We start from the raw sequence: 44,668 nt of genomic DNA, 5'->3' as shown, positions 1-44,668 counted from the left end.
TGGTAGAAGTATCGATCGAATCTTCAGCCTTCACCTCAGACACGACAGCCTTGTCTGAAACCGGCAAATCCTTGGTAGAAGTATCGATCGAATCTTCAGTCTTCACCCTCGACACGACAGCCTTGTCTGAAACCGGCAGATCCTTGGTAGAAGTATCGATCGAATTGGCGATCGCAGGTTCGTCATCTTCAGTCTTCACTGCTGGCGTTACAGTTGTATCTGAAGTAACAACCTCCGTTTTCGAGAGAGACTCAGTATTAGTTGGAGAAATTACTTTCTCTTTTGAAACACTTGCGTTATCTGAAATCGGAACATCTAAAACCGAACCAGAATCAGTATTTTTGGCAGGTTTTTCATCCTCTTTAGCAGGCTCTACCTTCGGTTCAACATAGGGTTTAGCATAAGCAATCAAAGCCTTACCAATATCAGCTTTACGCCAATCTTTCTCAGCATTAATCACAGAATCCAAATTCACCGCAGTACCCGTCGCACCCCGCACCTGAAATATCACATCATTGTAATCGCGATCGCTCCCTAAATCAACCCGCATATCCTCCATTGCAAAAGTCTTGCCACTACCAGTCACATCAGCAATTTGCCCGACATGAAATCCCTCAGCAGGATTCGCCGTCACCATTGAAAATAAAGGACGTTTATCCCCTCCAACAACAGGATTATTCAGAACCTCTTGCACAGTTCCATTTGGCACCAACATAACGCCAAACTCATCCCCCGAAGTCATTGCAAAACTCTTGACTCCCAAATAAGTTCCTTCGTTATAATTCCCTTCAGGTAAATTACCCGTAAATTTTGCACCTTCGCTCAAATCATTAATGACTACATGACCTTTTACAGAATTGCTTAATGCCCTTGAAGCCACTTCCTTGATAAATTCTGCTGAACCAGGTACAAACTTCTCCATCCCTTTTAGACTGACGATAGCTAATTGACCCTTATACAGTCCGCCGTCAAACAAGAAATCGATACCAACTTGGCCGCTAGAGTCAACAACAAATTTCCCAGATGTAAACGAATTATCGGCGACAATCTCAGATTTAGGAGTAGTTTTGCTGAGTTCTTTAGGGGTTTCAACTGCAACAGCTTGACTGTTATCCGCAACTTTTTTGTCCTTGTCTCCGCTAGTAGTTGTCGAGTTTTGTTTGTTGCTATCTTTGCCAGCTTCATCGATAGTAGCGACTGATTTATCCGCCGTCACTTTATCAGTAGTCGCTGCTTGAATTATGGCTGGTGATTTTGAAGTCTCAACAGTTTGAGTAGTAGTTGTCGAGTTTTGTTTGTTGCTATCTTTGCCAACTTCATCGATAGTAGCGACTGGTTTCTCCGCCGTCAATTTATCAGTAGTAGTCGCTGCTTGAATTGTGGCTGGTGATTTTGAAGTCTCAACAGTTTGAGTAGTAGTTGTCGAGTTTTGTTTGTTGCTATCTTTGCCCGCTTCATCGACACTAGCGACTGGTTTCTCCGCCGTCACTTTATCAGTAGTTGCTGCTTGAATTATGGATTCTTTTGCTTGTGAAATCAGGTTACTGTCAGTGGCCAGTGTTTCCGATTTATTTTCTTTTTCTGCTAACGCATCGATTTTTTTATCAGGGGATATTTCCTTGGCACTCTGATTGTTAGTCAAAGAGTCAGTTGTTGTCAGACTGTCAGCTTTGATGGCAATTAACGGTGCATCTTTGCTGCTTCCAGTCAGGGTATCCTTGGCATCTATGGCTGACTGGGAACCGGATAGGGCGTCGCCGCGACTCGTATTGCCACTAACTGACCTGCTTAAGCTGCTATTGAGAGGATTTGGAACAATTAATGAATCATCGGATTTGTTGCTGATTGACTCGGAAGCAGCATCTTTTGATTTCAGTAAATTAGTCGTAACTAATGGTTTATCGGGTTCGATCGCTATTTTATTGTTGCTGTCAAGCATCAAGGAACCTTCGCCGATATTTTGCTTGTTGCTGTTGCTTAAAGGGTTGAGGATAGAATTGTTGGCAGCACTTCCCGGCAAAGTGTCGGCGATTAGAACATCTTTCAGCAGAACATTAGTTTGACCTTGATTGATAGTTGTCATTGAGATTATACTCCTAATCTTGGATTAAATGAAAATTGATATAATGAAATCAAACGATCGCCCAAACGTTGAATTGGCTTCTCTACTCTAATTACGGAAGCAGCCCCAAGTTTTTACGCAAATCTCAAAACTGCTTTTTCACACGAAAGTGCGATCGCCCCCTCAACCCTAATTACGAAACCACCTCAAACTTTTTACGCAAATCTCAAAACTTTTTTTCCCAAACCCTCAAATGTAAAGTTTTGTAACAATCTCCCCACAAATGCGTAAAAAATTGCGACTCTACCGAAAAACAACATAGAAATGCCCCAAGACTGCACAAAAATCCCAGAGGAGTGAGGAGATTGAGATGGAGGACGAAATTGATTTACAACTCAAACAGCTAGCCGTCGAAGCTCAACAGCACCCAGCCCTTAGCCTTGAGCGACAGAAAGCATTAACCAAACTGAGAAACGCAATTTGGCTATCGGGCAAGCTTGCTTATCCCCAAAAAAGGTCATGGTCTCCTAATATTTACGAAGACCTTTATAACGAAGCACTTCTAAAAACAATTGAGTATATTTGTCTAAAAATTGACAAATACGATCCAGAAAGACCACTGATGGCCCCGGTCAATCACATATTGAAGTTGAGATTCAAAGATGCTGTTAAGCGATATATGAAAGAAAAAAATAGAACACGCGAACTACCTTCCTTAAACGACCTAGATAATTACCAGTCACCACAATCACCATTGTCCGAAGAGGCTACAATGCTGCGTGAATTGATCGAAGAAGATCCAGATGGCCATTTTAGAAGAGTGTCACTTAGATGTCGCCCGGATATTTCTTGGCAAGTTATAGCTTTAGCTAAATTGGATGGTGAAACATTGGATAGTATGTCTCAAAGGTTTGGAGTTTCTATTTCAGGTATTGACAGTTTTTTTAATCGAAACCTGCGGAGATTTGGTGATGATTTTCGTAATAAATTACAGTAGCAATTAAGCGACAACCACAGAAACTAATGATGAGTAAAATGATCGAACCAATAACTTTCACCGTACCGCTATCCTTTGAAGCCCATGACATCGCTCAACAGTGCGCTCAAAAATCCCTGCCGACAAAATTCAAACAAGTTTATCTCAATACCCTAGCAGTGTATGCAGTAGATTCTTACCTACGCTGCATGGGATTTGAAACTAACTTGGCTCATAGCGAAAGTCGCGATTCACTCATGCTCAAATTTGTAGATGTCGCCGATTTAGATATCGTCGGCGTTGGCAAAATTGAATGTCGTCCCGTATTGCCCGATTCCCAAACTTGTAACATTCCCTCCGATGCTTGGGAAAATCGCATCGGTTACGTTGCTGTACAATTAAATCAATCTTTGAAAGAAGCAACGCTACTAGGATTTACTAAAACTTCTGCAATGAGAGAAGTACCGCTCACTCAACTGCAATCCCTAGAATATTTTCTTGCCTACATGAATCGAATTCAACAACTGAAACCAGTTAATTTAATGAACTGGTTTGAGGATGTTTTTGATGCGGGATGGCAAGTAATTGATGAGCTATTAAATCCCGAACAACTGGAGTGGCATTTTAGAAGTACGAACGCATTACCTATCGAGAGAGGTTATAAAATTGATTTGGGAATGCAGCTAGCACAACAGTCTGTAACACTTGCAGTCATGCTGGCACCAGAACCAGGTTCCGAAGTGGATATCCAAGTGCAAGTGTATCCGATGGGAAATCAAACTTGTTTGCCAGAAGGGTTAAAATTGATAGTGATGGATGAGTCAGAAGAGGTAGTTCTTGAGGCAACATCCAGAGATGATGACAACTTTATTCAGTTGGAATTTAGTTCTGAATTAAGAGAATTATTTGGCGTTACTGTGGCACTCGGAGGAGCTAGCGTGACGAAACATTTTCATTGGTAATCTGCCACGCATTTGTCATTCCCAGCTAGCACCTGGGAACGAAAGCAACAACTCAAGTATTGACTGCTAACCTATTGAAAATTTCACTTGGATTTTATGTCATCATTAACCTTTCAAAACTTGCGCGGTCAAAATCTCCAAGGTCGTTCTTTCAAAGGTCAAGATCTGACTAATACTGATTTCTCTTATGCAGATATCCGAGGTGCAGATTTTAGCGGAGCAACTCTCGATGGTGCTAACTTCAGTCACGCTCGCTGCGGATTAACAGTGCGATCGCAAATCAAAATATTCATAATTGTAGCACTGATATCAGCAATGTCAGGAACGGCTGCTGTAACTGCTATCAGTCAGACATTCAGATCTCTATTTGCCAAAAATATTGGGTACTCCAGTTTGATTGTAACAGCAATCATCTTATTACTGAATACTGTTCTTTTGGCTCTCACGATTCGCCAAGGAATACAAAAAGCTTTGGGGTCTTTAGCTATGGCGGCTGCAATCTTTGTACCTTGCATTGCTGTTTTAAGTGCGATCTCGAACGATAAACACCCGATACTGGCTTGGCTGAGAGGTTTTAGACCTGGGAGCTTAACTGGGGCGTTGGCTGGTGAACCGAATACCAACGATATTCCGTTTTTAATTGTAAGTTTGATCGGGGCTGTGGCTGCGACTACGATCGCAGTTGTAACTTTGCCTTTAGCTGTGGCTTTGGCTGAGGTTGTATTGGGCAGAATAGTGGCAGTTTTAGCTGTATTTGAAGCTCTGGCAATAAGTGCGATCGCCACCGGAATTATTATCAATAATTCAACCCGGTATTTAAAAGCATCTGTGTTAATTAATACTAGATTAGCTGACAACACGAACAATAAATGTTATGATTTTTTAGACCAATGTGTCGCAAATTTTTCCAATCCACCTATAGTTATTGCGATTATCATTATAGCGGTAATTTTAGCTGTAGCTTTGGTCTCATTGGGAACTTATATTGGCAACAGAGTTTTAGCTGAAGATGATAAATATGCCGTAATTCACCAATTAGCTAATGCGATTGCAGCGGCAGGCGGTACCAGCTTTCGGGGTGCTAATTTAGCCAATATTAATTTTAGTTACGCTCTTCTCAAAAACACTGATTTTAGATCTGCTAATATTTATCGTGCAATGTGGCACAAAAGCTCAAGAATTGAGTGGGCAAGAGTCGGCGAGACAATATTAATTGATCCCGCAGTTCGAGATTTGCTAGTGACCGGCAACGGCTATAATAAATCATATCAAGGCATGGATTTGAAAGGAGCAAACTTGATAGGTGTAGACCTCGGCTACGCCAAACTTCAAACAGCAGACCTCAGTCAAGCGACTTTGGAAGCTGCTAATTTAGAGTATGCAATTTTTAGTCAAGTTCAGGCGATCGGCACTGATTTCAGTAATGCGAGAATGACTGGTGCTTGCGGTTTAGGAACCTGGAATATTGACAGCACTACGAAACTAGAATGGGTAGATTGTCGGTGGGTTTACTTGCTAGAAGAACCGAAACCTGGCACTGACGATCGCGAACGCCGTCCCCACAGTGAAAAATCTCAATTTGAGATCGGAGAATTTACCAGTTTTTTTCAAGAGGTAGTCAATACAGTTGACTTAATTTTCCGTAACGGTGTTGATTGGAAAGCCTTCTACCAATCTTTCCAAAAAGTTCAGGACGATCTCAAAGGTACAGAACTAAAAATTCAGAGTATTGAAAATAAAGGCAATGGCGTTGTTGTCATCAAGGTTAGCGTACCTCCTGACACAGACAAAGAGAAGATTGAGACTGATTTCAATGGTTTCTACCAAAAAATGCTAGAATTAGCAAGAGTAAAAAATCCAATAATTCAAGAGTTCCCAGAACAGCAAAGATACTTGCTATCAGTAGTAGAGAAGATAGTAAAACCACTTTCAGAACAGGTAGTTGTCTTAAACTTAGATCGTGGTGACTTGAACCAAGGCTTTGCCGTCAGCGCTGATATTTACTGTGACGGACACCGTTTGCCAATCCAAATAGAAGGCAATTTGCCACCACAAGCCAAAATTTTAAAACGCTATCAACAGTGGGAAGAAATGTATAACATTAAAAACCAGAACAGCCGGATCAAAGGCAAAGAAGGTCAAGTCACTAACTTTTCTATAAAGAAGCTAACAACGTTAGCTGAGGATGTGGAAGCGGAAGTAAATAATTGGCTGAATTCAGCACCGTTTAACCCGATCGAGCAAAAATTGCACGACAATTTAAACTTTGATGATGAGGTGCGGGTGATTGTGCAAACTGAAGATGCCTTCCTGCGAAAACTTCCCTGGCATCGGTGGAAGTTTTTTGAAGTTTATTGCCAACAAGCAGAAGTCGCTTTAAGTCGCACAGTATCTAATAGGGTAAAGAAATTAGTCCTACCAAGAAGTAAAGTGAGAATCTTAGCAATTTTGGGTGACGATACAGGAATTAATATCGATGAAGACAAACAGGTGTTAGAGAATTTGTCAGACACAGAAATCATGTTTTTGCTCAAACCAACTCGCGAGGAATGTGAGGAATGTCTCAGAGATAAAATAGGCTGGGACATTCTCTGTTTTTCCGGTCACAGTTACAGCGAAGTAGATGGCAGCACTGGGGCAATTTATATTAATAAAACAGATAAGTTAACTGTCGAAGAACTCAGAATTTCCTTGAAAATAGCCATTGAACGTGGTTTGGAGATAGCAATTTTTAATTCTTGCGATGGCTTGGGATTGGGGAAACAGTTAGCTGATTTAGATATCCCTCAAATTATCGTGATGCGGGAACCTGTGCTAGATGCGATCGCCCAGGAGTTTTTGAGGCATTTTCTGAAAGCTTTTGCTGGTGGCGATTCTTTGTATGTTTCTGTGCGATCGGCGCGAGAAAAGTTGAAACAAAAATGGGATAAGCAATTTCCCGGTGCTAGTTGGTTGCCTGCTATTTGCCAGAATCAATCTGAGTATCCCAAGAAATGGGGAGATTTTCAAGGGAATTGTTAGCGGTATATTGAGTAAATTTAGTTTTTGTTTGAGGTGTTAATTATGTCGGCATTTGTCTGCAATTTTGTGCAACATATCCACACATCGCTTTTAAAACTCCGTTTTGCAGGCGAGGGCAAGTCACTTCTACAAAGGCAAAGAATATACTTAAATACCGGATTGTATATCAGTTACCAGAAGTGCGATTCCCTGCGGTACAAGCTATGCATGGGTGCAGGATGTACCAACGCTTCCCAGGGCTTCACTTTAATTGAGTTGCTGGTTGTCATTTTTATTATTGGGATTTTATCTGCGATCGCCCTCCCTACCTTCTTCAGGTTAATCGGTAAAGCTAAAGAAAGTGAAGCCACACAATATATTAGCTATTTGAACAAACACCAAACGGCGCAATATTACGAAGCAACGGGATTTACCAACTCTTTCGGATCGCTTTCATTTTCCCAAGATCCAACAGCAACTTCTGCTGCTGCTATTTTGAAAGGTTTTGGCTTTTCTGTGCGAGAAAGCAAGAATTATTTGTATGGTATCAAAGTTGCGACTCACAATGGCTATCCAATTGCAGCTCAAGTAGCTGTGTCTAAAAATTTAGGTGTGCGATCTTATTTTGAAATTATCTACGCCCACGATAATAATATCTTAGTTCCGTGCGGCCCGGTTGCTGTTGATTTGAGTTTGGCTTCTCCGGTGCTTAAACAAGTACAGATGGTGACACAATTTCTAGCCACTCCTGAGATTTATTGTCCTTATCCTAGTTTCATAAAATAGTGCTAGATTTAGTAAATGTAGTTTTTGTTAGCTAGTACCCAAATAATGTAACAGTATGTAAACAGGCTTAAGTCAGCCAGTAGAAAGCATTTGGACACTTTACAATCGTTTACATAGTTGTGTTTTAAAGCGCCGACTTACTTAAGTCGTAGGTTGCGTCAGTCGGGGTTTTTTCGATTATCATCAAGTAGATGCAATAGAGCTCTTGCAAAAATACAAAGCACCCCACCCCAACCCTCCCCTTGGTAAGGGGAGGGGGTAAGATTATTCTTGTTTCCCCCTCCGGGAGGGGGGACTTGCGGGGGGTAAATTTGACGAGAGCAAGAGTTCTAATCTGAGGCACCCTACTTTAATCAATCAAACATGAAAAATCTCGAACAATTAAGCGAAATTGCCCAGGCCGCCGCTTGGGGTGCCGCAGATATTTTACAATCCTATTATCGCCCTGATGCTAATACTCCCAACCTGGACATTCAAGAACAAAAAGACGGCCCAGTTACCGCCGCTGATGTCGCTGTCAATTCTTACATTCTCGATGAATTGCAGTCGGTTTTAGGGAATGCAGAATTTGGCTACCTGAGCGAAGAAACTTACAAATCTTATTTAGAAAGTTGTGGCAAAGTTCCTTTATCTCAATCTTGGGTTTGGATTATTGACCCTTTGGATGGAACGCGCGATTTTATTGACAAGACTGGTGAATTTGCGGTTCATATTGCTTTAGCTTTTGAGGGAAAACCGATATTAGCGGTTGTGGCTTGGCCGTCCAAGCAAAAGATTTATTATGCCATCCGCGATGCTGGTGCTTTTGGGGAAAGTCGCGGGGGTTGTGCGGTGAAATTGCAGGTTTCTGCGCGAAATATAGTGGCAGATTTATCTATAGTAACCAGTCGCAGTCACAGGGACGATCGGCTAAATCGACTATTGCACAAATTTCCCTGCCAAAATCAACTGGCTGTGGGTAGCATCGGCTGCAAGATTGCGACGATTGTCGAACAAAAAGCTGATGTTTATATTGCTCTTTCGGGGAAGTCGGCGCCGAAGGATTGGGATTTGGCGGCGCCGGAATTGATTTTGACGGAGGCGGGCGGGCGATTTACTCGTTTTGATGGTTCTGCTTTGCAATATAACCGGGGAGATGTCAGTCAGTGGGGGGGGTTGTTGGCGAGTAACGGTTGCTGTCACGATGCTTTGTGCAGGGATGCTGAGGGGATTTTGGCTGAGATTGATTCGGGTTTGCGGTAATCAGGTTGGTTTGTAGTGAGGAATGGGAGTCCTCTGATTTTATGCGGACTGAAGTCCTCACTACGAACCTGTTTTTTCATTGCACCTCACCTTACTTAGCCTAATTTATGTATCAATTACCACGTTTAAATCCTCTGTACAATGGCACTTACATTTGAAAAATATTTGTGGTAAGCGCAACTCGCATTCATCGCAGTAATTGTACTTAAGTATTTTCTCGCTCTTTATCGGTAGTTTAATTAACCAGATCTTTTTAAAGAAAACTTTATATAGCTCGGATAAAAAAACTGTTATGGTAGCTACAACAGATGAGAAATAACCGAATTTTTACGCAGAAATCCCGTGTCTGTGTAAATCAAAATTGATAGACAGTTTCGCACGCAAGTTACGAAACAGGGGAATTGTTGTCTTTTTTTAACCCCAAATAGGTGTATTATGTCAAATTTAAATTTTCCAGTTTCTGTAAGGGCGATCGCCTTTATCGACACAAGAGTACAAGATTATCAAAGTTTGGTGGCTGGGGTAACACCGGGTACGGAAGTTGTGGTGTTAGATGGGAACGAGGATGCGATCGCACAAATTACTCAAATCTTAGCCCTTCGTACCAATATTGACAGCATTCACATCGTTTCTCACGGTGCTCCAGGTAGCCTGCAAGTGGGCGATGGTAGCTTGAATGCAGATAATTTGGAAGCTTATTCGGAACAATTGCAGCAGTGGCGGAGTGCTTTTACAGACAGTGCGGATATTCTGATTTACGGTTGCAATGTGGCATCTGGGCCTCGCGTTTGTCCGAAAGTCCGCCGGGGATTTAAATCCCCGTCTCATAGCGAAAGTCGGTTGAAACCGACTGGGAATAATTCATTTATTCAGTCATCTTTAGATGACTTGCGCTATGAGACGGGGAATTCATTCCCCGGCGGTACCGGGGAACAAGCGAGAGATTTAGATGTAGATTTAGAAATAGATGGTTTCGCATTCATCCAGCGCATCGCCCAACTCACAAATACCAATGTTGCAGCTTCCAAAAACCTCACGGGAAGCGCGGCAAAAGGCGGCGACTGGGAACTCGAAGCAACAACCGGAGAAATTAACACACCGCTGGTATTTCGGGAAGATGCGATCGCAAATTACAGTCATATCCTATCCAGTTTTGGTAATGCGACTAATTTTCCAATGACATCAGATCCGTTTGTTCCTTCAGTAGATTATAACGGTGACGGTATCTTCGACTTAGTAGTAGGTGGCGGAGTTTTCTTAGCCAATGGAAATGGCAGTTTTAAACAGCCCATCAGCTTTAGCGGAGGCCCGTCAAGACTTGGCAACTTTAATGCCGACACAATATTAGACTTAGCAACAGCAAATCCAGTCTTTTCTGGCACTGTCTCAATTAGGCAGGGAAACGGCACTGGTGGCTTTGGTGCGCCCATAAACTCAAATGTAGGGAACACTCCCCTATCTATTGCTATTGGTAACTTTAATGCCGACACCTTCCCCGATTTGGCTGTGGTAAATGGTAACCCTCAAGGTGGTGGAAGCGTCTCAATTTTGTTAGGGAATGGCACTGGTGGCTTTGCCCCTGCCACCAGCTTCGGTGTCGGAGGAATTCCCGCTTCAGTTGCTGTGGGAAACTTTAACGCCGATAACTTTCTTGACTTAGCAGTCGGGAACAGTCTTTCTAATAATGTCTCAATTCTCTTAGGAAATGGCACTGGCGGTTTTAGTAGCGCCACTAACTTTAGTACGGGGCAATTTCCCAATTCCATTATTGTGGCCGACTTTAACGTAGATGGCAACCTCGATATAGCAACAGCCAACAACGGTTCTAACAACGTCTCAATTCTCTTAGGGAATGGCACTGGAGGTTTTAGTACCACCACTAATTTCACAGCCGGAACAAAGTCCAATTCCGTCACAGCGGCAGATTTAAACGGCGACGGCAAACTCGATTTAGCCGTATCGAACTCTGGCGCTACCAACCTATCAATTTTACTGGGAAATGGCACTGGAGGATTTAGTTCGCCGATCGACTTTGCATTGATAGGGCAAAACCCTGGGAGGGTAACAGTAAACGATTTTAACAACGATTCCCTACCCGACTTGGCAGTAATGGTAACAAACGGAGGTTCTAACAATGTTTCAATCCTGCTAAATACACCAAACACAGTTAATTTCGGTGCGGCAACTTACAGCGGTACAGAAGGAACAACAGACACAGTAGTTAATATTCCCGTCACCATCAGTGGCGGCACTCCCTTGGGCGATGTAACTGTACCAATTGCGATCGACCCCAGCAGCACAGCAACCCAAAATTCAGACTACACTATCGCCCCGACATCGATTACATTCCCCGCAGGTGCAACAGGTGCGGCACTCACCAAGAATATTGCACTTACGATCAAACCCGACAACATCGCAGAAAACGCCGAAACCGCAATTCTCAACTTTGGCACAATCACCGGAGGCGTTGCGGGTACAACCAAACAAACCACACTAACTATTGCAGCTAACGGTACTGTTTCCTATGCGGTTGCTGCGGGTATTGCGAGCATTCCCGAAGGCGATAGCGGCACAAAACCTCTGACTTTCACTGTGACTCGCAGCGGTAGCACTGGCGGGGCAAGTAGCGTCAATTATACGATCGCCGGAACTGCTACCAACGTCAGCGACTACAACAATATCGGTGGCACTTCTGCTCCAACGGGTATCGCAGGCACGATTAATTTTACAGCCGGTGAAACATCAAAAACGATTACTCTCGATGTGTTAGGCGACACCATCGTTGAACCCGACGAAACAATTATCGTCACCCTATCAAATCCCGCCGGCGCGGGCGTAACACCAACAATTACCACTGCTACCGCCACCACAACGATCGCCAATGATGACAAAGTTGGCGTTACTGTTAATCCAATTACCGGATTAACTACGACTGAACTCGGCGGTAAAGCTACTTTCACAGTCAAACTCAATTCTCAACCGAGTGCTAACGTTACTTTCGCCCTAAGCAGTTCCAATGTTGCTGAAGGAACTGTTTCGACTAATAGCTTAACGTTCACTCCCGCTAACTACAATCAACCGCAAACAGTAACGGTGACTGGTGTTGACGATTTGGTAGATGTAGCTGATGGAGATGTAGTTTATAAAATTGTCACGGCTGCTGCTGTGAGCACCGATCCTAATTACAATAACCTCAAACCCGATGATGTCACCGTCACCAATAGTGACAATGAAACTCCGGGAATTACGGTGAATCCTACGGCGGGATTAACTACTAATGAAACTGGCTTAGCAGCTAACTTTAATGTGGCGTTGAATACTAAACCAACTGCTAATGTGACTATCGGCTTGAGTAGTTCCAATATTGCGGAAGGAACTGTTTCGACTCCTAGTTTGACTTTCACTGCGGCTAACTGGAATACACCGCAACCGGTGACAGTAACTGGGGTTGATGACAATATTGCTGATGGCGATGTTGAATACAAAGTTGTGACGGCGGCTGCTGTTAGTACAGATGCGAATTATAACAACAAAGATGTTGCCGATGTCAGTCTGATCAACAAAGATAACAATACAGTAGGTGTAACTATTTCACCCACGAATACAACTGCTACTGAAGGCGGTGCTACAGGGACGTACAGCGTTAAGTTAAAATCCCAGCCGATCGCCCCTGTCACTCTCACTCTCACCACAGGTAGTCAGATTGAGCCGATCGCGCCTATCACTTTCACATCCGTTAATTGGAATGTATCTCAACCAGTTACGGTGAAAGCTGTTGATGATGCGATCGTGGAAGGGGCGCACAGCGGGAATATCACTCACAGTGTGACTAGCGGTGATGTTAAGTATAACGGGATTGTGGTTGGTGGGGTGGTTGTGGCGATTACGGATAAGGATGTAGCGCCGACGCCAACACCAACACCAACACCAGAGCCAACTCCGACACCGACGACATCAGTCACTCCGACACCGACGCCAACAACATCAGTCACTCCGACTCCGACACCGACGACATCAGTCACTCCGACGCCGACGACATCAGTCACTCCGACGCCAACGCCGCCGACATCAGTCACTCCGACTCCGACGCCGACGACATCAGTTACTCCGACTCCGACACCAACAACATCAGTCACTCCGACTCCGACACCGACGACATCAGTCACTCCGACTCCGACACCGATACCAAGGCCAAACATATTTAGGAGGCCCGGAATACCGAGTTCTAACGATCGGATTGCTAGTCCTAACGATCCCACGATAAGTTTTTCCCAAGCTACTTACAAATTAACTGAAATTCCTCCAGGAGTCTTTCAGAGACAAATTACTCTCACTCGCACTGGAAATTTAGACAAACTTTCCACGGTTTACATACAACCTGTTACCGGTGGCTCAGCTACTGTGGACAAAGATTGGGAATTTGTCAATTACTCTGGTCAACTTACCTTTAACCCAGGTGAAGATACCACAAGTTTCACAATTAATATCTTATCGGACAATTTAGTTGAGGAAACAGAAGAAATCGCGTTTCGGATCGATCGTGCCGACAATGCGAATATTGGCACTCAAAGTTCTACCATCGTGCAAATTACGGATATTCCACTTTTCACCAATACGAACGCTCCGATATCTGCTTTGGATTCAGGTATTTGGGGAGACTACAACAATGACGGCAAACTGGATATTCTTGGTGGCTCTGTAATTCAAACCAACAATTACGGCCCATTGACCACAGTTCCCCGAATCTACGACAACATCGGTCAAGGCTTTAGCGAAGCTAATCGAAGAGACTTACCAGGCCAGGTTCCAACCTGGGGAGATTACAACAATGATGGGTGGCTGGATGCTGCACTGCTTGGGCAGGATGGTTTCGATTCCAGCCAAAACATCTATAGTGGTGAGAGTTCTGGCTTTTCCTTTGAGACAAGTTTACCTGGGAATCCCCCATACCCATATAGATCTCGGTCAAGTTGGGGAGATTACAACAACGACGGGCGTCCGGATTTCTTGCTCAGTACGGAAAATATTAGAGCTTCTGAGTTTGGGGACTTGAGCACCACGCTCTACCGCAACACAGGCAAGAACGGCCAAGAACGCTTTAAAGACAGCAAAGCACGTCTTAATACACAAGATCCCAATTTTGTAGGTGTCGGACAACTATTTGTTACTGGGAGTGAAAACAAAATAGTTGCTCCTACTGATTCTGGAGTTTGGGCAGATTTCGACAACGATGGCAAACTCGATATCCTTGTCGAGGTAAAGGAAATCCGAAAGAACGATAACTCAAGGTACTTGGCAAAACTTTACCGCAACTTGGGCGATGGCGTTTTTGAAGACACTGGCGTAGAGTTGCCTGGTTCTAATGGTGACGCTGCTGATATGGCATGGGGAGATTACAACAACGACGGTCAACTGGATATTTTGCTCACAAGTCGCGATAGTTTTTTCCAGCCGTCTTTTACCAAAGTCTATCGAAACAGCACTCGTGAGAATAATGGGTCTGCCAAGTTTGAAGACATCGGCGCACAGATACCTTATTTAAATCGCGCTGCTTGGGGAGATTACGATAATGACGGGCTTCTGGATATCCTAGGTACTGGTGTCGATCGACAAAATGGCGAAAATTCAGCAACAATCGTCGCCAAAGTCTATCAAAACAAAGGCAATTTTTCTAACCCAAACAGCTTTACTGGCCCAAACAGTTTTATCGACAGTGGCGCACTAATCGACAGTGGCGCAAAGCAACAGCTTGATCGTGGTAACTATTCCCAGGCTGTTTGGGGAGACTACGACAACGATCGTAAATTAGATATCCTATTCACAGGCAATGCACCAAACAATGATTCATTCTATGAAGGACTGAACAAAAACGACTTCTTTACCAAAGTCTTCCGCAACAACACATCTAAAGCCAACACTCCCCCCACAGCACCCACAGGGCTATCAAATTTACCTTCTGGCCGAAATGTGACTCTTAAGTGGAATAAAGCAACTGATGCTGAGACTCGTGCTGATGGTTTAAGCTACAACCTACGAGTTGGCACGACACCAGGAGGTCAAGATATTCTTTCCCCGATGTCGTATCTTGCCGATGGAACTCGTCAACTGGTGGGGTTGGGGAATGTTAGTCAAAACACCCAGTGGCAACTCAAAGACTTGTCTCCAGATAAGACATATTACTGGAGCGTACAGGCAATTGATACTGCTTGGGCTGGTTCACAGTTTGCTACAGAAAGGAGTTTTACAGCCAGCAATCTTCCTCCAGAACAGAAAATTCGTTTAAGTGGGAGGTACAGTGAGTTTAACCAAGCCATCAAAGATGTATACACTGACCCCGATGGCGACTTAATTTCCTATCGGTTAACTCTACTTGATGGCAGTCCTTTAGAACTGAGTAATAACTCAAACATCAATTGGCTCGGACTTCAATTTAACCCCCCGACAAACGAGATCCGGTTCATCGGAACTCCCCCAATTGGTGCACAACCTTTTCAGGTAAAGTTAATAGCTACAGACTCTTACGGTGCCAGTAGCGAACAGACTTTCAAGGTGACAACAAAAGACGGTCGCTGGGTTATTGACGGCTACATCTCCGGCGCAACTGTCTTCCTAGATGCCAACAAAAACGGCATCAAAGACACCAACGAACCATCCACAATTACCGATACAGGCGGCAAATTCGATCTCAACATCCCCTTCGAGATATTCGACACGAACAAAAACGGAGAAATCGACCCATCAGAAGGCAATTTAGTTGCGATCGGAGGCACTGACACCGCCACCGGATTACCCCTAGAAACACCAGTCACCGCACCACCAGATTCCACAGTTGTCACACTCCTAACTAGCTTAGTCGCCGACTTAATCGACAAGGGAATTGCACCCGAAGCCGCCCAATCTTTAGTCAAAGCCGCCCTTTCCCTCCCCGCTGAAGTTGACCTGACTAGCTTAGATCCAATCCTAGCTACCAACAACAACCAGCCTGGGGGAGTCCAAGTCTTAGCAGCAATGGTGAAAGTCCAAAACACCATCACTCAAACAGTCGCTTTGATTGACGGTGCATCCAGTGCAGCCGATCGCGATCTTGTCAAAGCTGTTGTCAGTTCAATGGGCGATAAAATTCAAGGCGGTGCTATCTTAAACCTCAGCAATCCAGCCGCCTTAGAACCAATAATTCTGCAATCCGCTGCTAAAATCCAGCAGATTGACCCCAGTTTCAACATTCAAAAAGTCACCTCTATTACCTCGCAAGCTGCGACAGTAATGGCAACAGCAAATCAGCGCATTGATACCGCCGTCACCAACCCAACAGCAACATCAATTCCCCAAGCCGTTGCCCGCGTCCAACAAGTATCCTTGGGCGCAACTACTCAAGACTTCAAAGCAGTTGGTGCCGGAAGCAAGCCAATTTCCCAGTTAGTTACTGACAATACTGGTGCTGCTTTAGATAGCAAAATTCAAGCAGTAACATTGCCTGCTGGGATTGCAACTCCTATAGTCACCGGCGACGCCGATTTGGGCAGCAATTCTGGTCAAATCAACGGCACAAATGGCGATGACATCCTCACTGGCACTACCGGAAATGATGCAATCAACGGCCGACGAGGCAACGATTCCCTAGACGGAGGCCTTGGAGATGACACTCTTTACGGCGGCAAAGGTAGCGATACTTTGCTCGGCGCTAGCGGTAATGATGTCTTGTTTGGCGGCCGCGGTGCTGATATCTTAAACGGCGATGATGGTAATGATATCTTGTTTGGCGGCAAGGGAGATGATTTGCTGACGGGCGGCTTAGGAAATGATACTTTGACTGGAGGAAAGGGAGTCGATAAATTCCTAATCTCCACCAATTCTGGGACTGATACTATTACCGATTTTGAATTTGGTAAAGACTTCTTAGTATTGGGTAACGGGCTGAATTCTTCACAATTGGCGATTAGTCAAGATAGCGGTGTAACATTAATTCGGTTTGCCCAAACTGGAGAGATTTTAGCTTCTATCAGCGGAGTTTCTGCTGGGAGTATTACCGCAGGGAGTTTCGGATTGATTTAACAAAAATCGGCGGTTAAAACCGCCTATATACAAACAAAACCCCCGGAGGCGGGTTGAAAAAGACCGGGCGAATGGAATTCGCGTCTATACAGACAAAACCTGCCTCCGCAGGTTGAAGAATAGGCGGTTAAAATTGCGTTTTTTCTTCAGTCCGCGGAGGCGGACATTGTTTGTATAGTCGCGGTTTCAACCGCCGGATTTTGTCTGTGCAGACGCGGTTTCAACCGCCGGATTTTGTCTGTGCAGATGCGGTTTCAACCGCCGATTTTTCTAACATATCAAATCAACAGCGCTGATATCGCATACCCGGCAATTGCGAAACTAATCCCAACAATTCCAACTGCAAAAGAATACCAGAAACCGTCCCCGCAGCCAATCCCGCAGCCTCCACAATTGTATCAAGAGAATTCGGCCCCGAACCCAGAGCTTTTAACACCACAGCCAACTCCCCATCCAATAGCGGCTCTGGCTTTTCAGGGGTTGGATTTGCCGGAAACAAGGACAACTGCTGCGCGCTATCCAATTTTGGCATAGCTCCGAGCATTTCTAGCAATCGGTCTTCGCTTAAAAGTCGATCGCTATTGGGGAGAATCGGATGAGCACCTTTACTCAGCAACTCCAAACATCCAAACGATCGCTCATCATCCAACCTTCCCGTCAAAACATACACATCCCGACAAAACTCATTCGCTTGATAAGCAGTAATTAACGCCCCCGACTTCTGCGGAGCTTCTATCACAATAGTAGCGCGGCTCAAGCCAGCAATTATCCGATTTCGGCGCGGAAAATTAGTTTTATTCGGTTGAGTCCCCGCCGGATATTCGCTGATTGCCAATCCCTGCTGTAACAGGCGATCGCACAACCGCTCATTTGGCTTAGGATAAACGATATCAACCCCAGTACCAAAAACAGCCAAAGTCCGACCTCCCGTCTCCAAACAGCTTGTATGAGCCTCCGTATCAATACCTGCGGCAAATCCCGAAACAACAGTAAAACCATTTTTAGCCAAAGCCACACTAATTTTACGAGTCCAGCGGCGGCCGTATTCCGAAGGACTGCGAGTGCCAACAATTGCCACCGTCGGCGTAATTCCTTGATTCTCTTTGATATCGACTAAACCGCGATAATACAGCACCGGCGGCGGGCTGGGAATTTCCAATAATAAGCTGGGATAATCCCGATCTGCGGGTGTCCAGAAACAGGGATTGTTAATAAGATGTTTCTCAATAAATTCTTCAGGATTGAGTTTAGATCGTTCTTGTACAGTGGTATCAATTACCTGCTTGCCAAACCCTTCTACTCGCATTAAATCTACTGGTTTCGCCATCCAAGCTTCTGCCAAAGTATTAAAATGTTGGTGCAATCTTTGCAACAAAATCGGCCCTATACCATTAATCTGTGACCATGCTAACCAGTAAGCGCGTTCTTCTAGCAACGACTTGCCCTCAATTTATCTGAAAATAATTTTATCATTTTTGGTATAAACAGCACTATCCATTGCTGTCAACTTAAAAAAGGTACGTTGTTGGGCTTTAGCCCTCTTTAGATTTATAGACAAAGAGGGCTGAAGCCCAACAACGTACCTAAGCTTTCCAATTGACAAAACGGGCATAAATATAAGCAATGATTTCCCCAGTCACAGTCCGAAAACCTGCGCTAGATTTCCACCATTCTTGTGAGTTATAATCTTCCGATTCCGCAGCTATAATCCCGACTTTAATTTCAGGATTCAACACTTCTTTGAAAACCATCCAACTGCGGCGGGCATGAGTGCCAATAGAATAAAGATTGATTGAGTCCACTTTTAGGGCAGAAGTAGCTAGCCAATCTCGAAGTGCGATCGCAGAAGCAGCAGTGCGGTGTTTCACAACACTCGGTGCGGGTACAGCTACCACTTTGTTCTTATCAAATCCTAGCGCAATACAAGTCGCGGCGGTCAGTTCAGCATAATTTTTATATTGGGCGAGATAGTGGCCCTTACTTACCGGAAGCCCGGTTGTCACCAATTTCCGGTATCCGCCTTTGTTGAATTCTGCGATCGCACTTTCGACTGCATAATCCGGCAACCAGCCTTCCACAACCACTATATCTGCTTTAATCGGCGCATTTACCGCCAAAAATGGATGAATATTTGTGATAATTAAGACCATTGTAATGATTAAACCTGCGATCGCAATTACCCAACCTTCCCAGGTAATTGCCCACATTTCTCGGCGGCGGATCAGACGAATTCTCATTTTATAGCAGAAGGAAGAAGGAAGAAGGAAGAAGGAAGAAGCAACAATACCAATGGTTTCAGGAAGAGGGAAATAGTGAGACAGTGAGAAAGTTATAAAATTGCCTTATGCCCTATTCCCTATGCCCTATGCCCTATTCCCTATTCCCCATTCCCAAATTATTTGTGTTTGAGATACTCAAAAACGCTCTTATCGCCGATATCCTGGGGGATAGGTTGAAAAAACTTGCGGACAGCAAAAATGATGAACAATATCGCCCAAAGTCCCAGCAGCAACTGTTCATTTTCCGGTGTCAAGAAGCCAAAAATATGTCCTAAAAGTAATAGCGGAACTCCCGGAGTCAAAAACTTAGTTTCTAGGCGGTTAAAGCAGAAAGCTTCTTTAAAAAAGATGCCATTCAAGGCAGCAAAAGTAAAGCCAATTCCCCACAAAGTCGCTGGATGTTCGTACACCGCCAAAGCCAAAGGTTCGCTACTTTGTAAAGCGACAAACAGTGCTGCCGCGCCGCCGATCGCCCAAAACATCTGTAACGTGCGATGCAGCGCAATCATGTAAATGTGAATAGTTGCCAAACTAACGCCTAAAGCTATCCAGAAACACGCAAAAACAGGCGTTACAGCTTGAATTGCCATTGGGTTGTCGCCCTGTTGCAACACCAGAGTAGCACCCACCGCCAAACACAGCGCCGCCACCCCCAATCCGGCGCGGTAGATCAACACTCCAGTGCGATCGCTTTCGGTAATCGTAAACTCGCCGAATTGCCCTTGATAGACTGCCGATTCATCAGGCGATTTCAGTAATTGCATCACAGCTTCCTCCTATTTGTCAGACACGAATGTACTTCTACCAAGATATACTTTATTGATAAACCGATACAGCGAGACCGAGCGATGCCCAAATTTAACAAACCTAAAGTTAACCAGCCTAAAGTTAACAAGTCTCAAGTTGACGATCGCCCAAATCAAAGCAAATCCCTTCCTTCAGAATCCGAACTTCCTTTAGTTCAGCTTGATGAAACCATTGTAGCAGGTAGAAGACCGAAACCGCTAAACGACTTGCAGCGCTTGCTTGCTGAATTACCAGAATTAGGAGGCACCTTCAAGCCAGAAATCTTCGCCGATCTCGATGAAAACAACCCATTTAATGGCGGTCAATTTGAAAGTAAGATTAGAAGAATCCTGGGAAACAAAAAAATCAATGCCGATCTTAAAAATACAATCAAATATTTAGACTACCTCAAGCAAAATTTTCAAGTTCCGTGCCATGTTACTGGCATAGAAGAGTTTGAATGGGAAGAAGAGTATCTTATGGGTTTTGGCACTAAAAAAGAATATGCAAGGCTCAAAAAAACTCAACCTTCTTATACTGATAAATTCACAATTCATCGGTTGGAAGATTTTTCTATTCAGGAAGACGGCATATTTGTGGAAGTTCAGCGCGTCGGCGATCGCAAAAAGTTTATGTTGCGTTTAGCAGAGTTAGAATCAGTTGATGATATCCCCCCAAACAATCATTTATTACATGATTATGCCGTGTGGTGGATTAATTATTAAGGAAGAGGGAGATTGGGAGATTGGAAGAGGGGGAAAAATCTTCCTTCTCCCCTCTTCCCTCTTCCCTCTGAAAACTGTCAACTGTCAACTGTCAACTGTCAACTCTTCCTTCTTCCCTCTTCCCTCTGAAAACTGTCAACTGTCAACTGTCAACTGTCAACTGTCAACTCTTCCTTCTTAATTAGATTGAAGTAGCAAAGTGCGATCGCTCGACTTTTGCCAAAGCTTCAACTAAACTGCGAACAGCAGCAATCATCGCCACTTCGCTGTTAAGTTGGCTGACAGCAGAACCGACGCCAACACCCGCAGCGCCAGCGCCAATAGCCAGCGGTGCAGTGACGCTGGAGATGCCCGAAGCGCAGAGTACGGGGACTTGTACGGCGCGGGAAATTTCAAAGGCTGCGGCCAAAGTAGGCGCTGCTTTTTCAATCAATCCCAAAGTTCCGGCGTGAATTGGTTGGGCGCTAGTACCGCCTTCGGTTTGGATGATGTTAGCGCCAGCTTTGACTAATTCGGTTGCTAACTGTACTTGTTTGTCCAGTGTCAAAATGTGGGGAACTGTTACAGAAAGAGTGATGTTCCCAAATAGCGATCGCGTTTGGCGAGTCAACTCCAAAACTTCCTCAGCTTCAAAGCGGCGCCCTACGGCGTAGAAAGCATCAAAGTTGCCAATTTCAATCAAATCAGCGCCAGCTTCTACCGCAGCTACAAACTTTTCTGGTTCCACAGCCGACACACAAATTGGCAAATTTGTCAACTGTTTTGCCATCAATACCAAATCGCGATCGCAAGCAATATCGACAAAGGAAGCGCCACCGAGATCCGCTGCTTTGACAACAGCCGCAACGTTAGCCGCATCAAAATTATTTAAACCGCTGATAATTTTCAGGGCGCGGCCTTGCTCAAATGCGCGCTGCAATTTAGGAGTTACACTCATAGTTAGCCTTCCAACTCAGAAAATTTGTTAGACTCATTTTGACACGAATTAGAACTATTTTTGATTTTTAATTCTTAATTTTTATAGGACTGATACCAATTTTTTATGAGGGTGCATAGAATCTGATCCCCCCTAACCCCCCTGGTGGGAGGGGGGGACAAGAGTTACTCAAAGTCCCCCTTCTTAAGGGGGATTTAGGGGGATCGGGATATGTGCAACGACCCATTAAATTGGTATGACGCACTCCTTGTTTAGAAACCGGGTTTTTTTACGAAAAGACGGATTTTAGACCGCAGATTAGGTAAAAAACCCGGTTTCTGGGTGCCGATGCGTAAGTTTTGTTTTAATTATTTCCCGGCTGTCGAAACTTGTGCACATCTTTGATAACTTGTACCCAGCCGTCAGAGAGAGATTCCAAAATACGATCGCCCTTTTCCTTCGTCGCCACCGTCGCATCGCCCAACACACCGCTATCAGTCAACTCTCGCGTCAGCCAAACAAAAGGCAAGCTACCTTCCATACTCAGCAAACTGTCAGCAGGCAAATCCCTCGGATACTCGCAAACTGCTCGCTCCATTTTCACCTGTTCGGGCAAAATTGACAACATCAAACTCGTTTCGGCATCTCCCGCGTGAATTCCCAATTCTAACTCTTTCGCCGTGAGTAATTGGGCCGCCACATTCGGCACCCGCCAGACAAACAGCGGAAACACTGAAAAATCCTGATATTTCTGATGAATATCCCGCACTGCAATTTCCATTACCTGCGGCTGTCCGCCGTGGGCATTCATCAATACTAATTTCCGAAATCCTGCCCGGTAAATACTGTCAGCAATTTCGCCAATTGCGGCTAAAAGTGTCTGAGCGCCGATCATAGAAGAACGTTTGAGCGTCGCCATCAAAGGCTCGGGCATAGCAAGCTGGGATCTAGACGTGCGAACAAATCGAGTAATTTGGTCGGCGAACCATTTCAGGATTTTCGGCTGCGAACCGACACCGGGCGGCGAAACTACGATCGCAGTGTGGAAAAAGTTCGTGCATCCAGACGACTTAAAACAAGTCTTGCAGGCAGTCAAAACAGCTCGGGAAACGCGATCGCTCTACTCGATCGACTACCGAATCGTGCGCGCAGACACGGCCAAAATCCGCTGGTTGAGCGTGTTAGGGACTCGCGGACAAATAAAATACCAGTCAAAATGGGATAATCGTGATATCCCATTTTGGTAAAGTTTCAGAACGTTGCCATGAGGGCAAATACTGTTTTAACTCATGAGGTAAGACTTTTACGCCTTTCTCATAAGTTGTCTCAATTAAGTTTACAATGGGATTAATTCCTTTCCATGTCATGCTAGATGCCCAGTGTACGGCAGTTTCAACTGAATCTAAAATAGCACCATTCCAATAGTGTTCAAGTGCCGCCCAGCAGCGTTCAATTGAGTTATACTTACTATGATATGGTGGATAGTAAATTAGTCGGATTCTTAAGCCAATTGCCTGAGATAACTCGATGATGCGTTTGATGAATTGTGTGCGATTGCTTCTGATTGCCGGACCACCATCAAGGTCAATCACCAATAAAATCTGTAGTTTCAGCGGACTGTCCCATATAAATCGATAGTTGATCACTTTGAGTGTTAAGAATGCCAAAGGGGACTAATACAGCTTGCCACTCGGTATCATGATCGTCAGCCGATTTCGGTTCGATGGTTCTGGCTTTACCTCCCCGTGACAGGTTGCCAATTTTTACTTTCGCTTTGGTATCAATTGATATTCGCAGAGACTTGACATCTAGATTGGAGGCTTGATTCTCCTTCAATACATTCTCAAAAATCGCATCAGTTTCGGGAATTTTTTTCAAGGGCTTGGTTTTTTGTGTTTTTTTAGGCGATACCCCATTCGATTTAAAATCGCGCCAATTGTCTGACGAGAAGGTAATTGCTCACTGTCGTAGTTCTTCTGACTCACTAATGCCGCTCGTACCGCCATGGCCGTGATCCGGGCATACAAAAATGTCGATTGAAACTTGGGGTCTGCCTGGGACTCTGGATCTACTAAAGAACGAATATCGGCTTCTAAGTTGGGCAGCAAAATTTCACTTTTATGTCGCCCTCGTGCCCGGTAATTATCTACACAAATCAACCCGGTTCGTCGTTCATGTAAGCCTAGTTGAACACTGTCTCGGTTCCACCCCATAAATGTTTCTACTTTGCGGGCCCAACCATTAAAGTAGTCTTCAGCCACTTTTGCCATAAAGTCTCGACGGCGATAGCCTGTCAGTTTTTTTGCCGCATCTTTGAATGTTAATTTCACTGGCTCACTCAAGATCATTTCTAGCATCCCAATTACAGAAGTAACAACCGCTTATGTCAGATTTTTTGTTTCCTACTCTTCTAGGATAACTGGGGTTATATTTAATCGCAAGCCCCTTATATGTTGCTGCGGCAGGTGCGGGCTCTGCCGCCAGAGCAAGGCGGATTGGTTCCCGCGATCGCCCTTACCGCCTATGCTGGAGAAATTGACTACCAGCAAGCCCTGACTGCGGGGTTCCAGCGGCACATTTGTAAGCCTTTAGATCCAGACAAGTTGGTGCAGGCGATGTTGGATGTGTTCGTGGAGCGATCGGGCAAAAACATTTTTTAATTTAAACTATTTTTTGCTGCTAAAAATCTTTATTTAACGAACCGCAAAGGCGCGAAGAACGCGAAGGAAAAAGAAGAAGAAGAAGAAGAAGAAGAAGAAACAAATAAAATAGTTTTGTAGTAATGACTTTAGTCCTCTCTCGGTCTGAGGAGCGAAAATTAAATAATTTACACATATTTGTGGGATGGGCGTCCCGCCCGTCAAGAAAGGACAAGAATCATAAAATTGTAAGTTATTTAATTCTCATTCCTGAGGACTAAAGTCCTCACCACGAACCAATTGATTGCCGATCGTATCCAATAAAAAAACCTCACAGATGGAGGTTTTTTGATGATTGTTGGCGCTATTCGGACAGGTTAAAACATCCTGTCCCTGCATCATGCCCACAGCCCGTTATACCCTAGTATTAGCGGTAATCTGTACGAACTGCTGGATCGCGATCGCCAGTTGTAGTGGTATAGCGGACATTTTCTTCGCGTTTGCGGGGCATTAAACCGAGCAAACCGGATAAGCCGAGCAAGCCCAACCATCCCCAATCAAAATCGCGATCGTTCTCAGCACTGTAGACACCAGAGCGAGGAGTAGTAGTGGTAGTGGTAGTATCTCTGCTGTTAGTACCCGGAGTTGTATTTGTCTGAGCCGAAGCAGGCAAGTTAGCTGGCACAATGGCTAGACCAGCAGCGATAATACCTGCACCGATTGCTTTGGATAAGTCAGAACGTTTCATAATTCAAATGCTCTCTGTTGGCAAAAATCTTTAACTATCATCACTATATCGATCGCCTTTCAAAGTTAAATCCACCTGTAGCAGTAAAGATTGATTAACTCCAGCTATTACTACAGATTGATATCAAATTTTTAGTGGTCATACGAAATTAAACATAGCTCGCAAAGCCCAAAACGTCACTTCGAGGGGTGTATCTCATATCGTTTCCGGCCGCATCGGTATTGTTCAAACAGTCAACCGTCAACCGTCAACCGTCAACCGTCAACCGTCAACCGTCAACCGTCAAAAATCATACAGACAATGTACTGTTGACAAAAAAAGGTAAACTCAGATATTGCACAGACAACAAAAGCTCGATCGACGGAGATTAAAACAAATTGGGAATAGAGCTACGCAGCTACGTATTTCTAGACAACTTGCAGCCACAGCACGCAGCATACATAGGCACTGTCGCCGCCGGATTCTTGCCACTGCCGGGGGATGCGTCGCTGTGGATAGAAATCTCCCCTGGCATCGAAATTAACCGAATTACCGATGTCGCCCTCAAATCAGCCTCCGTGCGCCCTGGAGTGCAGATAGTCGAGCGCCTGTACGGCTTGCTGGAAGTACACTCGGGCCAGCAGGGCGAAACCAGGGCCGCAGGCAAAGCAATTCTAGAATTCATCGGAGTCCGTAGAGAAGAATGTATCAAACCGCGAGTCATTTCCAGTCAAATTATTCGCAACATCGACCCCCACCAAACCCAATTAATCAACCGCAGCAGGCGCGGACAGTTGCTGCTGGCGGGACAAACGCTTTACGTCTTAGAAGTAGAACCGGCCGCCTATGCAGCGCTGGCAGCCAATGAAGCAGAAAAAGGTGCATCTATTAACATCTTAGAAGTTCAGGCTGTCGGTAGTTTCGGACGGCTTTACCTCGGCGGAGCAGAACGAGATATTATAGCAGGTTCCCAGGCAGCAATTGCGGCGGTGGAAAGCGTATCTGGTCGCGAAAATCCAGCAATTTTTGGTCGCAAGGAATAGGGGTTATAGGAGATGCAATTATGGCAAATACACAGCATTTAGCGCTGCTAAAAAAAGGTGCAGTTACTTGGATTGAATGGAGAAATCTCAACCCAAACCTCGAACCGGATCTGAGCGAAGCTAACCTCGCTGAAGCAAATTTTAGAGGTGCGTATCTTGGGCGGTGTAACCTTTTTAAAACAGACTTGTTTAAGGCTAAATTAATTACAGCAAACCTTGCTGAATCTAATCTCAGTTTAGCAAATCTTGCTGGAGCACAACTCCTCGATACTAAATTAGTTAAAGCTAATTTAACGGGAGCAAATCTCCGAGCGGCCGACCTCCGGGGGGCAGATTTGAGCGGGGCTAATTTAATTGGGGCGGACATCAGTGGTGCGATTCTCCAACAAACCGATTTAGGAGATGCGAATTTAATCGGGGCGGCAATGTTTCGAGTTAATGCGATCGGCGCGAACCTCAATCATGCTAATCTCAGTCAAGCCAATCTCAATCAAGCCGAATTGATTGAAGCACATTTTTACGCAGCCAATTTCTCTAAAGCTAACCTCGGGGAAGCTCACTTCACGGGAGCATATCTTTTTAGGGCAAATCTTAGTTTTGCGGACTTGAGTGCTGCCGATTTCCGCTGGACAAACCTCGGTAAAGCTGATTTGAGAGGGGCGAATTTGACAGGGGCAAATCTCAGAGGAGCCAATTTGGCTGGAGCTAATCTCGACGGCGCTCATTTGCAAGGGACAATCATGCCTGACGGCAGCATAGTTTCACAATCAGTAAGTTCGTAGTGAGGACTTCAGTCCTTTCTGTGAGTTTGAGTAAATCAGGACTAAAGTCCTTACTACAAACCAATTTTCTCATCGCTAATCAAGGTTCGTAGTCAGGACTTCAGTCCTTATCTGTGAGTTTGAGTAAATCAGGACTAAAGTCCTTACTACAAACCAATTTTCTCATCAGTAATCAAGGTTCGTAGTGAGGACTTCAGTCCTTATCTGTGAGTTTGAGTAAATCAGGACTAAAGTCCTTACTACAAACCAATTTTCTCATCGCTAATTAATTTCCACGAGCCGGTGATACATTGTACAGTCCTCTAACCGGGCCTGGTACTGCCTCCGACTCTTGCTGCTGCCGCGGTACAAACGGTTCTTGGACTCGGCTCCCAGGAGCGAAACAGCCGCTCGGTTGAGGTGCTACCTGGCAGGCTGCGGGCAAGGCCATAACTGAGGCATCAAAGGGATTGGTGGCATCGGGAACGCGAAGAATAGGGTCGCTGGAAACCTGCCGCTGCATTACTCGTCGGTAGAGGCCGCTGACGCGACTGGCATCGCGCTCGATTTCTTTTTCGGGAAAGGCAACTACGCCGCTGGGGGAACCAATTCCTAGATAGTCGCCCATGTAACCTTGCAAGCTGACGTTGTGATAAAAGTCTCCTGAAGCTTCAAAGAATTGTCGGTTGAAGTTGTCACCAACGGGGCTAAATCGGGCTGTATCTGCTTGAGCAGGTTTGACGGATGCCAGTGCGGCAGAGGCGACAGCGAGAATCAACGCACTGCTGAGGCTTTTTAACTTTTGACTCATAAATTTCAGCTTCTAGATTAATTACGGTTCCAATATAGACTGATTATCGGCGGATTATTTGCGTTTTCTACAAGGTGTTAAGTTATGGATGCTGCTGATTTAAAGGTGTTGCGCGATCGACTTTTGGATTTATTGTGCGAGTTTGCGTACCGCGAGGGCGACTTTGTGCTGTCTTCGGGGCAGAAAAGTTCTTATTATATCAACTGCAAACCGGTGACTTTGCACGCTGAAGGTGCTTTGGCGACGGGGCGCGTACTCTTCTCGATGCTGCCACCTCAAGTGCAGGCTGTGGGCGGTTTGACGTTGGGTGCTGACCCGATTGTAACTGCTGTGAGTGTGGTTTCGGCTCTGGAAGGTCGATCGATTCCGGCGCTAATTGTCCGCAAAGAGACGAAGGGACACGGGACAATGGCGTATATTGAGGGGCCTGTGTTGCCCGAAGGGACGAATGTGGCGGTGTTGGAAGATGTCGTAACGACGGGTAAGTCGGCGATGCAGGCGGTGGAGAGGCTGCGGGGTGCTGGCTATAAAGTCGATCGCGTGTTGTCGCTGATCGATCGAGAACAAGGTGGAGCTCAATTATATCGCGAGGAGGGATTGGATTTTCAGGCTGTTTTTACGATCGCCGATCTCAAAGAATGGATTAGTAGCAAGCAATAGGTAAAAGTGCGATCGCCAATCTCCTAGCCTAAAAAATCGCGTCAACTGCCGCCGAACATTTAATAGCGAGAACGGCGGGCGATCGCATCAAATTCACAGCACTCATTACCACAGACAACCCAAAATGTCAACTCACAATTACAGAAGAACAGTTGAAGAAATCCGTGAGTTAGCTTCGATGTTTTCGCCTTCCGACTTATCTCAAAAGGAAGCATAACTCAGTGTTATACCAAAATTGATAGAAACTCAAGATCAATTTATTGCTATTCTTAGCGTCACTGTTTCAGAGTTAAGCGGATTATTTCAAATAGTAAACTCTTCAACACTTTCAGGAAATATGTTCCTGAAGGATTTAATTGTACTGGCGGACTTTGGGGGAGAAATGATAAAAAGATATCCGCTCAATAAATAGGGGTAACAGCAAAAAAGAAGGTTCACAATCTAGGCACAGCATGGTAAAATAGTATCCGCTCAATAAATCGGGGGAAATCACTTAATGATGAGACTCAAACATCGCAAAATCGTTTCCAACACGGTACTCTACCCCGATTTATTGAGCGGATACCTAAAATCGCCATGCAAAAAATCCGTTTCATTGACTTATTCTCAGGAATAGGCGGCATGAGATTAGCCTTTGAAGCCGCCGCACATTCCTTGAATCTGGAAACAGAATGCGTATTAAGTAGCGAAATCAATCCCGATGCTCAATTAGTCTACCAGACCAATTTTGGCGACACACCTTCAGGCGACATCCGACTAATTGACCAACTTCCAGAACATGATATTTTACTAGCAGGATTTCCTTGCCAATCCTTCTCCTACGCAGGCAAAAAAGCAGGCTTTGGAGACACCAGAGGCACACTATTTTTCGAGATTGTACGGCTGATTGACACTTTCAAGCCTCAAGCATTTATTTTTGAGAATGTGCGAGGACTCGTCTCCCACGACAGCGGACAAACCCTAGAAACTATAAAAAGCGAAATGACCGATCGAGGTTACAGCTTCGATTACTTTATACTCAACAGCTCCAACTTTAGTTTACCCCAAAACCGCGTCCGAGTTTACCTAGTAGGAATTTTAAATGCTTCGCCCCAATTTGGGTTAATTTCCGACTTAGGCCCAAAAGATTCCCATTCCTGCAACCATCAACAGTTATCCTTATTTTCCCCGTTGAGTAAACCCGTCGCAGTTGCAGATATTTTGGAAGACAATCCAGACCAAAAATATGATTGCTCGCCAGAATTTGTCAAGGCATTGAAACCAATCGTTAACAATGATTTAAATCGCTTGCACGGAATCCGATTAATCGACTATCGTGGCGGCAATTCGATTCATTCTTGGGAATTGGGTTTGCGAGGCCAGTGCAGTTTAGATGAAATTGAGTTGATGAATCGTTTTATATTGAAAAGGCGCAATAAAGAATTTGGACATCACCAAGATGGGAAGCTTTTAACTAAAGAACAAATCGCTACTTTTTTCGCTCATCCCAATCTTGATGAAATTCTGGATTTACTGGTTGCCAAGAAGTACCTACAGCGCAACAATGATTTGTATAAACCTGTATCGGGTAACTTTTCCTTTGAAGTCTATAAATTTCTAGATCCGCAGAAGATTTCTGTAACACTTGTTGCCAGCGATGCAAATAAATTAGGTGTTTATCACAACCATAGAGTCCGGCGAATTACTCCCCGCGAAGCCGCACGGTTACAAGGTTTTTCCGATAGTTTTGTACTGCATTCCAATGATGATAAAGCTTACTATCAACTGGGCAATAGCGTCAGTATTAATGTGGTAAAAGCTGTGGCGAAAGAAGTTATGCAGAATGTTTTGTCATCTACCAAACAAAAAGTTAGTGCCTTTTGAATTGGGAAGGGTGGGCGAATTTATCCGCCCGCCCTAGCAATATAGTTAGCTTAGCGCTACAGGTTCCTTAGCAAGAAATTTCTCCAACTCAGTCAAAGCATCGGCATCAACCTTAGTCTGCATCGGACAGAACTTAGGCCCGCACATCGAACAGAATTCCGCAGTTTTGTAGATATCTGCTGGCAAAGTTTCGTCGTGATATTCCTTTGCTCTTTCAGGATCGAGCGATAGCTCAAATTGACGGTTCCAATCAAAATTGTAACGCGCTTTGGAAAGTTCGTCATCGCGATCGCGCGCACCCGGACGGCCGCGCGCGATATCCGCAGCGTGAGCCGCAATTTTGTAAGCAATCAGCCCGTTTCTGACATCCTCAGCATTCGGCAATCCCAAGTGTTCCTTAGGAGTCACGTAGCACAGCATAGCAGTACCGTACCAACCAGCCATCGCCGCCCCAATCGCTGAGGTAATGTGGTCATATCCTGGTGCAATATCAGTCACCAACGGCCCCAAAACATAGAAAGGAGCTTCCGAGCATTCCTCCATTTGTTTCTTGACATTAAACTCAATTTGATCCATCGGCACGTGGCCAGGGCCTTCCACCATTACCTGCACATCATGTTCCCAAGCTTTGCGAGTTAATTGTCCCAAAGTTTTGAGTTCAGCTAATTGAGCTTCATCCGACGCATCGTGAGTGCAACCGGGGCGCAAAGAATCTCCCAAACTAAACGAAACATCATATTTCTTGAAGATTTCAATGATGTCGTTAAAGTGAGTGTAGAGAGGATTTTGTTTGTGGTGGTGTAGCATCCACCGCGCCAAAATTCCGCCACCACGAGAGACAATCCCAGTCAGCCGATTTTTCACCAACGGCAAATGCTCAATCAGAATTCCGGCGTGAATTGTTTGGTAATCTACGCCTTGTTGAGCGTGTTTGTCAATGATGTGCAGGAAGTCATTCGCCGTCAGACTTTCCATATTACCGTGCACGCTTTCTAGAGCTTGGTAAATTGGTACAGTGCCGATAGGAACTGGTGAAGCTTTGATAATCGTAGTACGAATTTCATCCAAATTGCCACCGCCGGTGGACAAGTCCATCACGGTGTCAGCACCGTATTTAACTGCTAGTTTAAGCTTGTCAACTTCTTCTTCCATATTGGAAGAGTTCGGAGATGCACCGATGTTAGCATTGACTTTGCATTTAGACGCAATGCCGATCGCCATTGGTTCCAAATTCGTATGATTGATGTTAGCGGGAATAATCATCCGTCCCCGCGCTACTTCGGCGCGGATCAGTTCTCCTGGGAGATTTTCTCGCTTAGCAACAAAGTCCATTTCCTCAGTAATGACACCTTGACGGGCGTAGTGCATTTGAGATACGTTGCTGTGACCCTGACGCTTAGCGATCCATTCGGTACGCATATCTTAATGTCCTTCATAAACAGCTTCCCTCCGCTGGTATTACCCAGACTCAGGTTCTAAGGGTGTTTTCTCAGCCCGGATCTGCGGGCACCCCTAGCTTTAGGCTTATGATACTAGCACTTACGTTGGGCAAAGATTAAATCTTTATAAAAAATTCCACAAATATATAATTTTTCAAGAATTTTAAGAATTTTTATTAAAAATTAAATATCTTTAATTTTGCAATTTATCAATGGTCGTAAAGCGCAGCTATCCCATAGGTAATCGTCCTTTCCCAATTTATGATATTTCTGTCATAAAAAAAGAGCGATTACCCAGAATTCAACAACTAACAAAACAATCACAATTCATCGGGATTAATGCCCATTTGGCGCAACTTTTCTGCCAAACGATCTGCCCGAAGTCGTTCTTCGTCAGCGCGAAGGCTTTCTTGTTGAGCGCGAAGGCTTTCTTGTTGAGCGCGAAGGCTTTCTTGTTGAGCGCGAAGGCTTTCTTGTTGAGCACGTTCCTCCCCTATTAATAACAAATTGCCTTCACTATCCCACCAACGCAACCAAGGCAAATTCATCTCATCATATTCCCCTTGCCAGATTCCCAATTCAACTCCAAGCTGTGGAATCGGATAGCGCCCGCGATCGTTCGGACTCAGGCGCTGATAGCGGTTGTCTTCTAAATGATACATTTCTACAGCCGCTTTTTTCACTTCATAAATCCCGTAAAAAGGAATGCGGATCGCCTGTTCGTAAACCCAGAATTTGCCAGGTTTTTGTTCTGGTTGTTCTTCTCTATCTGGGTCTGGCGGTGGAGTTCTGTCTCGTTCTTCTGAACCGTTCCCCGACACAAATTCAATTGCAATTAGCGGTGCAACGTATTCTTTCCACAATACATAGGAACGCCTCACCTGACCATTTAAAAGTGGCGGTACATTGGGGACGTAAAACCAATCTGGTGCTTCGGCGCCGCGTTCGGGAGGGTCAGTTAAACGCCAATAAATCCCGCAATCTTGACCGATGCGGTACCGTCCGTCAGGGTGAATTTTTTGCAATACAGGCCGCAGGGAATCGGTGAGAATAATGCTTTGAGGCAGTTCTTGAAAGTTTTTCACAAAAGTACCGTCAGACTCTGGCAGTTCGGTGTGGTCTGGGAGATGGGTGACTCCCAATTCAAATGGTTTAGCAACAGTCATAAAACTTTCGCTGATTTGAGGAGTTAAATTAATTATATAGTAAGTCTAAGGTTTTGGTAATTGGGAGTGGGAATCGAAAATAAGATAAAAGTCAGCCTAACCCAAGATTAAATCAATACTCACTACAAAATCGGGAAAAGCCAGCGGCGAAATTTGTTGTCCGCGTTCAAACTTTTGTATTGAAGTGTAGCCATTTATCGTCGGCTGGCGGTAAACTTCCAAACAGTTTTCCTCAAGATCCCACAGCCATACTTCCTGAATTCCAGAACGCGCATAATTAGGAACTTTGACATCGCGATCGAAATCTACAGTGCTATCTGAAACCTCTACTAAAAGCAACACCTCTGATGGTATTGGATGCGCTGTAGCGTAGTAGTCAGAACGAGGTTGCAGCAAGACAACATCCGGTTGAGGTTCAGTCCTTTCTGTCAACTGAATTGGATCTTGAACACCCAAAATAGCACGTCTTCTCTCCAGATCGGAGAACATAGCGATCAGACGCTTTACACAACTTGCATGACGAGTCCCAATTGCTGCCATTTCGATAATTTCTCCTTCGATCAATTCGACTCTGTTATTTTTATTAAAAACACCTACTTTAATCATCAGGTGATATTCTGGCACTGTAAATAGCCGTCTTTTCATTTCAACAGACATAACTATTCTCCTTTTTTCGCAGTTAGTTTAAGCGGGAGCATCTCTATTTTGCAAAAAGCATTTTTTTTATTATAGTGCGAGCTTAAGAGCTCGCGATTTGTAGCATACGCGAGCGGGGACAGCACTATAAATGCAAAACTGAGATGCTCCCGTTTAAGCTTACTATTTTTTTAACCCAAGATTAAATCAACACTCACTGTCAACTCAGGAAAAGCCAGTGGTGAAACTTGTTGATCGCGTTCAAATTTTTGCACTGAAGTGTAGCCATTTGCGGTGGGATTGCGGTAAACTTCTAAACAGTTTGCTTCCAAATCCCATAACCATACTTCCTGAATGCCCGATCGCGAATAATTCGGTATTTTCACATCGCGGTCATAATTAACGGTACTATCTGCTACCTCTACCAGCAGCAAAACATCCTCGCTATTTGGCAGGGATTCTTCATAAAAATCAGCGCGACGCTGTACTAAGGCAATATCAGGTTGAGGTTCTGAGTTATCATTGAGGCAAATAGGATTTTGCACCCGGATGATAGCACGTGTTCGCACCCGATCGCCAAAAAACTCTGCCAGGCGATCGACACGGGCGGCGTGGCGCCTACCAATTGCTGCCATTTGGATAATTTCTCCTTCGATAAGTTCCACTCGTTCGCGATCGCTAAAAACACCAGCTTCACTCATCAGGTGATATTCTTGCACTGTAAATAGCCGTCTTTGCATTTTCACAGACATAACTATTCTCCTTTTTTAGCATTTGGCATAAGTTTACCATTTTTGCCAAAAATATTCCAATACAGCTCAGTTGCGCTGTACCTTACAACTAACTCTCCGAAGATTCATCGGATTGTGGCTGGTTTTGAGTATCTTTTTCACCGGCCACAAATCCTTCTGTATCTTGTTTTAATTCTGAGGCAATTGTGCCTCGATCGCGCCAAGCTTCGGCATTTTCTGGCTTGATAGCAATGGCTCGATCGTATGCTGCCATTGCTTCTTCGTAGCGCTTTAATTGCGACAAAGCTGTACCGCAGTGGTGCCAAGCATCGTAGGATTCTGGCTGAATTGCGATCGCCTTTTCGTAAGCTGCGATCGCTTCTTCATGGTGCTGCAATTTTGCCAAAGATTCGCCTTTGCCAAACCAAGCTTCGTAACACTTGGAATTAAGCGTGATTGCTTGGGAGTAAGATGCAATTGCTGCTTCGTGTTGTGATAGTTTGTCGAAAGCTGCGCCTCGGTTGTGCCAAACTTCAAAATCCTGCGGTTTAATGGCAATTGCTTTGTCGTAGGATGCGATCGCCTCTTGATGGAGCTGCATTTTTCCCAGCACGGCGCCTCTATTGTACCAAACTTCGTATTTGTCGGCCCGGATATCGAGAGCCCGATCGTAAGAAGCAACAGAATCAGCGTAGCGGAGCAATCTCCACAGCATATTACCTCGATTGTACCAAGTCTCGTATCTCTTGGGATTGAGCTCAAGAGCGCGATCGTAAGAATCGACTGCGGCGGCGTACTGCTGTACTTTACCCAGCATCGCACCTCGGTTGTGCCATATTTCGCTGTCGGTTGTTTTGATAGCCAGGGCGCGATCGTAACTGGCGATCGCCTCTTCGTAATGCTGCAATTTACCCAACAAAGCTGCTATGCTGTGCCAACAACCGTATTTTCTCGGCTCGCTCGCACTTGCTCGCTCGTAACAGGCGATCGCCTCTTCGCACCTCTGCAATTTTCCCAGCAAATTCGCTTTATTGTACCACGCTTCGTAGTGATCCGGTTTAATTAATATTGCTTGGTCGTAACTGGCGATCGCCTCTTCATGACGCTGCAATCTAATTAACACATTGGCGCGCCAATACCACGCCTCATCCGCATTCTTGTTCGTTAAAATAGCTTTTTCTACGCAGGCTAATGCCTCATTGTAATTGCCCTGAAAATAAAGCTCTTCGACTTGCTTTATACAATCGTCAGCAATCAAATTTTGTCCGTCACTAGCAGGTGCTGTTGCAGAAGTTTGTGCATTATTTAACTGCCGCTGAGGTGCGAGTTTGACAGCTTCTTTGGCAACAATTGCCGGAACCTGGGAAATTTCCTGAACAATTTGAGATTTTTTCTCGTCAACTTCTGTTACCAACACTTGCAGGCGCATGATAAATTGAGATTTGAGAGTCTCAATTTGCTCGACAGAAGATTTGGAAAGTTCAGTTTCTCTAGTTAAAAAATCAAGTGATTGTTTAGCTGCACTCATTTGTGCCTCTAATTCATCCCTCATTTTTTGAGTCAGTTGGCGAGAGTTGAGCAACTCTGATTCCAACACACCAATGCCGTGCAATCTTTGATTGGCGTCAGCAACCAACTGTTTGACTACCAGCCTGCGGATCGCCCAAAAAAAGGCGATTGTCACCGGTGGCAAAATAGTACCCAGAATTAATAAAATATTCAGCAGAGTTATCGTATTATTAAAACCATATCCAGTTTCTGCACTGCCAGTCCGTGGAGAGAAAAAATCGAAAGCGTCGCGAACTTGGGGACTGCTTTTAACCCCAGTTTCGATTAATTTAGCCAGCCATGTTTCTTGTAAAGATTGAGTCAGTTCATCGGTGGCTCTAGCAGCAGGATTTGCCTTGGTTTTAACAGCAGGAGATAATTCAGCGCCGGCCGCTGCTACCAGCAAACCAGTCTGCGATTTTACCGCAATTCGTGGGGAAAATTGTTCGTCGGCGATCGTCTCGGGCGCGCTCATTGACTCCGCCGGACGAGAGACTGTATTATTTATGGCATCAACAAAGTTGCTGGCCTGCGGTGTCTCACCAGAGATGGGAGGTGCAGCCGGAGCGGCGTTAGTTTGAGCAGTTACATTCTGGGATGCGAGGGCGGCCAGAGTCAAGAGAGCTACATTTGAGACTCGCATAAACGTCAACTCACCTAGGAGAAATTAGTGTTGTTTGTCAGCAGATCGGGCGATCGACCTCATACTCTCAGCAGTGACAATAGCTTTGATGAGGAATTCTGGGTTACTATCTCCAAAATACGGGCTGCGTCTGACTTGTCAGGAAAAGTCCCAATAATACTCGCCACATAACTTGTGTCAAAGAACACTTTCTCGCACCTAATCCGCCTCCAATCATCCTCGGAATCATCGGGGCGGCTTCACCAATCTGCACAATTTGCCTCATATCCGCCTAAACCGCCCCAACTGATCCGATTTGTACCTCTAAACCGCAGCTAAAACTGCTGACTGTTGCTGTTGTACCGTCGCTGCATCTAAATCGGCACCGTAAATTTCGCAGCTATTATTCGGACTTTCAATCAGCTTAATCTTGTGCAACTCAGCGCCCAATTCCCGTATGGGCGATCGCAACAATTGCCCGATCCGAACCGCAATATTCTCCGCCGTTGGCACAACCTTCTCAAAATAAGCAATATCCTTATTTAAAAAAGTGTGATCGAAAGGTTCAACAACATAATCATCAACAGCTTTTTGCAAAGCTCCCAAATCAGCAATCATCCCAGTCCGCGCATCAATTTCCCCTTTAACAGTCACCTCTAAATGATAGTTGTGACCGTGACCGTTAGGACGAGCACATTTGCCATAAATTTCCGAGTTTTCTTCAAAACTTAAATCGGGACGAGCCAACCGATGGGCGGCACTAAAATGAGTGGACAGAGTTAGATAAGCTTCCATGCCATTTCCTAAATATTCAGCCCAAAGTTCCGGGTGTTCAAACAATTGAATTTTGCTCACAGGCAAATGAGGAGCTAGCCGCAGCCAAATTTGCCGTGCTATGTTTTCGGTAGTTGGCAGAGTCTGCCCAAATTCCGGCCATGCTTCGTTAAGGTAAGAAAAATCGAGATCCTTGGTAACTTCCCGCTTGATGACGTGTTTGACATCAGACAGGTTGAGCACCATGCCGTACTCGTCGAGTTCTCCTATCATGGAAACGTAAAGAACGTAATTGTGTCCGTGTCCCGGTGCGCGGGCAGTTGGGCCAAACCGTTCAAAGTTCTCGGCTTCGCTCAACTCCGGCAGCCAGTACCGGTGACTCGCCGAAAACTGTGCCCGACGATTGATGATGCACTGCATAAAAGTCAAGTAAGGTAAGCTTGTTAAGTTCTGTAAAGGACTTACTTCTTAAGGATAAACTAATTTTTGCTGGAATTTTTCGATAATTTTAGGGTGCTGCGAATGAATTTCTACCAATTTTTGAGATATTGGCAACACGTTGCCTCACCAGCCGCTGGGCTGATTTTGGACGACAACACAGATATCACCGGCAGAAAATACCGCTACAAAACAGTTTCTCGCCATCAGTTGCTTTTCCATCAGTTAAGAATCTTTGAGAAAGTGCGATTCCCAACAGGGTAGCTGCGCTTGACGACCTTTTTGCAACACAGCGCACTCTACACTTCGGGTTTTTCGCATAAACTCTGCCACAGTCAGGAGTTTGCGGTTCAGTTGCCAGCAAAACTAATCATCCATCACCAATTACTCATTACCAAATCTTAATGAATTGGATTACTGAACAAGCCGATCGCTTTTTTGAAAATTTGTATGGTGCGATCGCAACTCCCCTATTTTATATCGGGGACACTCATCTGTCCATTAGTGCGATCGTCAAACTGATAATATTAGCTATATTAGCCTTCGTTATAGCTCGTCTCATCAGTGAAGGAATCAAACGCAGCCTGCTAGTTAGGATGGGATTGGATCGGGGCAGTCGAGAAGCAATTTCCACCATCATCAGCTACATCTTAGCAACCCTTGGCTGTATATTCGTCATGCAAGGTGCAGGGCTCAATCTCACCTCTCTGACAGTCTTAGCTGGCGTCGTCGGCATTGGTTTCGGCTTCGGCTTGCAAAATCTCGCCAGCAACTTTATCAGCGGTCTGACCCTACTATTTGAGCAGCAAATTCGAGTCGGAGACTTTATTGAGATTGACCATTTATTAGGAACAGTTGAAAATATTTCCATCCGTTCCACAATTATCAAAACAATCGACGGACTATTTGTAATCATACCAAACATCAAGTTTGTCGAAACCAACATTATTAACTGGAGTTATAGAGACCCCAGATGCCGCGTCCACATCCCCGTCGGCGTTGCCTATGGAACTGACCCAGTATTAGTTACAGAAGCACTGTTAGTCGCTGCGAGACTGGAATCGAATATCTTATCACATCCTTCTCCGAAAGTTTGGTTTCGCGGGTTTGGAGATAACGCTTTAGATTTTGAACTTTTAATTTGGATTGACCAGCCACAGAAAAGCGATGAAATTAAAAGTGCGGTCAACTTTTTAATAGATTATGAATTGCGCCACCGCAATATCGAAATCCCATTTCCCCAGCGGGATTTGTGGCTGCGGAACCCGCAAGAGTTAACCAAACATTTTCACGATCGCAAAGACGATCATTCAAACGGTCAGGTTTTCCCCCAGAATGCCAAACATTCAGCCGAACTCAAATCTAATTCCACCGTTTCCGAGCCTAAAAAGCAAGGGGTTAAATCCCCTAATAATTGGACGCTACGAGATTTGTTGCGGCGAGTAACTTATTTTGAACAGTGTACAGATGTAGAACTGCGGCAGTTAATTGAATACGGCTACCGACAACTTTTTCCAACAGGACAGATTGTCTGCAATGAAAATGACCCTGGCGATTCTTTTTATATTATTCTTTCTGGTTCTGTAGAAGTTCTTTCTCAAAAAGCCGATCAGTACATTGCGACGCTTCACGAGGGCGAGTTTTTTGGGGAAATCTCTTTGCTGTTGGGAACTCCGAGAACGGCGACTGTTAAAACTAGCGAAGATGCAATTTTGTTTGTGGTGGAACGCCACGACTTGCAAAAACTTTTAACAGAACAACCGAATTTGGCAGATCAGATTGCTCAAAAATTGTCCGAACGCCAGCAAGCTTTGAGAGATTTGGGATTGTTAGAGGGCGACTCTCTGGAACAAACTCCTTTTATTAAAATCCGGAAGCGAATTCAAGTTCTGTTTGGAATTTGACATTCAGAACTCATTGGGAATTGGGAATTGGGAATTGGGAATTGGGAATTGGGAATTGGGAATTGGGAATTGGGAATTGGGAATTGGGAATGAATTAGAAGTTATTTGTTATTTGTTATTGATAGCCCGCAACAAATAACCAATAACAAATAACCCATAACCAATAACCATAACTTCTTCACTAACTTCTAATTTTCAATTCCTCCTGTGCTTCCCGCCGCAGTCTAGCAGCAATTCTAAACAGTTCTTGACCTGTGTGCAAATGGCGATCGTCATAATTGAGGGTAAATAAATGCAATTCTTCTATGCCATCTCCCACTTGATTGATGCAGTAGTAAAGATGGGCCGCAACTCCGGCTACATTAGATGGATTGGGCATCACCCTCAGAAAGTCATTAGCTTTTGAAAGAAAATCGCGACAGGTTTCGATATAAGCTTGAAACTTTTCGATCAGTTCATCATCGAACGGATCTGCTGACAATTCGTTTATTTCCTTTTTCAGCGGCTTCAAGATGTTGTTGAGTATTCGATTGACTGGTTTGTATACTTTAATCAGCCACTGTTCCATGTGTTCGTCGGCGTCCCGCGCTGCTTGTTGTCGCTGGCGGGTGACGTTTGGTGCGTAGGGCGATTGCTCTTCGCTGGGCTGGGAGATTTGGCGATCGTAAGATTGTCTTTGCTGGGCATCTCCTAATATTTCATAGGCTGCATTGAGGCGGACAATCTCTTCGTGACCGGCTGTCGCACTCTGGCTGTCTGGATGAAATATTTTGACTAAACGGCGGTATGCTTGTTTAATCTCGGCTTGGGTTGCGGTTGGGCTAATTTTTAGGGTTTTGTAGTGATTGGTAACAGAAGACACGCTATTATTTCCTTGAAATCTGGATAATCTGCGAAAAAGTGCTTGACAAAAATATCATTATTTGCTAATATACCAAGTATTTATACGATATAAATGCCAGCAATTTCAGGTAAAAAACATCTGCTTTTAGAGTATCATAAATATATTAAAAAAGAATCTTAAAAAAAACATTCATACTTTTGAAATGGCAAGCGGATTAACATTGGCGACTTACTACAGCAGAAGTCAGCAGGCTTGAGTTCAATATGTCGCAAGCCCAAAATTCATCTTAGTAAAGGAATCTCAAGAAGCGGAATGGGATTCAATTTAAGCTGATACTAATGGCAGCATAAATAGAGCTATAAAAGTAATTCCTGACTTCATGAAGGGAATAGAGGGATTGCAGTTTATTCCTGTATTTTTAGGAATGTGCACTAAAATTACCAACGTAGATGTCTAACATTGACTACTTTTGGGTAGCCTTGTCTGGGTTTTTACGAGCGGTTTGTACAATGCGAGAATATCGTAACCGTCAGGGCGATTGCTCGATCGCGATCGACAATAGACTTGAATTGCAAAAATCGGAAAACACCCTGAAATTATCTGCGTTGCATCGTCGGTTGCATCTGTCTGACATCTGCGCTTGAAGGATCGATCGAAGACTTATGCAATCTTGTCTAATAATCTATCGCAATTTTTTCATCTCAAAAGCCAAGCAGGGCGTACATTCTACGCCCTGCCCTCAGTTTCTGCAACTCGCGCCGGAGGCTAGTTTAGTTGACAGCCACCGCCAGATTCAGTTCTGGATCCTGGAACAAGGGAGTGCTGAGATAGCGCTCGCCGAAGCTAGGCTGAATCATCACAATCAATTTACCTGCATTTTCAGGACGCTTGCCGACTTTCAAAGCTGCACACAGTGCCGCACCGCTGGAAATACCGGACAAAAGTCCTTCTTCTCTGGCTAAGCGGCGCCCGTAGGCGATCGCCTCGTCATCGGTAACAATGATCACTTCGTCGATCGCATCAACATTCAGCACGGGCGGCACAAAACCAGCACCAATACCTTGAATTTTGTGAGGCCCGGGCTTTCCGCCCGACAGAACTTGACTGTTTGCTGGTTCAACTGCGATCGCCTTAAACTCGGGTTTCCGGGACTTAATCACCTCTGCAACACCAGTAATCGTGCCGCCAGTGCCGACTCCAGAAATCAGGAAATCCACCTCGCCGTCGGTATCTGCCCAAATTTCCTCAGCCGTTGTCGAACGGTGAATGTCCGGGTTGGCTGGATTCCGAAACTGCTGCAACATATACGCATTCGGAGTTTTGTCTACAATCTCTTGAGCGCGCCGAATGCAGCCACTCATGCCTTCTATGCCGGGAGTCAATTCTAGTTGAGCTCCGTAAGCTCGTAACATCGATCGACGTTCCGTGCTCATCGTATCCGGCATGGTCAAAATCAACTGGTAGCCCTTTGCGGCCGCCACCATTGCTAGAGCAATTCCGGTATTGCCAGATGTCGGTTCTACTAAAACCGTTTTCCCGGGAGTAATCAGCCCTTCTGCCTCGGCTTGATTCACCATATTGACACCAATCCGGTCTTTTACTGATGCTGCCGGATTCATGCCTTCGAGTTTGACTACAATCCGAGCCAAGCAGCCTTCGGCTTGGGGAATGCGGTTGAGTTGCACCAGGGGTGTGTGCCCCACCAATTCTGTAATGTCGCCAGCAATACGCATAATCTTTGTCTGCTTGTTGTTGAAAGTAAATGTTAATTCCTAGTTGGCAATATTAAGCTATTGCGTATTGAGATTTAACTTTTAGGGCTGGCTCTCTCGCCTACCGCACTGATTGTTTGAAAAAACAGGATTTTGAAAATTAGACGCGCGTCGGCTTAACCTAGATGTAATACATAATATTGAGCTGCCGTCTGCCATTGCGTTTTTCGCACAGATCTTGTAGCGTATATTTTTGCAACACCGAGTTGGCGATCGATCGCGCTTCTTGCCAAACTTCCCAAATCACAGCACTTTCTACAGTTTGAGCAGGCGAGTCTTTTTCAGAGCGATCGAAGTCTGAGCCTTCGAGACAGTTGATAATTTCGAGCAGTGTAATTTTCCACGGTTCCCGCGCCAAGATATAACCACCCTTAGCTCCTCGCTGGCTGCGAATCAGCCCGCAGCGTCTCATGGTAGCGAGCAACTGTTCTAAATATCGATCGGGAATATTTTGCTGAGCAGCTATCTGGCGAATTTGCAGGGGTTCGCCCTCATCGTAGCAATCGGCCAGCTCCAGCAAAGCTAAGATTGCGTATTCGCTTTTACAGGAGAGTTCTACCATAGTTGCACTTGAAAGTACCAGAATTCTCAACTCCGAAGTCAGATTTTAGAATCATTCTCAATTTTGAGTTCCAAATTCTCACTCCTCACCTTTGATTATACTCCGGTTCTCCACTAGAGTTTACTGACTTCCATCAATTCCTTGCAAAAAAGGCTCGCAGGGCGATCGTATGTATCGCTCATTAATCCACAGTCTTATCCTCGTGGTGGCTTCCGTCAAGCACTCTCATCTACAGTATAAAAGTCAAGTAATGATGGAACATCAAAGCAGGGAAGTTCAACTTGCAAATACTTATCTCCACATAGATTCTCTGGTTTACCATCTCTATACATAATAAGAGCTTGAGCCTGCGCCCACATCGCCACTTCTTTTCGTTCCATGTCATTGAGTCTAGAGGCAATTGTTTGCAAAGCTTTCAAAGTCAGCGCTTGATCGAGTACCCCCGAAATCATTGTCATTTCATAACAATGTTCCATATATTCGTAGGGAATCTGCTCGTATGGGGGGGGCGGAGCGACACGCTTCAAATGCTGGTAGATCTCGGTTCTGCGATCGAAATCCACCAATTCCTCAATCAAAGGCAATATCGGCACTAAGACGGCGGGTGGAGGAATTTTTCTGTGATACTTACGGGAATTTGGTGAAAAATAGGCAATCCGAAGAGTTATTCCCCACTCTCTCATCGCTCTTTCGGCTTCAGGACAGAAAAAATGAAACCTGACCCATTTCTCTAAATCAAGTACCACATTCCGTCCCATCTGCTGTGCCAGCAGCGGTAAAGCCTTGGTCACTATCTGCCGTACAAGCTCGCCTCGCTCCCCATGTGTGCCTGTCCAATCCCTCATACGATAGCGAGTCTCATGCTCAATAAAAGCCTGGGTATAAATTGACTCCCAGATAGATGGTTGCTCTAATAGAGCATTTGGCAATCCTAACAGCGGTAGGAAAGGAGCAGCCCACGGTAAAGTGGGTAAAGACAAAGCTTCCAAATACTCCGAGCTTTCAGTGTCTTTCCAAGAAAAATCAAGTTCCAAACAGTTTAGTTTTGTCATAAATGATCGTGTCTATCAAGGCTTAGAACGTAACTCTAACCCCAGAAGCCTTGCAATTATTTCTAATGTAACCAGAGCAGCTCCTGCTACCCCTGCTCCTACCCATAAAACACTGTATTAAGCTGNNNAAAAAATACAATTTAGATGTAGAACAGCTTATCACTCATTAATCCAAAGTCTGATCCTCGTGGTGGCTTCCGTCAAGCACTCTCATCTAAAGCAGAAAAGTCAAGTAATGATGGAACATCAAAGCAAGGTAGTTCAACTTGCAAATACTTATCTCCACACAGATTCTCTGGTTTACCATATCTACTCATAGTCCGAGCTTGAATCTCCGCCCACATCGCCACTTCTGAACGTTCCGTGTCGTTGAGTTTAGAGGCAATTGTTTGCAAAGCTTTCAAAGTCAGCGATCGATCGATTACCTGAGATAGCATTAACTCTTCATAACAATGCTCCATATATTCGTAGGGGATCTGCTCGTATGGGGGGGGCGGAGCGACACGCTTCAAAGCGTCTTTAATCTCGGTTCTGCGAGCCAAAGCTACCAGTTCAGAAATCTCTGGTAATATTGGCTCTAAGACGGCGGGTGGAGGAACTTTTCGAGGATAACGACGGGACTTTGGCGAAATATAGGCATACCTAAGAGTAATTTGCCACTCTGTCATCGCTCTTTCGGCTTCAGGACAGCATTCGTGAAACCTGACCCATTTCTCTAAATCAATTGCCACATTCCGTCCCATCTGCTGTGCTAGCAGCGACAACGCCTTCGTGACTATCTGCCGTCTCAGTTCGCCCCGCTCCCCGTCTGGACTTCCTGTCCAATCTCTCAGACGATAGTCAGTCTCATACTCAATAAAAGCCTGGGTATAAATTGACTCCCAGATAGA

General features: G+C 44.8%; 34 protein-coding genes, 2 pseudogenes and 1 riboswitch. Of the genes and pseudogenes, 16 read left to right on the top strand and 20 right to left on the bottom strand.

What is annotated here, in order from left to right:
* Positions 1–2,083 (bottom strand): DUF4114 domain-containing protein (locus tag JGK07_RS15040; protein WP_293242420.1); only part of this gene is annotated, 2,083 nt, incomplete at its 3' end.
* Positions 2,084–2,432: 349 nt separating this feature from the next.
* On the opposite strand from JGK07_RS15040, the gene JGK07_RS15035 reads away from it, so the two are divergent.
* The 6 genes from JGK07_RS15035 to JGK07_RS15010 all read left to right on the top strand — a co-directional run bounded on the left by JGK07_RS15035 (position 2,433) and on the right by JGK07_RS15010 (position 17,080).
* A complete protein-coding gene (locus JGK07_RS15035) occupies positions 2,433–3,059 on the top strand; it encodes a hypothetical protein (RefSeq protein ID WP_293186742.1) in 627 nt (208 codons plus the stop codon).
* A 26-nt stretch (positions 3,060–3,085) separates the two neighbouring features.
* A complete protein-coding gene (locus tag JGK07_RS15030) occupies positions 3,086–4,000 on the top strand; it encodes a DUF1822 family protein (RefSeq protein WP_293218190.1) in 915 nt (304 codons plus the stop codon).
* 96 nt (positions 4,001–4,096) lie between these two features.
* On the top strand, positions 4,097–7,021 hold the full coding sequence (locus tag JGK07_RS15025; RefSeq protein ID WP_293242423.1) for a pentapeptide repeat-containing protein: 2,925 nt from the start codon (positions 4,097–4,099) through the stop codon (positions 7,019–7,021).
* 207 nt (positions 7,022–7,228) lie between these two features.
* The gene (locus JGK07_RS15020; protein WP_293242426.1) at positions 7,229–7,786 is read left to right on the top strand and encodes a prepilin-type N-terminal cleavage/methylation domain-containing protein; all 558 of its coding nucleotides are present in this window, start codon (positions 7,229–7,231) and stop codon (positions 7,784–7,786) included.
* Between the two features lie 363 nt (positions 7,787–8,149).
* Positions 8,150–9,028, top strand: coding sequence for an inositol monophosphatase family protein (locus tag JGK07_RS15015; RefSeq protein WP_293211431.1), 879 nt, complete (start codon positions 8,150–8,152; stop codon positions 9,026–9,028).
* 435 nt (positions 9,029–9,463) lie between these two features.
* The gene (locus tag JGK07_RS15010; protein WP_293224935.1) at positions 9,464–17,080 is read left to right on the top strand and encodes a DUF4347 domain-containing protein; all 7,617 of its coding nucleotides are present in this window, start codon (positions 9,464–9,466) and stop codon (positions 17,078–17,080) included.
* A gap of 283 nt (positions 17,081–17,363) precedes the next feature.
* On the opposite strand, the gene dprA is transcribed toward JGK07_RS15010, so the two are convergent.
* The 3 genes from dprA to JGK07_RS14995 form a co-directional block, all read right to left on the bottom strand.
* Entirely contained in the window at positions 17,364–18,515 is a 1,152-nt protein-coding gene (gene dprA / locus JGK07_RS15005; RefSeq protein WP_293224933.1) for a DNA-processing protein DprA, read from the bottom strand.
* 148 nt (positions 18,516–18,663) lie between these two features.
* Positions 18,664–19,317, bottom strand: coding sequence for a YdcF family protein (locus JGK07_RS15000; RefSeq protein WP_293218199.1), 654 nt, complete (start codon positions 19,315–19,317; stop codon positions 18,664–18,666).
* Between the two features lie 158 nt (positions 19,318–19,475).
* Entirely contained in the window at positions 19,476–20,123 is a 648-nt protein-coding gene (locus JGK07_RS14995; RefSeq protein ID WP_293186852.1) for a DUF2301 domain-containing membrane protein, read from the bottom strand.
* Between the two features lie 84 nt (positions 20,124–20,207).
* Here JGK07_RS14995 and JGK07_RS14990 point away from each other — a divergent pair, with 84 nt between their 5' ends.
* Positions 20,208–20,870 (top strand): hypothetical protein, encoded by a 663-nt coding sequence (locus JGK07_RS14990; RefSeq protein WP_293186853.1) that lies wholly within the window; start codon positions 20,208–20,210, stop codon positions 20,868–20,870.
* A 181-nt stretch (positions 20,871–21,051) separates the two neighbouring features.
* On the opposite strand, the gene JGK07_RS14985 is transcribed toward JGK07_RS14990, so the two are convergent.
* Both JGK07_RS14985 and JGK07_RS14980 read right to left on the bottom strand, forming a co-directional pair.
* Positions 21,052–21,807 carry a DUF561 domain-containing protein gene (locus JGK07_RS14985; protein WP_293186854.1) on the bottom strand — a complete coding sequence of 252 codons (756 nt, stop codon included), beginning with the start codon at positions 21,805–21,807 and terminating at the stop codon, positions 21,052–21,054.
* Between the two features lie 343 nt (positions 21,808–22,150).
* A pseudogene (locus JGK07_RS14980) lies at positions 22,151–22,678 on the bottom strand (creatininase family protein); the annotation flags it as partial.
* Positions 22,679–22,739: 61 nt separating this feature from the next.
* Between JGK07_RS14980 and JGK07_RS14975 the strand changes: the two are divergent.
* Positions 22,740–23,033, top strand: coding sequence for a PAS domain-containing protein (locus JGK07_RS14975; RefSeq protein ID WP_293186855.1), 294 nt, complete (start codon positions 22,740–22,742; stop codon positions 23,031–23,033).
* On the opposite strand, the pseudogene JGK07_RS14970 reads toward JGK07_RS14975, so the two are convergent.
* A pseudogene (locus JGK07_RS14970) lies at positions 22,998–23,999 on the bottom strand (ISAzo13 family transposase). The gene JGK07_RS14975 and the pseudogene JGK07_RS14970 overlap by 36 nt on opposite strands.
* A 237-nt stretch (positions 24,000–24,236) precedes the next feature.
* Here JGK07_RS14970 and JGK07_RS14965 point away from each other — a divergent pair.
* Complete coding sequence (locus JGK07_RS14965; protein ID WP_293185897.1) at positions 24,237–24,446, top strand: hypothetical protein; 210 nt, start codon at positions 24,237–24,239, stop codon at positions 24,444–24,446.
* 406 nt (positions 24,447–24,852) lie between these two features.
* On the opposite strand, the gene JGK07_RS14960 is transcribed toward JGK07_RS14965, so the two are convergent.
* Positions 24,853–25,173 (bottom strand): WGxxGxxG family protein, encoded by a 321-nt coding sequence (locus tag JGK07_RS14960; RefSeq protein WP_293185898.1) that lies wholly within the window; start codon positions 25,171–25,173, stop codon positions 24,853–24,855.
* Positions 25,174–25,550: 377 nt separating this feature from the next.
* Here JGK07_RS14960 and JGK07_RS14955 point away from each other — a divergent pair, with 377 nt between their 5' ends.
* Positions 25,551–26,195 carry a hypothetical protein gene (locus JGK07_RS14955; protein ID WP_293151824.1) on the top strand — a complete coding sequence of 215 codons (645 nt, stop codon included), beginning with the start codon at positions 25,551–25,553 and terminating at the stop codon, positions 26,193–26,195.
* Between the two features lie 20 nt (positions 26,196–26,215).
* On the top strand, positions 26,216–26,977 hold the full coding sequence (locus JGK07_RS14950) for a pentapeptide repeat-containing protein (RefSeq protein WP_293185900.1): 762 nt from the start codon (positions 26,216–26,218) through the stop codon (positions 26,975–26,977).
* Between the two features lie 265 nt (positions 26,978–27,242).
* Here the strand turns inward: JGK07_RS14950 and JGK07_RS14945 are convergent, their stop codons facing one another.
* Positions 27,243–27,767 (bottom strand): hypothetical protein, encoded by a 525-nt coding sequence (locus JGK07_RS14945; protein ID WP_293185901.1) that lies wholly within the window; start codon positions 27,765–27,767, stop codon positions 27,243–27,245.
* 84 nt (positions 27,768–27,851) lie between these two features.
* On the opposite strand from JGK07_RS14945, the gene pyrE reads away from it, so the two are divergent.
* Both pyrE and dcm read left to right on the top strand, forming a co-directional pair.
* Positions 27,852–28,427, top strand: a complete 576-nt coding sequence (pyrE, locus tag JGK07_RS14940; RefSeq protein ID WP_293218208.1) for an orotate phosphoribosyltransferase — start codon at positions 27,852–27,854, stop codon at positions 28,425–28,427.
* 576 nt (positions 28,428–29,003) lie between these two features.
* Positions 29,004–30,290, top strand: a complete 1,287-nt coding sequence (gene dcm / locus JGK07_RS14935; RefSeq protein WP_293211446.1) for a DNA (cytosine-5-)-methyltransferase — start codon at positions 29,004–29,006, stop codon at positions 30,288–30,290.
* 45 nt (positions 30,291–30,335) lie between these two features.
* Here the strand turns inward: dcm and thiC are convergent, their stop codons facing one another.
* The 6 genes from thiC to JGK07_RS14905 all read right to left on the bottom strand — a co-directional run bounded on the left by thiC (position 30,336) and on the right by JGK07_RS14905 (position 37,626).
* Complete coding sequence (gene thiC, locus JGK07_RS14930; protein WP_293185905.1) at positions 30,336–31,709, bottom strand: phosphomethylpyrimidine synthase ThiC; 1,374 nt, start codon at positions 31,707–31,709, stop codon at positions 30,336–30,338.
* A gap of 8 nt (positions 31,710–31,717) precedes the next feature.
* Positions 31,718–31,814: riboswitch (TPP riboswitch) on the bottom strand.
* A 235-nt stretch (positions 31,815–32,049) separates the two neighbouring features.
* Positions 32,050–32,895: a Uma2 family endonuclease gene (locus JGK07_RS14925; RefSeq protein WP_293185906.1), complete on the bottom strand. Its 846-nt coding sequence runs from the start codon at positions 32,893–32,895 to the stop codon at positions 32,050–32,052.
* 96 nt (positions 32,896–32,991) lie between these two features.
* Positions 32,992–33,552 (bottom strand): Uma2 family endonuclease, encoded by a 561-nt coding sequence (locus tag JGK07_RS14920; protein WP_293185907.1) that lies wholly within the window; start codon positions 33,550–33,552, stop codon positions 32,992–32,994.
* 170 nt (positions 33,553–33,722) lie between these two features.
* Entirely contained in the window at positions 33,723–34,283 is a 561-nt protein-coding gene (locus tag JGK07_RS14915; RefSeq protein ID WP_293185908.1) for a Uma2 family endonuclease, read from the bottom strand.
* 88 nt (positions 34,284–34,371) lie between these two features.
* On the bottom strand, positions 34,372–36,453 hold the full coding sequence (locus JGK07_RS14910) for a tetratricopeptide repeat protein (protein WP_293242432.1): 2,082 nt from the start codon (positions 36,451–36,453) through the stop codon (positions 34,372–34,374).
* Between the two features lie 303 nt (positions 36,454–36,756).
* Positions 36,757–37,626: a 6-carboxytetrahydropterin synthase gene (locus JGK07_RS14905; RefSeq protein WP_293185910.1), complete on the bottom strand. Its 870-nt coding sequence runs from the start codon at positions 37,624–37,626 to the stop codon at positions 36,757–36,759.
* 102 nt (positions 37,627–37,728) lie between these two features.
* Between JGK07_RS14905 and JGK07_RS14900 the strand changes: the two genes are divergently transcribed.
* The 3 genes from JGK07_RS14900 (at position 37,729) to JGK07_RS14890 (ending at position 39,687) form a co-directional block, all read left to right on the top strand.
* Complete coding sequence (locus tag JGK07_RS14900; protein WP_293225916.1) at positions 37,729–37,908, top strand: hypothetical protein; 180 nt, start codon at positions 37,729–37,731, stop codon at positions 37,906–37,908.
* A 140-nt stretch (positions 37,909–38,048) separates the two neighbouring features.
* Positions 38,049–39,548 (top strand): cyclic nucleotide-binding domain-containing protein, encoded by a 1,500-nt coding sequence (locus tag JGK07_RS14895; protein WP_293225918.1) that lies wholly within the window; start codon positions 38,049–38,051, stop codon positions 39,546–39,548.
* Positions 39,538–39,687 (top strand): hypothetical protein, encoded by a 150-nt coding sequence (locus JGK07_RS14890; protein WP_293211452.1) that lies wholly within the window; start codon positions 39,538–39,540, stop codon positions 39,685–39,687. The genes JGK07_RS14895 and JGK07_RS14890 overlap by 11 nt, the downstream gene beginning before the upstream one ends.
* Before the next feature lie 42 nt (positions 39,688–39,729).
* On the opposite strand, the gene JGK07_RS14885 is transcribed toward JGK07_RS14890, so the two are convergent.
* From JGK07_RS14885 to JGK07_RS14865, 5 genes are all read right to left on the bottom strand, one after another.
* Positions 39,730–40,410, bottom strand: coding sequence for a J domain-containing protein (locus JGK07_RS14885; protein ID WP_293191502.1), 681 nt, complete (start codon positions 40,408–40,410; stop codon positions 39,730–39,732).
* Positions 40,411–41,162: 752 nt separating this feature from the next.
* Positions 41,163–42,125 (bottom strand): cysteine synthase A, encoded by a 963-nt coding sequence (cysK, locus tag JGK07_RS14880; protein ID WP_293199050.1) that lies wholly within the window; start codon positions 42,123–42,125, stop codon positions 41,163–41,165.
* Between the two features lie 160 nt (positions 42,126–42,285).
* Entirely contained in the window at positions 42,286–42,726 is a 441-nt protein-coding gene (locus JGK07_RS14875) for an Rrf2 family transcriptional regulator (protein WP_293185915.1), read from the bottom strand.
* A 215-nt stretch (positions 42,727–42,941) separates the two neighbouring features.
* The gene (locus tag JGK07_RS14870) at positions 42,942–43,778 is read right to left on the bottom strand and encodes a hypothetical protein (RefSeq protein ID WP_293185916.1); all 837 of its coding nucleotides are present in this window, start codon (positions 43,776–43,778) and stop codon (positions 42,942–42,944) included.
* Positions 43,779–43,978: 200 nt separating this feature from the next.
* The coding region (locus JGK07_RS14865) for a hypothetical protein (RefSeq protein ID WP_293199053.1) at positions 43,979–44,668 on the bottom strand (690 nt) is incomplete at its 5' end.

This window comes from Microcoleus sp. PH2017_24_DOB_U_A, assembly GCF_020738205.1.
GTDB lineage: Bacteria > Cyanobacteriota > Cyanobacteriia > Cyanobacteriales > Microcoleaceae > Microcoleus.
Note: the sequence above shows the minus strand (reverse complement) of the source record. Positions and strands in the feature narration are given on the sequence as shown.

Bases quoted from the DNA above. Each gene is read 5' to 3' on its own strand.
- JGK07_RS15035 (WP_293186742.1), top strand. From the start codon at position 2,433: ATGGAGGACGAAATTGATTTACAACTCAAACAGCTAGCCGTCGAAGCT.
- JGK07_RS15030 (WP_293218190.1), top strand. From the start codon at position 3,086: ATGATGAGTAAAATGATCGAACCAATAACTTTCACCGTACCGCTATCC.
- JGK07_RS15025 (WP_293242423.1), top strand. From the start codon at position 4,097: ATGTCATCATTAACCTTTCAAAACTTGCGCGGTCAAAATCTCCAAGGT.
- JGK07_RS15020 (WP_293242426.1), top strand. From the start codon at position 7,229: ATGGGTGCAGGATGTACCAACGCTTCCCAGGGCTTCACTTTAATTGAG.
- JGK07_RS15015 (WP_293211431.1), top strand. From the start codon at position 8,150: ATGAAAAATCTCGAACAATTAAGCGAAATTGCCCAGGCCGCCGCTTGG.
- JGK07_RS15010 (WP_293224935.1), top strand. From the start codon at position 9,464: ATGTCAAATTTAAATTTTCCAGTTTCTGTAAGGGCGATCGCCTTTATC.
- JGK07_RS15000 (WP_293218199.1), bottom strand. From the start codon at position 19,317: ATGAGAATTCGTCTGATCCGCCGCCGAGAAATGTGGGCAATTACCTGG.
- JGK07_RS14995 (WP_293186852.1), bottom strand. From the start codon at position 20,123: ATGCAATTACTGAAATCGCCTGATGAATCGGCAGTCTATCAAGGGCAA.
- JGK07_RS14990 (WP_293186853.1), top strand. From the start codon at position 20,208: ATGCCCAAATTTAACAAACCTAAAGTTAACCAGCCTAAAGTTAACAAG.
- JGK07_RS14985 (WP_293186854.1), bottom strand. From the start codon at position 21,807: ATGAGTGTAACTCCTAAATTGCAGCGCGCATTTGAGCAAGGCCGCGCC.
- JGK07_RS14965 (WP_293185897.1), top strand. From the start codon at position 24,237: ATGTTGCTGCGGCAGGTGCGGGCTCTGCCGCCAGAGCAAGGCGGATTG.
- JGK07_RS14960 (WP_293185898.1), bottom strand. From the start codon at position 25,173: ATGAAACGTTCTGACTTATCCAAAGCAATCGGTGCAGGTATTATCGCT.
- JGK07_RS14950 (WP_293185900.1), top strand. From the start codon at position 26,216: ATGGCAAATACACAGCATTTAGCGCTGCTAAAAAAAGGTGCAGTTACT.
- JGK07_RS14945 (WP_293185901.1), bottom strand. From the start codon at position 27,767: ATGAGTCAAAAGTTAAAAAGCCTCAGCAGTGCGTTGATTCTCGCTGTC.
- pyrE (WP_293218208.1), top strand. From the start codon at position 27,852: ATGGATGCTGCTGATTTAAAGGTGTTGCGCGATCGACTTTTGGATTTA.
- dcm (WP_293211446.1), top strand. From the start codon at position 29,004: ATGCAAAAAATCCGTTTCATTGACTTATTCTCAGGAATAGGCGGCATG.
- thiC (WP_293185905.1), bottom strand. From the start codon at position 31,709: ATGCGTACCGAATGGATCGCTAAGCGTCAGGGTCACAGCAACGTATCT.
- JGK07_RS14925 (WP_293185906.1), bottom strand. From the start codon at position 32,895: ATGACTGTTGCTAAACCATTTGAATTGGGAGTCACCCATCTCCCAGAC.
- JGK07_RS14920 (WP_293185907.1), bottom strand. From the start codon at position 33,552: ATGTCTGTTGAAATGAAAAGACGGCTATTTACAGTGCCAGAATATCAC.
- JGK07_RS14915 (WP_293185908.1), bottom strand. From the start codon at position 34,283: ATGTCTGTGAAAATGCAAAGACGGCTATTTACAGTGCAAGAATATCAC.
- JGK07_RS14910 (WP_293242432.1), bottom strand. From the start codon at position 36,453: ATGCGAGTCTCAAATGTAGCTCTCTTGACTCTGGCCGCCCTCGCATCC.
- JGK07_RS14905 (WP_293185910.1), bottom strand. From the start codon at position 37,626: ATGCAGTGCATCATCAATCGTCGGGCACAGTTTTCGGCGAGTCACCGG.
- JGK07_RS14900 (WP_293225916.1), top strand. From the start codon at position 37,729: ATGAATTTCTACCAATTTTTGAGATATTGGCAACACGTTGCCTCACCA.
- JGK07_RS14895 (WP_293225918.1), top strand. From the start codon at position 38,049: ATGAATTGGATTACTGAACAAGCCGATCGCTTTTTTGAAAATTTGTAT.
- cysK (WP_293199050.1), bottom strand. From the start codon at position 42,125: ATGCGTATTGCTGGCGACATTACAGAATTGGTGGGGCACACACCCCTG.
- JGK07_RS14875 (WP_293185915.1), bottom strand. From the start codon at position 42,726: ATGGTAGAACTCTCCTGTAAAAGCGAATACGCAATCTTAGCTTTGCTG.
- JGK07_RS14870 (WP_293185916.1), bottom strand. From the start codon at position 43,778: ATGACAAAACTAAACTGTTTGGAACTTGATTTTTCTTGGAAAGACACT.